This is a genomic window from Streptomyces sp. yr375, assembly GCF_900110755.1.
Taxonomy (GTDB): domain Bacteria; phylum Actinomycetota; class Actinomycetes; order Streptomycetales; family Streptomycetaceae; genus Streptomyces.
In genome coordinates, this window is sequence record NZ_FOFF01000005.1 from 114127 (window position 1) to 171103 (window position 56977).

Here is a 56977-nt window from a genome sequence, read left to right on the forward strand (position 1 = left end):
TCGTCCCCGAGCTCGGCCATCTTGCCGAGCACCGCCCAGGTCCGACCCCCCTTTGCCCGTGAGGCTTCGCCCATGGCTGCCAGCGCACGCAGAGCAGCTCTCATGGACTCAGGGTTCGCGTTGTAGGCGTCGTTGACGATCGTCACGCCGTCCGGGCGCTCGGTGACCTCCATCCGCCAGCGGGAGAGGGAGCCCGCCTCGGAGAGTGCGGTGGCGATCTCTTCCACGGACATGCCCAGCTCATGGGCGACGGCGGCCGCGGCGAGCGCGTTCGACACGTGGTGCTCACCGTACAGGCGCATGGTCACGTCGCTGCACCCGGAGGGTGTGCGAAGGCTGAAGGCGGGCTGTCCGCTGTCCGTGAGTCGTACGTTCTCGGCCCGTACGTCCGCTTCGCCGGACTCTCCGAAAAGGACCACCTTCGCGGTCGTACGGGAGGCCATGGCCCGTACCAATGGGTCGTCGGCGTTGAGGACCGCGACACCGCCCTCGCTCGCCGGCGGCAGCGACTCGACCAACTCGCCCTTTGCCTGTGCGATCTGTTCGCGGCCGCCGAACTCGCCGATGTGGGCGGTGCCGACGTTCAGGACGAGGCCCACCTTGGGGGGCGTCAGGTCGGTGAGGTAGCGGATGTGGCCGATGCCGCGGGCGCCCATCTCCAGTACCAGGAAGCGGGTTTCCTCGGTCGCGGAGAGCGCGGTCAGCGGCAGCCCGATCTCGTTGTTGAGCGAGCCGGGCGTGAAGACGGTCGGCGCCTTGCGGCGGAGCACCTGGGCGATGAGGTCCTTGGTGCTGGTCTTGCCGGCCGAGCCGGTGAGCGCGACGAGCGTCGTGCCCAGCCGCCGCACGACGTGCCGCGCGAGGGTGCCGAGCGCCGCCTGGACGTCGTCCACGACGATCGCGGGGACACCGACCGGGCGGGCGGCCAGGACGGCCACCGCACCCGCCTCGACGACCGCTGCCGCGTAGTCGTGGCCGTCCACGCGTTCGCCGGCGAAGGCGACGAAGAGGCTGCCGGGGGCCACCTCGCGGGAGTCCCGGACGACCGGTCCGGTGACCCGCACGGACGGATCCGGTATGTCGTACGTCTGCCCGCCGACGACTGCTGCGATCTCGGCGAGGGAGAGGGCGATCACAAGTTCATCCCTGGGTCTGCTGGATAGCTTCGCGTAGCACCTGGCGGTCGTCGAACGGACGGACGACGCCGGCGATGTCCTGGCCCTGCTCATGGCCCTTGCCCGCGACCAGCACGGTGTCCCCGGTGTGCGCGCGGGCCACCACCGCGGCGATCGCCGCGGCCCGGTCCTCGAACAGCAGCACCTCGCCGCGCTCGTGCGCGGGCACGGACGCCGCGCCCTCGAGCATGGTCGCGAGGATCGCGAGGGGGTCCTCGGAGCGGGGGTTGTCGGAGGTCAGTACGGCGGTGTCGGCGAGCCGCGCCATGGCGGCGCCCATCGGGGCGCGCTTGGTCCTGTCCCGGTCGCCGCCGCAGCCGAGGACGACGTGCAGCCGGCCCTTGGTGACCTTGCGCAGCGCCTTCAGGACCGACTCGACGGCGTCCGTCTTGTGGGCGTAGTCGACGACCGCGAGGTAGGACTGCCCGGCGTCCACCCGCTCCAGCCGGCCCGGCACGCCCGGCACGGCGGCGACGCCGTCGGCGGCGGTCTGCGGGTCGAGGCCGGCGGCGGCGAGGGAGACGATCGCGGCGAGGGTGTTCGCCACGTTGAAGGAGCCCGGCAGCGGCGACCTGGCGGCGAACCGGGCGCCGTCCGGGCCCACGACGGTGAACGCCGAGTCCATGGGGCCGATCTCGACGTCCACGGCGCGCCAGTCGGCGTCCGGGTGGCCCTCGGCGGAGAAGGTGACGACGGGGACCTCGGCCTCCGCCACCAGCCGACGGCCGTACGCGTCGTCGAAGTTGACCACGCCGAGTTTGCTGCGTTTCCGGGTGAACAGTTGTGCCTTGGCCCGGAAGTAGTCCTCCATGTCGGAGTGGAACTCCATGTGTTCCGGGCTGAGGTTGTTGAAGACCGCGACGTCGAAGACGCAGCCGTCGACCCGGCCGAGGACCAGCGCGTGGCTGGAGACCTCCATGGCGACCGCCTCGACGCCGCGCTCGCGCATGACGGCGAACAGGGCCTGGAGGTCGGTGGCTTCGGGGGTGGTGCGCTCGGACTTGATGCGCTCCTCGCCGATGCGCGTCTCCACCGTGCCGATGAGACCGGTGGACTTGACGGACTTCAGGCCGCCCTCGACGAGGTAGGCGGTGGTGGTCTTGCCGGAGGTGCCGGTGATGCCGATCTGGAGCAGACCACGGCCGGGGCGGCCGTAGATGGTGGCCGCGAGTTCGCCCATCCGCGCGCGCGGGTCGTCGACCACCAGGGCCGGCAGGCCGGTCGCGGCGGCGCGCTCGGCGCCGGCGGGGTCGGTCAGGACGGCGACCGCGCCGAGGCCGGCGGCCTGCGTGACGAAGTCGGCACCGTGCAGGCGGGCGCCCGGGAGGGCGGCGTACAGGTCGCCGGGGCGCACCGCGCGGGAGTCGTGGGTGATGCCCGTGACCTCGACGGCGGCGCTCCGCGGCGGTTCGGCACCCAGTTGGCCGGCGAGCTCCGCGAGGGGTGTGGCGGAGACCTGGACCGGCCTGGGCGGTCCGGGATATGTCACGGAAGCGCCCTTCTGAGCGGTTTGGTACTGATCAGCGTGTGGCACGGCGGTGAGCGTACCGGGCGCACCGGCCTGCGGGCCAAGCGAGGGCTCGACCGCCGCCGCGCGCGGTGCGGGGTTCCCGGGGTCGGGAGTGATCATGGTCACGGGCTGGTTCCTGGCTTGTTCGGCGCTGAACAGTGCGGTCGGGGTCGAAGGCGGGCGAGGCGGGCGAGGCGGGCAAGCGGGACGAGGTGGAGCGGTGCGGGGCGGTCAGGGGGTGAAGGAGACCGGGAGGTTCGCGGCCTTCGCGCCGGTCGGCGGGACCTGGAGGGTCTTCAGGGCGAACTCCATGACCTGTTTGAAGACGGGACCGCAGATCTGGCCGCCGAAGTAACTGCCCTTGGTGGCGTTCTGGATGGCGCAGTACACGGTGACCCGGGGGCTGTCGGCGGGCGCGAACCCGGCGAACGACGAGGTGTAGCCCTTGTAGGTGCCGGTGGCCGGATCCACTCGGTTGGCGGTACCGGTCTTACCCGCGACGCGGTATCCGGGGATGCGCGCCTTGGCGCCGGTGCCCTCCTCGTCGTCCACGACCGACTCCAGCATGTGGGCGAGGGTCTTCGCCGTCTTCTGGCTGACGACCCGGGACTGCGCGGGCGCCTGGGCGGGGGTGAAGCGTCCGTCCGGCCCCTTGGTGCCGCGCACCAGGGTGGGCGCGACGCGGACCCCGCCGTTGGCGATCGTCGAGTACACGGAGGCCGCCTGGAGCGCGCTCAGGGACATGCCCTGGCCGAAAGGAATCGTGTACTGCTGCGAGGTCGACCAGGCGGCGGGCCCGGCGAGGATGCCCTTGGTCTCGCCGGGGAAGCCGAGCCCGGTGGGGCCGCCGATGCCGAACTTGCGCAGGTAGGAGTAGAGGACCCGGTTGGCCTCGGGCTGGGTCTTGCCGAGCTGGCCGGTGGCCAGGATGGTGCCGATGTTGCTGGACTTGGCGAGCACGCCGTTGAGGGTGAGGTACCAGGTGGCGTGGTCGATGTCATCCTGGAAGAGCCGGTCGCCGCGGTGCAGCCGGTTGGGCACGGTGACGTGCGTCAGCGGCGTCGCGGCGTTCTCCTCCAGGACGGCGGCCATCGACATGACCTTGGCGGTGGAGCCGGGCTCGTAGGCGTCCTGGACGGCCGGGTTGCCCAGGTCGGCGGCTCGGGCCTTGGAGAGGTCGTTGGGGTCGAAGCCGGGCGAGTTGGCCATCGCGAGGATCTCGCCTGTGCGGGTGTCCTGGACGATGACGTAGCCCCGGTCCGCCGCGGACTCCTTCACCTGCTCGGTGATGGCGTTCTGCGCGGCCCACTGGATGTCGCGGTCGATCGTCAGCTCGACGTCGGATCCGGGCACCGCCGGGGTCTCGGTGGAGCCCGCGGTGGGCACCTGGCGGCCGCCGGACTGGGCGTAGCGGATCTTGCCGTCCTGGCCGGCCAGGGTGGTGTTCAACTGCTGCTCGACCCCGCCGCCGCCCTTGCCGTCGGCGTTGACCCAGCCCAGTATCCCGGCGGCCAGCTCGCCGTTGGGGTACACGCGCTTGGTGCTGGGCACGGCGAGGACGCCGGCGAGGACGTTGACCGTGGAGCGGTCCGACTCCGCCTTCGTGGCGAGCGCGGACTTCAGGTCCTTGATCTGCTTCCAGACCTGCGGGGTCTGGCGGCCGGCCAGCATCGTGTACCGCGCGGCCGGGTCCTTCGGCCGCAACTTCTTGACCAGCGCGGACTGCTCCTGGCCGAGGATCGGCGCGAGGAGCGCGGCGGCCTGCTCGGGGCCGTCGTCGACCTTGAGCTGCTTGCGGTTGAACATCGTGGGGTCGGCCGTGATGTCGTACGCGTCCTCGCTGGTCGCGAAGGCGATGCCGCCGCGGTCGGTGATCTCGCCGCGCTCGGCGGCCAGCACCCGGCCGATGTACCGGTTCTGCTCGGCCTTGGCGGTGTAGGTGCTCGCGTCGACGGCCTGCACCTGGAGGAGGCGGACCACGAAGGCGAGGAGCACCAGGGCGAGCGCGAGGCCGACCATGCGCAGCCGGGGGCGGGGGCTGCCCAGCCGGATCACGCGGGCGGGCGCGGGGCGGGGGGCGGGGGCGGTCGGACGGCGGGCCGGGCGGGCGCCGGGTCCCGGGCGCCGCTGGGCGGAGGCGGGGCGTACGGGCCGGGCGGGGCCGGGCACGCGCCGGCGCGGCGGTTCCCTGTCGGACACTTCCGTCACCTGCCGGGGGTCTCGGGGGTGGCTGCGGTCGGGTCGGGGCTCTGGACCGGGGGCTCGAGGGGCGCGGGCGCGGCGGGGGACGGCGAGGAGCCGGTCGCCGGGTCGAGCGAGAGGGCCTCCGGCGGTGGTACGAGGAGCGGGGCGTCCTGGACGGGCAGCCAGGCGGCGGGCGAGGGGACGCCCTTCACGGTGCCGTCGGGGTTCAGGAAGGCCGGGTCGCCGCCGGGGACCATGCCGAGTTCGCGGGCGCGGCGCTGGAGGGCGTCCGGGGCGGAGTAGGCGTCGATGTCGCGCTGGAGGGCCTGCTCCTCGTCGGTGAGGCTCTTGGTGTCCCGTTGGAGGTCGTCCATCTTGAACGAGCCCTCGCTGAGCGCGGAGTTCATGACGAGCAGTCCGATGAGACCGCCGCCGAGGAGGAGGACGACGAGGAGGACGAACGGCGTGCGGGCCGCCTGCCGCGGGCCGGCCGGGAAGAGCCGCGCGAACCGGGCGGCCCTCCCCTTCAGTTCGGGTTTCCTCTGCACGCGCCCACCCCCGGGTGGAGTTGCGGACCCTCGGCTCACGCCCGTCATTCGATGGACTCCCTGATTCGCTCGGCCCCGCGCAGTCGTGCCGGGGCGGCGCGCCGGTTCTCGGCGACCTCTTCCTCGCTGGGAAGTTCGGCACCACGGGTGAGCAGCTTGAGCCGTGGCTGGTAACGCTCGGGGACGACCGGCAGCCCGGGCGGCGCGGTGTTGGCGGCGCCGGCCGCGAACACCTGCTTGACCAGCCGGTCTTCGAGCGAGTGGTACGACAGGACGGCGATCCGCCCGCCGACGTCGATCGCCTGCACGGCGGCCGGGATCGCCCGCTCCAGGACGGACAGTTCGCCGTTGACCTCGATGCGCAGCGCCTGGAAGGTGCGCTTGGCGGGGTTGCCGCCGGTGCGCTTGGCGGCCTGCGGCAGCGCGTCGCGGATCAGCTCGACGAGGCGTGCGCTGTTGGTGAAAGGTTCCTGGACGCGCTCGCGCACGACCGCGGAGACGATCCGCTTGGCCTGCTTCTCCTCGCCGTACGCCCGCAGGATCCGCACGAGTTCGCCGGGCGGGTAGGTGTTGAGGACCTCGGCGGCGCTGACGCCGGTCGTCTGGTCCATTCGCATGTCGAGCGGCGCGTCCTGGGCGTAGGCGAAGCCCCGGTCGGCCTCGTCGAGTTGCATGGAGGAGACGCCGAGGTCGAACAGAACTCCCTGCACGCGCGCGAGGCCGAGCGTTTCCAGTACGTCCGGCAGCTCGTCGTAGACGGCGTGCACCAGGGTGGCGCGCTCGCCGAAGGGGGCGAGGCGCTCGCCGGACAGGCGCAGCGCCTCCTTGTCGCGGTCGAGGGCGACGAGCCGGACCTCGGGGAACTGCGTCAGCAGGGCCTCGCTGTGCCCGCCGAGACCGAGCGTGCAGTCGACGACGACCGCTCCGGGCCGCTCGATGGCGGGGGCCAACAGGTCCAGGCACCGCTGGAGCATCACCGGGACGTGTCGACTCTGTCCCACCCGTCGCCCGCCGCCACCCTTATTCGAATGCGCTTCGCGCCCTTCCACTTTGGGGCCCTCTCAGATTCCGGGATTCCGGCGGGTCGGTACGCGCCGCCGGGTCCACGCCCCCTCGTGAAGGGAAGGCCTGCCGGCGCCGCGGGGAGATCTCCGGCAACGGGGCCGGGGTCTCACGGGATTCAGTCCAGCAGGGAGATCGTCGCCTCCCGCTTCGCGTCACTTTAGTCCACGGTGTCTCGCGGTCAATCAACCGGCCTGTGCGGCGCGGCCCGTGCGGGGCGCCTCTCCCCCTACCCTTGTGGCTTACCTCACAAAGGGGACGTGATGACGCTCTTTTTCCCATCTCACAGGAGGACCGGAACGGGCGTGACCAGTACCGTCATGGTTATGACGACTTCTGCATCGGTTCCCGTAGGGCCCGAAGGCGCCATAACCGACGGCACCGTCACGGACCGCCTCGTCGAGGCGAACGAACGGTACGCCGCCGCGTTCTCCGACCCCGGGATGGACGCCCGTCCCGTCCTGCACGTCGCGATCGTGGCCTGCATGGACGCCCGGCTCGACCTGCACGCCGCGCTCGGGCTGGAACTGGGCGACTGCCACACCATCCGCAACGCGGGCGGGGTCGTCACCGACGACGTGATCCGCTCCCTCACCATCAGCCAGCGCGCGCTGGGCACCCGCAGCATCGTGCTCATCCACCACACCGGCTGCGGTCTGGAGACCCTCACCGAGGAGTTCCGGCACGAACTGGAGATGGAGGTCGGCCAGCGTCCGGCCTGGGCCGTGGAGGCGTTCCGGGACGTCGACCAGGACGTCAGGCAGTCGATGCAGCGGGTGCGCACCTCGCCGTTCCTGGTGCACACCGACGACGTACGCGGCTTCGTGTTCGACGTGAAGACCGGTCTGCTGCGCGAGATCGACCCCTCGTAATCCGCGACATCACTGTCGTTACGCTGTGGATATCCGCCCCTCGGACGCCCGAAAAGCCATAACACCGACATATCGCCAACAGTTGTCCACAGGCGAGTGACACGAATCGGTAACGGCAGCAAGAATGCGGGTGTGACGCCACGCTGAGCAGTTTGCGATCGGCGTCCGTGATTCGGGGTGGGCCGGTTTGCCGCACAGAGCGTCGGCCCGGAGAAAGTTTTGGGCCGAGGAGGGCCGGGTGACGACCTATGACGAGCGAGCGAGCCTCACAGATCTGACCGCCACTGTGGAGCGGGTCCGCAGTTCGGTGGAGGGAGTGATCGAGGGCAAGCCCGAGGTCGTACGGCTTTCGCTGACCGTGCTCCTCGCGGAGGGGCACCTGCTCATCGAGGACGTGCCGGGCGTCGGCAAGACGATGCTCGCCAAGGCGCTGGCGAAGTCCATCGACTGCTCGGTGCGCCGTATCCAGTTCACGCCCGACCTGCTGCCCTCGGACATCACCGGGGTGTCCATCTGGGACCAGCAGCGCCGGGAGTTCGAGTTCAAGCCGGGCGCGATCTTCTCGCAGATCGTGATCGGCGACGAGATCAACCGCGCCTCGCCCAAGACGCAGTCGGCGCTCCTGGAGTCGTTGGAGGAGCGCCAGGTCACCATCGACGGCACGACGTACGAGCTGCCCAGCCCTTTCATGGTGGTGGCCACCCAGAACCCGGTCGAGATGGAGGGCACCTACCCGCTGCCCGAGGCCCAGCGCGACCGCTTCATGGCCCGCGTCTCCATCGGCTACCCGAGCCCCGAGGCCGAGCTGCAGATGCTCGACGTGCACGGCGGGACCAGCCCGCTGGACGACCTCCAGCCGGTCGCGCACGCGCACGAGATCCTGAAGCTGATCGACGCCGTGCGCGGTGTGCACGTCGCCGAGTCGGTCCGCCGTTACGCGGTCGACCTGGTCTCCGCCACCCGCACCCACCCCGACCTCAGACTCGGCGCCTCCCCGCGCGCGACGCTGCATCTGGTGCGCGCGGCGAAGGCGACCGCCGCCCTCAGCGGCCGGGACTACGCGCTGCCGGACGACGTGCAGAACCTGGCCGTGGCCGTCCTCGCGCACCGTCTGCTGCCCACCGCGCAGGCCCAGCTCAACCGCCGCACGGCGGAGCAGGTCGTCGAGGAGATCATCCAGCGCACCCCGGTGCCCGCGGCCTCCCAGCAGCAGCACGGGTACGGGCTCGGCCACGGCACGCAGGCCTACGGCCAGCAGCAGCCGCGGAGGCTGTGATGACCGCCGGGGGGACCGGGCAGCCGTCCGCCGGCCGCGGCGGGGGCGAGAAGGGCGGCGTGCGGACGGCCCTGGCCGGGCTGACCACCCGGGGCCGCTCCTTCCTGGCCGCCGGCGTCGCGGCCGCCGTCTGCGCCTACGTGCTCGGCCAGCCCGACCTGCTGCGGGTCGGGCTGCTGCTGGCCGCCCTGCCGCTGATCTGCGCGGCCGTCGTCTACCGCACCCGCTACCGGGTGGCCGGCAGCCGCCGGCTGTCCCCCGCGCGCGTGCCCGCCGGCAGCGAGGCCCGCGTCCATCTGCGGATGGACAACGTCTCGCGGCTGCCCACCGGCCTGCTGATGCTCCAGGACCGGGTGCCGTACGTGCTCGGCCCGCGCCCCCGCTTCGTCCTGGACCGGATGGAGGCGGGCGGCCGCCGCGAGGTGTCCTACCGGGTCCGCTCCGACCTGCGCGGCCGCTACCCGCTGGGCCCGCTCCAACTCCGCCTGAACGACCCGTTCGGCATGTGCGAACTGACCCGCTCCTTCTCGACGTACGACACGCTGACGGTGATACCGCGCGTCGAGGCGCTGCCGCCGGTCCGGCTGACCGGCGAGGCCAAGGGGTACGGCGACGGACGGCAGCGCTCGCTGGCCCTGGCCGGCGAGGACGACGTGATCCCGCGCGGCTACCGCCACGGCGACGACCTGCGCCGCGTGCACTGGCGTCTGACCGCGCGCTACGGCGAGCTGATGGTGCGCCGCGAGGAACAGCCCCAGCGCTCCCGCTGCACGGTGCTGCTGGACACCCGGGGCCTGGCCTACGAGAACGCGGGCCCGGACTCGGCCTTCGAGTGGGCGGTCTCGGGCGCCGCGTCCGTGCTGGTCCACATGCTCGAACGGGGCTTCTCCGTACGGCTGCTGACGGACACCGGCACCTCGGTGCCCGGCGAGGGCGCCGACGGGTTCACCGGCGCGAACCAGGGGTCGGCGGACGCGGCCGGGCTGCTGATGGACACCCTCGCGGTGCTCGACCACTCCGACGGCACGGGCCTGTCCCGGGCCTACGACGTGCTGCGCGGCGGCAACGAAGGGCTGCTGGTGGCCTTCCTCGGCGATCTCGACGAGGAGCAGGCGGCGGTGGCGGCGAAGATGCGCCAGCGCAGCGGGGGCGCGGTCGCCTTCGTGCTGGACGGCGACGGCTGGATGCGTGAACCGAACGGCGGGCCCGATCCGATGAAGAGGCAGGAGGAGCGGCTGCGGTTGCTGCGCGAGGCGGGCTGGACGGCCGTGAGCGTGCCGCGGGGCGCTTCGGTGACCGAGCTGTGGCGGCAGGCGGACGGCGACCGGGCGGGCGTGCTGACGGCGGGCGGCGGGGAGGGAAGAGGATGAGCGGGCGGGCCCGACTGACACTGTGCTCGGCGGCGGCGACGCTGCTGGCCTCGTGCGCCCTGCTGCCCCTGGTGGAGCCGGCGACCTGGCTGCTCCAGGCGGTGTTCCTGCTGGCGATCCAGTCCGCGGTGGGCGCGGCGACCCGGCGGGTGCCGCTGGCCCGGCCGCTGACGGTGGCCGCCCAGAGCCTGGTCACACTGATGCTGCTGACCGTGGTCTTCGCCCGGCAGTACGCCGTCGCCGGCCTGGTCCCCGGCCCGGAGGCCTTCCGGCACTTCGGCGACCTGCTCCGGGCGGGCGCCGACGACGTGGGGCGGTACGCGATACCGGCCCCGCTGTCCGACGGCATCCAGTTGATGGTGCTCGGCGGGGTGCTGGTGATCGGCCTGGCGGTGGACACCCTCGCGGTGACGTTCCGCAACGCGGCCCCGGCCGGGCTGCCCCTGCTGGCGCTGTACTCGGTCGCCGCGGGCCTGTCCGACGGGGCGGCCGACTGGCTGTGGTTCCTGGCCGCCGCCGCCGGCTATCTGATGCTGCTGCTCGCCGAGGGCCGGGAGCGGCTGTCGCAGTGGGGCCGGGTCTTCGGCGGCACCCCGCGCGGCGCGGGCGGGCAGCCGGGCCCGGTGGCGCCGGTGCGCACCGGCCGCCGTATCGGCATGGCCGCGCTGGGCGTCGCCCTGGTGGTGCCGCTGCTGCCGCTGCCGGCGATACAGGGCGGCCTGCTGGGCGGCGCGGGCACCGGTGTGGGCGCGGGCAACGGCAGCGGGGGCACGATCTCCGCGGTCAACCCGCTGGTGTCGCTGCGCGACAGTCTGAACGTGAACGACGACCGCACGGTCCTGACCCTGCGCACCAACACCGCCAACACGTCCGACCTGTACCTGCGGATCGTGTCGCTGGACGACTTCGACGGCATCACGTGGAAGCCGGCGAAGCGCCACATCGTCACCGTGCCGGAGGAGTTCCCCACGCCCACCGGCCTGGGCCCCGCCGTCAAGCGCACGGAGATCACGACCCGGATCGCGGCCGCCGAGGACTACAGCCAGGACTGGCTGCCGATGCCGTACCCGCCCAGCGGCGTGCAGGTCAAGGGCAACTGGCGGTACGAGCCGGTCGGCATGACCCTCGTCGGCGACCACGGCCAGACCACCAGCGGCAAGACGTACCAGGTGACGAGCCTCGACGTGCAGCCGACGGCGGAGCAACTGGCCGCGGCCCCCAAGGCGCCCGGCTCGGTGCTCCGGGACTACACCAAGGTCCCCGACTCCCTGCCGACGGTGGTGGCGGAGCAGGCCCGTGGGATCACCAAGGGCGCCACGAGCGACTACGAGAAGGCGGTCGCGCTCCAGGACTACTTCGCGCTGACGGGCGGCTTCGAGTACGACACCCAGGTCGAGGTGGGCAGCGGGCCGGGCGCGATCGCCCGCTTCCTGCGGGACAAGCAGGGCTTCTGCGTGCACTTCTCGTTCGCGATGGCCGCGATGGCCCGCACGCTGGGCATACCGGCGCGGGTCGCGGTGGGCTTCGCGCCGGGTTCCCCGCAGGCGGACGGTTCGGTGGCGGTGACCCTGAAGGACGCGCACGCCTGGCCGGAGCTGTACTTCGAGGGCGTGGGCTGGACCCGTTTCGAGCCGACCCCGACCCGGGGCACGACGCCCACGTACACGCTGCCGGACACCTCGGGCGAAACGCTCCCCGAACTGCCGCAGGCCTCGCGTTCGGCGGACGCGGCGCCGTCGGCCCAGCCGTCGGCGAGCGCCAGTTGCTCGGCCCAGGACAAGAAGCTGGAGGGCTGCGCGGGCGCGCTGCCGGTGAACCAGGCGGGGCAGGGCGGCGGCGGTATCCCGTGGTATGAGATCGCCGGCTGGACCGTGCTGGGGGTCGCGGTGCTCGGCCTGCCGCTGCTGCCGATGCTGTGGCGGCTGCGGCGGCGGTCGGTGCGGCTGGCGGCCGCCCAGCACTCCGCGTCCGCGGCGGCCGGGTCGCCCCCGGGCCGGCGCAAGGGCGGCGGGGACGGCAGTGGCGGCGGGCAGCCGGACGACGCCGGTCCCGCGGTGCTGCTGGACGTGCCTGCGGGCGAGGCCGGTGAGGCGGCCGCCGGGCATGTCCTGGCGGTGTGGCGCGAGCTCACGGACACGGCGTGGGATTTCGGCATCGAGCCGGACGAGGCGCTGACCCCGCGCCGTGCGGCGGCGCGGATCGTCCGGATCGGCGAGCTGGACGACACGGTGGGCCGTGCGGTGCACCGGGTCGCGAGCGCCGTGGAGCAGGTGCTGTACGCCCCGGAGCCGAGGGCCGAGGCCGGGCTGGCCGACGAGGTCCGTACGGTCCGGGCGGCCCTGCGGGAGAAGGCCGGCTGGAGCACGCGCACGCGTGCCGTGGTCGCGCCGCGTTCGGCCGTCCGCGCGGTCTGGGCCCTCACCGACCGCTGGACGACCGCCAAGGCGTCCTGCGCGGCCCGTCTGACGGCACTGGTGCGGAGGCCGTCCGGCGAGCAGAGCGGCTGAGGCCTGAGAGCCGAGGACGGACAGCGTTGAGGGGGGCGACCACCCGGCCGGGTGGTCGCCCCCCTCAACGCTGTCCGTACGTGTACGTGTACGTATCCGTTGCGTATGCGTCTACGTGGGCGGTGTCAGTGGCCGCCCTGTTCGTCACGGCGGCGCTGCCAGCGCTGCTCGATCCGGTCCATCATGGAGCGCTTCTGCCGGCTCTGGCCTCGGGTGTGCGGGGCGCCCGGGGCGCCGGCCGCGGCTTGTTCGCCCGGCTTGGGTGCCTTGCGCCAGCCGGTCACGGCGAGCACGGCGCAGCCCAGCATGACGAGGAAGCCCACCACGCTCAGCCAGACCTGTTTGGCGACCATACCGGCCATGAGGAGCGCGATTCCCACGAGGAAGCCAGCGACCGCCTGGTAGACCCGCCGCCGGGTGTACGTACGCAGCCCGCTTCCCTCGAGCGCTGACGCGAACTTGGGATCTTCGGCGTACAGCGCTCGCTCCATCTGCTCGAGCATGCGCTGCTCGTGCTCCGAGAGCGGCACGGAGTCCTCCTCATCGTGCAGTCGCCGGGGCGACCCGGGGGGTCCCTTCAGGATAGGCAGGGAATCGCCCCCGTGAAACCCGCCCCTCTACGCCAATTGGCCAACCGGAGCCCGTCATGGACGTACCGGCTCGCTGAGGATTCCATTCCCCGGCGGCCGACCCGTCATGCCGGGCGGTCTCCTTAGATCATACGGCGCACCGCGCCCGAACGGGGGGCCTGTGGCGTACTCCATGCGCGGCCAAGGCCCTGATCAGGGGTACGCCCCGGGAGGCGCTCAGGTCGCTTCGGTCCCCCGCGTCTCGCCGAGCACGTGGAGCTGGGTGGCGACGGAGTGGAAGGCGGGGAGTTCGGCGGCGGCCTCCTCCAGCTTCAGGAGGGCCTCCAGGGCGCCGGGCTCGGTGTCCACGAGGACGCCGGGGACGAGGTCGGCGAAGACCCGCACGCCGTGTACGGAGCCGACCCTGAGGCCGGCGCCCTCGACGAGTTCGGTGAGCTGCTCGGCGGTGAAGCGGCGCGGCACGGGGTCGCCGGCGCCCCAGCGGCCGTCGGGGCCGGTGAGCGCCTGGCGGGCCTCCTTGAAGTGACCGGCGAGGGCCCGCGCGAGCACGGCTCCGCCGAGGCCGGCGGCGAGGAGGCTGAGGACGCCCTCGGGGCGCAGCGCGGCCACCACGTTGCGGACGCCGTCGGCCGGGTCGTCGACGTACTCCAGGACGCCGTGGCACAGGACGGCGTCGTAGCCGCCGCGGTCGACGACGTCGAAGAGGCCGTGGGCGTCGCCCTGGACGCCCGTCACGCGGTCGGCGACGCCGGCCTCGGCGGTGCGGCGCTCGAGGGCGAACAGCGCGTTGGGGCTGGGGTCGACGACGGTGACCCGGTGCCCGAGGAGAGCGACGGGCACCGCGAAGTTGCCGCTGCCGCCGCCGGTGTCGAGGACGTCGAGCGACGCACGACCGGTCGCCTTGACCCGGCGTTCGAGGGCGTCCTGGAGGACCTCCCAGACCACGGCGGTACGGAGTGAGGCGCGGGGCCGGGAGGGGGCGGAGCGCTGCGACGTCGATTGCGTGCTGGGGTGGGAGACGGGCGGGCGCATCGGGTCCGACACGGCAGTTGACTCCTCGGCGCGGCACCGCCTCTTGCGCGGCGGAGCGAACGGTCTGCCTCCCCGCTTCCGACCCGCCCCACGATGCGGGCGAACGGACGAGCCGGGGAAGACTTCAGGCATCCTCCACCCTATTGCCTCCACATCCTCCCCGACGCCCCACCGGATCACGGCAACGCGGCAACGCGCGGCGAGGCACGACACGGCGCGGCGCGGCGACAGGGCACGCTGGCCCGGGTCCGGCGGCGCGGCTCAGCCCGCGCCATCGTCTCCGGTGCCTCACCCGGTCACGGTGGCACGGCAGCGCACGGTACGGCGCGACACCGCACGGCGCGGCGGCAAGGCCCGCCGACCCGGGTCCGGCGGGCCGGCTCCAGCAGCCCAGGTCCGCTGGCGCGACTCAGCCCGCGCCGTCCTCTCCGGTGCCTCGCCCGGTCACGGTGACGCGGCATGCCGCAGCGCGGCGCGACACCGCGCGGCGAGGCGACAGAGCACGCCGACCCGGCTCCGGCAACCCGGGTCCGGTGGCGCGTCTCTGCCCGCGCCATCGCCTCCGGCTCCTCACCCGGTCACGGTGGCGCGGCAGCGCGCGGCGAGGTGGCAGGGCAGACCGGCCCAGCTCCGGCGGCCCGGTCCGACAGTCCCGGTCCGGCGGCCGGGGTCCGGCGGCGCGGAGCACCGCGCGGCGGCAGGGCACTCCGACCCGGGGCCGGCAGCCCGGCTCCGGCAACCCAGGTCCGGTAGTGGGCCTCAGCCCGCGTTCGGCAGGTCGCGCCCCGTCGCGGAGTCGCCTGGCTCACCCCCTTCTCGGCGGCCTTCTCGGTGCGCTTCTCGGCGGGTCTCCTGGGGTGGGTCCTGGCGTGGGTGCGGGAGGGTCGGGTGGAGGAGGAGCATGCGTTCCGCTAGGCGGAGGAACATTGCCACGTCGCGGATCAGGTCGTCGGCGTCGCGGCGGGTCGCCGCGCCCTCGATGCCGGCCTCGGCGCGGGCGCGGCGTGGGGCGCCGGAGGCGAACAGCGCGCTCCACTCGGTGAGTTCGGGCGCTGTCTCGGGGAGCACTTCCCAGGCGCTGCGGATGCGGGCCCGGCGCCGCGGGGAGGGGTCCGGGCGGCCCCGGGCGGCGAGGACGGCCGCAGCGGTGCGCAGGGCCGCGAGGTGGGCCGTGACGTAGCTCTCGTTGGGGGTTTCGAGGACTGCCGCCTCCTCCAGCCCGGCGCGGGCCTGGGCGAGCAGGTCGAGGGCGGCCGGCGGGGCCGTGGTGCGGCGCGGCACGGGGTGCACGTCGCTCGCCGGGCCGGTGAGTGAGGGGGCAGGGCCGGTGGCGCGGCGCCGGTGGGCGGCGGCTGCGGGGTGGTTGGCCATGACGAACCTCCGGTCGTCTGTGTGACGGCACGCCTTCATACGGGGGTGCCGTATGTGCCCATCGTGCGGTATGCCACTGACAATCCGTTCTGACCTGCGGTTTTGCTTCGATCGAGAGTTCGGGCTACTTTCCGCACTGACCAGTCAGTTCAATTCGGGATCCTTGGGGGACCTGTGGACGGAGTCGGTGTCACCGCCGACGGTTTCGGGCTCCGGGGCCCTCGCGGTTGGGCGTTCCGAGGCATCGGCGTCGACGCGGAGCCGGGCTCGCTGATCGCGATCGAGGGGCCCTCCGGCTCCGGCCGCACCAGCCTGCTGCTCGCCCTCACCGGGCGGATGAAGGCTACCGAGGGGACCGCGACGGTGGGCGGGGCGGGGCTGCCGAAGCGGCCTGCGGCCGTGCGGCGCGTCGCCGCGCTCGCGCACGTCACCGGCGTGACCGACCTCGACCCGGCCCTCACCGTCGGCGAGCACCTGCGCGAACGGGCGCTGCTGCAACGGCGGTTCGGCGGCTCCGTAAGGGAGTTGCTGCGCCCGCGCGCGGAGCGGGCGGCGGAGTCGGGGCTGCGGATCAGCGCCGCGCTCGACGCCGCCGGGCTCGACCGCGAGGCGCTGCCCAAGGGTTCGCGGACGGCCGTACGCGACCTGGAGCGGCTCGAAGCGCTGCGGCTGTCCGTGGCGCTGGCGCTCATCGGACGCCCCGGGCTGCTCGGCGTCGACGACGTCGACCTGAAGCTGTCGGGCGCCGAGCGGGAAGCGGCCTGGGCGCTGCTGCGGTCCCTCGCCGAGGCGGGGACGACCGTCCTCGCGGTGTGCGCCGAGGCCCCCGAGGACACCGTCGCGCTCTCCACGCGCGTGGACGCCGGCACGTCCGCCCAGGAGACCGGGAGCAAGACCGGCGATGCCGAGACCGAGCAGGAAACCGAGCGGGAAGAGGAGATGGCCGATGCGCTCGCCGCGACTGGCCGCGCTTGAGCTACGGCGGTTCGGGCGGGGCAAGCTCCCCCGGGCCGCGCTCGTCGCGCTCCTGCTGCTGCCCCTGCTGTACGGCGCGCTGTACCTGTGGTCCTTCTGGGACCCGTACGGCAGGCTCGACCGCATCCCCGTGGCGCTCGTGAACGACGACAAGGGCGCGACCGCCGACGGCACGAAGCTCAGCGCCGGCGACGAGATCACGAAGGGGCTGCGCGAGAGCCAGGTGTTCGACTGGCACGAGGTGAGTGCCGCCGAGGCACGCGCGGGCGTGGAGGACGGCAGGTACTACCTGTCGCTGACCATGCCGGCCGACTTCAGCCGGCGCATCGCCTCCAGCGCGGGGAACTCCCCCGAGACGAGCGCCCTTCAGGTCCGCACGAACGACGCGAACAACTACATCGTCGGGCAGATCTCGCGGACGGTCTTCGGCGAGGTGCGCACGGCCGCGTCCACGAAGGCCTCGCGGTCGTTCCTCGACAAGATCTTCGTGTCCTTCTCCGACATCCACGGCGCGACCGCGAAGGCCGCCGACGGGGCCGACGACCTCAAGGGCGGCATCGGGAAGGCCGAGGCGGGCTCCAAGGACCTCGCCGACGGGCTGAGCGACGCCAAGGACGGCAGCGGCAAGCTGGCGAAGGGCCTGACGAAGCTCGACAAGGGGGCCGACAACCTCCAGGACGGCTCCCAGAAGGTCGCGGACGGCACCCAGAAACTCGCCGACAAGGTCAACGGCGTCGCCGACGCGCTGGGGCCCTTCCTGAAGGACAACGAGAAGACCATCGGGGACACCGCCCGGCTGGTCGCCGACTCCGCCAAGGTGATCAGCGACAACCTGGAGACCCTGGTGAAGGCGGCCCCGACCGCCGCCGAGGGCGCCCACGCGGCCTCCGACACCCTGACCGCCGTCTACCAGGCGCGCTGTGAGACGCCGGTGCTGCCCGACCCCGCGTGCGCCGACCTGAAGAAGGCCAAGGACGCCGCCGCCGACGTGGCGAAGGTCGCCGACGACCTCAACACCCTGATCGCCGACCAGGACGGCGACCTGAAGACGCTCCGCACCAACCTCGCCGCCCTCCAGAAGCAGGCCACGTCGCTCGCCGACAGCGCCCCGCACCTCTCCGAAGACCTCGACGACGCCGTGTCCAAGGTCAACGCGCTCAACACCGGTGCCGCGAAGGTCGCCAAGGGCGCGAAGAAGCTCAACACCGGCCTGGGCACGGCCAAGACGGGCTCCGTCGACCTCGACGACGGCGTCGGCAAGCTGGAGACCGGCGCCGAGGACCTCAACGGCGGCATGTTCAAGCTCTCCGACGGCTCCGGGAAGCTCGCCGACGGTCTGCACGACGGCGTCGCGCAGATCCCCGACTACGACGCGCGGCAGCGCGACGCGCGCACCGCCGTCATGGCCGACCCGGTGCGGCTCGCCTCCCAGGATCTGCACAAGGCGCCCAACTACGGCACCGGTTTCGCCCCGTACTTCATCCCGCTGTCGCTGTGGGTGGGCGCGATGGTGGCGTACATGCTGATCGCGCCGATGAACCGGCGCGCGCTCGCCGCGGGGGCCTCGGCGTGGCGGATCGCGCTGGCGGGCTGGCTGCCGGTGGTCGCGATCGGGGTGCTCCAGACGACGGCCCTGATAGCCGTGCTGCACTGGGCGATCGGCCTGGAGATGGCGCGGGCGGGCGGCACGGTGGGCTTCCTGTTCCTGGTGACGGCGTGCTTCGCGGCCCTCATCCAGTGGCTCAACGCGCGCTTCGGAGCGGCCGGCCGGATTCTCGTACTCGCCCTGCTGATGCTGCAGTTGACGTCGGCGGGCGGCACGTACCCGGTGCAGACCAGCCCGGACTTCTTCAACGCGCTGCACCCCTTCCTGCCGATGAGCTACGTCGTCGAGGCCCTCAGGAGGCTCATCACGGGCGGCGAGCTCGGACCGGTGTGGCACGCGTGCGTGGTGCTCACCGCGTTCACCGCGGGCGCCCTCGCGCTGACCGCCCTGTCGGCGCACCGCCGTCAGGTGTGGACGCTGGACCGGCTGCACCCGGAGTTGAGTCTGTGAAGATCCGGCGTCCGGGAGGCGGGGTTCCTGTGACAATCGGCACCATGGAAAGCAGCAGCTCCCCGGGCGGCCGCACCCGCCGCGAGGCCACTCGGCAGAAGCTCTACGAGGCCGCCGTCACGCTCATCGCCGAACAGGGCTTCTCCGCGACCACGGTGGACGAGATCGCCGAACGGGCCGGCGTCGCGAAGGGCACGGTCTACTACAACTTCGCGAGCAAGTCGGTCCTGTTCGAGGAGTTGCTGAGGCACGGCGTGGGCCTCCTCACCGCCTCGCTGCGGGAGGCCGCCGAGCGCACCGCGCGGGAGGGCCGCGGCAAGGTCGACGCGCTGGACGCGATGGTCCTCGCGGGCCTCGTCTTCATCGAACGCTACCCGTCCTTCACGCAGCTCTACGTGGCCGAGCTGTGGCGCACCAACCGGGCCTGGCAGTCGACGCTCATGGTGGTCCGTCAGGAGGCGGTGGCCGTCGTGGAGGGCGTGCTGCGCGAGGGCATCGAGAACGGCGAGTTCAGCGACGAGATCGATGTGCCGCTGACGGCGTCCGCGCTGGTCGGCATGGTGCTGGTGGCCGCCCTGGACTGGCAGGCCTTCCAGTCGGAACGGTCCCTGGACGACGTCCACGCGGCGCTGTCGCGGCTGTTACAGGGGCGGGTGAGCGGCCGCCGCTGACCGAGCGGCACGCGCGCGTACGGCTACGACGGCCGCGTGCACACGAACACGAAAGCGCCGGTCCGTCGGTGGCCACGTCCCCCGTGAGCCGCCTCGAACCGGCGCTTCCGCATGCTCCCCCCGTTTTCCCCCGTTCCCCCGTTCCCGCCCCCGTTGTTCCCCCGTGCGGTCGTTCCCCCGGGGTACCCTCCGTGCCTCGCTCCCGCCGAACAGGCCGGCGGAAGGAGCGGATCGAGGGCGGCTCCGTTCCGGCGCCCCGTGTCGCCGGTGCCGGAGCCGTGCCCCTTCTCCGTGCCTCCACTCTCTCGTTCGCGCAGGTCGTCCCCCATCCGCGCGCGTACTCAACTCACGCCCTGAGTACGCGTACTCAGGGCTGCGCGCTCATCCCCAGGACGCGGCCCGGCCGACTGGTTACGATCGCGTCCGTGTCCGTACTCCCCTTGGTGTTCACGAGCGGCTGGGCCAGCGGCGTCAACGCGTACGCGGTGGTGCTGCTCCTCGGCGTCTTCGGCGCGACCGGTCTGAGCGACGACGTCCCGCAGACGCTGCAACGCCCCGAGGTGCTCGTCGCCGCGGGCGTGCTGTTCCTGTGCGAGGCCGTCGCCGACAAGATTCCCTACGTCGACTCGGCGTGGGACTCCGTGCACACGGTGATCCGGCCGCTGGCCGGGGCCTGGGTGGGCGCGCTGCTCGCCGGGCAGAGCGGTTCGCTCCCGGACCTGGCGGCGGGGCTGCTCGGCGGTTCCACGGCGCTGGCCAGCCACGCCGTCAAGGCGGGCACCCGGATGGCGGTCAACGCCTCGCCGGAGCCGTTCAGCAACGTGCTCGTGAGCCTGGCGGAGGATCTCGGGGTCGCCGGGGTCGTGACGTTCGCGGTGTTCCACCCGGGCGCGGCGGCGGTCATCGCGGGCGTCCTGCTGCTGGCCGGGGTGACGGCCTTGTTCTTCCTGGTCTCACGGATCCGCCGCTTCCTGCGGCGCAGGACGCAGCGGCGGGCGGACCGGCGTCTGACGGGGCGCACGGAATCGCCGCCCTGGTGACCCACTGCCGGTGACCCCCGCCGATGACCCACCGCCGGTGACGCCGCTGGTCACCGGCCCGCGGCGGCGTTGTCAGTGGTGGCCGATAAAGTCGCGGGCATGGGACGGATTGCGGTGATCGGCGCCGGGATGGGCGCGCTGGCGGCGGCCGCCCGGCTGGCCGTGGCGGGCCACCGGGTGACGGTGTACGAGCGGACACAGACGTACGGCGGAGCTGTGCGCCGCTTCGAGCGGGACGGCTTCGGCTTCGACACCGGCCCCGCTCTGCTGCCCCTGCCCGCCGTCTACCGCGACCTGTTCGTCAAGACCGGCAAGGAGCCGCTGGAGGCCTGCGTCGAGCTGGTCCAGGTCGACCCGTCGGCCCGGCACGTGTTCGCCGACGGCACCGAGGTGTCCCTGCCGAACGCCTCGCGCGCGGGGGTCGTCGCCGCGCTTGACGAGGCGCTCGGGGCGCGGGCCGGGCAGCGCTGGGGCGACTTCCTGGTCCGGGCCCGCGAGGCCTGGGACCGCACCCGCCGCCCGCTCCTGGAGGAGCCCCTGTGGCCGAACTGGTCGGTGCTGGCCGACCGCGAGCCCTACCCGGCGCTCCCGCACCGGCGGCTGCTGCGCACCCGGCGGGCCGGCACCCTCGCCGAGGTCGGAGCCTGGGAGCTGCGCGATCCCCGGCTCGCCGCGCTTCTCGAGGGCCACGCGCTCGCGTACGGCCTGGATCCACGGGCGGCCCCGGCGAGCGCGGCCGTCCTGCCGTACATGGAGCACGCCTTCGGCACCTGGTATGTGCGCGGGGGGATGCGGGAGCTGGCCCGCGCGGTGTACGAGCGGTGTGTCGCGCGCCGGGTCGAGTTCGTCTTCGACGCCGAGGTCACCCGGGTCCTGGAGAAGGACGGCCGCGCGGTGGGCGTGGAGTTGGCTGGGGGCACCTCCCAGGCTTTTGGCTCTGGGGAAGGCAGGGTGGTGGAGGCGGACTTCGTGGTCGCCCCGGGCAGCGCCGCGGGTCTGCCCGCCCGCGCCGACGGCGAAGTCGCCCCGCAGCAGGGCCTGCCCAGCCGCCTGACCGTGCTCCTCGCGCTGCGCGGCGCCCGCCCGGAGGGGAGCGCGCACCGCACGGTGGTGCACACGGTGGACCGCGAGGGCGAGTTGGAGAGCCTGTTCGGTGCGGCGCCGTCGGTGCCCGCGCGGCCGACGGTGACGGTCCTGCGGCCCGACGACCCCGGTCTGGTCCCGGACGGCGACCACGAGGCGCTCGTCCTCAGCGCGGTCGTCCCCGCCGGGGCGGAGATACGCGACGAGCAGGTGGACGCGCTGGTCGCCGTCGCCGAGCGGGCGGTGCCCGGCCTGCGGGACCGTGCGCTGTGGCGGGAGGTGCGCACCCCCGCCGACATCGCGCGGGAGACCGGCGCGGCGGGCGGGGCGGTCCCCGCGCCCGCGCTGGCCGCCGCCGGGGGCCGGCTGCTGCACCCCGGCAACTCCACGGGTCTGCAGGGCCTGTTCACCGTCGGCGGCTGGTCGCACCCGGGCGGCGGGCTCCCGCACGCGGGGATGTCGGGCGCGCTGGTGTCCGGCCTGATCGTGGAGGGACCGGAGTTCCGCGGCTCCCAGTGAGCCCCCGGCAGCGCGCCCGGCAGGCGGCGCTGCGGGGACGAACGCGGCCGTCAGACCGATACTGCGCTTCAGAACCGAAGAGCTTCAGAACCGATACTGCTCGTCGAAACCGTTGCCCTGCCCCTGCCCCTGCTGCTGTCCGTCGCCCTGGTACGGGTACGGGTGCTGCTCGGGCGGGAATTCGCCGCCGAGCGGGTCGTCGGTGTTGCGCTGCTGCGGGACCCAGACGCCGCCTGCCGGGGTCTCCCCGTAGCCGCCGGTGCCGTACTGCTCCTGGCCGTAGCCCTGTTGCCCGTGCTGCTGCTGGCCGTAACCGGCGTCGTAGGAGCCGCCGCCGTAGGTCTGGGTGCCGATGTACGGGTCGGAGTAGGCGGCGTACTGCTGCTCGCCGGTGGCGTCGTAGCCGTACTGCTGCTGGTGGTAGCCGGCGTACGTGTTGTCGTACCCGTAGTTCTGGTCCGCGCCCTGGGCGGTCGCCGCGTACTGGTCCTGGTCCTGCTGCGGGGCCTGGCCGTTGGCGGCGGCGTACGCGGCGTCGCTGTATATGCCGTAGGAGCCGGTGTCGTCGGGCAGTGGCTGCGGCTCGTAGACGGAGGTGTTGCCGGCGGCCATCGGGTCCGCGCCGCGGGCCGCGGGCGTGAAGACGTCGTCGCGGTCGTAGTCGTCGTCGCCGAAGGTGTTCCGGTCGCCGAAGGCGTTGCCGCCCTGGCCGAACGCCAGGTCGTCGGCGCCGTACGGCCCGTCGGGGTCGGAAGCGGCCTGGGCCGCCGCCAGTTCGGAGGCCTCGGCGTCCGCGTCCTGGTCCTCGCCCTTGCCGCGACGGCGCTTGCTCAGCTTGCCGCCGCCCAGGCCCAGACCGCCGGCGATACCGCCGCCGAGGCCGAAGCCGCCGCTCCTGCCGCCGTCCGCAGCCGCGTCGGCGCCGGTTTCCGCGTCGGTGTCGGCGTCGGTGCGTCGGAAGGCCCAGCCCTCCGCGAAGCCGCGCCGGAAGGAGAGCGTGACGTAGGTCTGGCCGACCGCGAAGGCGGCCGCGCCCAGCGCGATGACGACGACCGACGGGATCAGGACACCGAAGACGACGCCGAGGAAGCCCACGAAGGCCAGCAGTCGCCAGCGCAACCGCGCCTTGTACTGCAGCAGCACCTCACCGAGCAGCCACAGCGCGACTACTCCGAACGCGATGTAGAGGACCGTCCAGCCCATGTACGCCCCTCTCCCAGTGGCCGCTACGCAGTGTGTCTCAATCCGGTGCGACCGGTCTAGGCCTGCGGCGGGTGGTGCAGGCCCAGGTTCTCGTAGATTTCCAGCGTCGCCGTGGAGTTGTTGAGCGTGATGAAGTGCAGTCCGGGCACTCCCTCGGCCAGTAGCCGTGCGCAGAACTCCGTGGCGAAGTCGATGCCAATGGAGCGTACAGCGGCCGGATCCTCTTTGGCTGTGAGGATCCGCTCTTTGAGGGCGTCCGGGAAGTGGGCGTTACTGAGCGTGGGCAGGCGTTCCAGCATCCTCACACTCGTCACCGGAAGGACCTCGGGGATGACCGGAGTCACACAACCGGCCGCCGCGACCCGGTCGCGCAGCCGCAGATAGGACTCCGGATCGAAGAACATCTGTGTGATGGCGTAGTCGGCGCCGGCCCGGCACTTGTCGACGAAGTGCGTGACGTCCGTGTCCCAGTCGCCGGAGCGCGGGTGCATCTCGGGGAAGGCGGCGACGCCCACGCAGAAGTCGCCCGACTCCTTGATGAGCCGGACGAGTTCGGCGGCGTACGTCAGGCCGCGCGGGTGCGGCACCCAGGGGCCCATCGGGTCGCCGGGCGGGTCGCCGCGCACGGCGAGCATGTTGCGGATCCCGGCGTCGGCGTACTGGCCGATGATGTTGCGCAGTTCGGCGACGGAGTGGTCCACGGCGGTGAGGTGCGCGACCGGCGTGAGGGTGGTGTCCACGACGATCTGCTGGGTCTCTTTGACCGTGGTGGCCCGGGTGGAGCCGCCGGCCCCGTAGGTCACCGAGACGAAGTCGGGGGCGACCGCCTCGACCCTGCGCAGCGCGTCCCACAGACCGCGCTCGCCCTTGGGCGTCTTGGGCGCGTAGAACTCGAACGAGTACGTCGTCTTGCCGGTCGCCAGGATGTCGCGCACGGTGCGCGCGCGGTCCGTCCTGGTGGATGCGGTTCCTAGGGCCATACCCGCAGGTTAGTCAGGGGTGGGCGGTCCCCCAACCGGATGCGGCGAATCTGCCCGGATTGTCGACTTCTTGTCCACCCCTTGGACAATTGTTCCGAAGGACGGACAAAGCGGGGGCGACCGGACTACGCCTCGGCCAGCCGCTTCGCGAACTCCGCGGCCGCGGCCCCGGGGTCGTCCGCCTCCGTGATCGCGCGGACGACGACGACCCGGCGCGCGCCCGCGGCCAGTACCTCGTCCAGGTTGCCGAGGTCGATGCCGCCGATGGCGAACCAGGGGCGGTCGGTGCCGAGGGCGGCCGTGTGCCGGACCAGGTCGAGGCCGGGGGCGTGGCGGCCGGGCTTGGTGGGGGTGGGCCAGCACGGGCCGGTGCAGAAATAGTCCACGCCGTCCTGGACGGCGGCGGCCTCGGCCTCCGCCTCGGCGTGCGTGGAGCGGCCTATGAGGACGTCGTCGCCGAGGATCGCGCGGGCCGCGGGGACCGGCAGGTCGCCCTGTCCGAGGTGCAGGACGGCGGCCCCGGCGGCGTGCGCGACGTCCGCGCGGTCGTTGACCGCGAGCAGCCTGCCGTGCCGGGCGCAGGCGTCGGCGAACACCTGGAGGTGTGCGAGCTCCTCGGCCGCCTCCAGGCCCTTGTCGCGCAACTGGACGATGTCGACGCCGCCCGCGAGGGCCGCGTCGAGGAACTCCGGAAGGTCGCCCTGGCGGGTGCGGGCGTCCGTGCACAGGTACAGCCGGGCGTCGGCGAGGCGGGTGCGGGCGGTGTCGGGCATACGAAGGTCCCCCCAGGGTGGTGGCGTACGGGGGCGGGCGGGCCCCCGTACACCGGGTGATGGTGCGAATCCTCGGCTCAGACGGCGAGCGCCTGGGCGCGGCGCTTCACCTCCGTGCCGCGATTCTCACTCAGGGCCTGCGCCGGCGTACCGGGCAGGCTGGGGTCGGGAGTGAAGAGCCACTCCAGCATCTCTTCGTCCGAAAACCCGTCGTCCCGCAGCAGGGTCAGGGTCCCGGTCAGGCCCTTCACCACCTTGTCCCCGTCGATGAAGGCGGCGGGGACGTGCAGCGCGCGGTTCTCGCCTCGGCGTACGGCGATCACCTGCCCCTCCTTCAGCAACTGGCGGACCCGCGTCACCTCGACACCGAGCATTTCCGCGATGTCGGGCACGGTGAGCCAGGCGGGGACGAGAGCATCGATCTTTGCGTCAATCTCGGTCACGGGAACAAGCCTGCCATCTGCCACTGACAGTCGGAAGCGGAGGTGCTCCGCTGGGGGGCCCGCGGGGGCCTGACGGGTGGCCTTTTCGGGTGCGGCGCCGGGGTGGGCCGGGCGCGCGGTTGCCCGTGCCCCTAGGGGGTCGCGGTGGCGTCCTTCAAGGGGCGGGCCGGGTCCGCGAGTGCCTCCGCGTCCATGCGGCGGCCCGCCTCGATCAGCCGTCGGCCCTGGGCGAGGTCGCGGGGGCGGCCCACGGCCAGCAGGGCGATCAGGCGGCCCTCGCGCAGCCAGCACACCGTCCAGGCCGGTCCGGACGGGTCGCCGCGCCACAGGGTGCTGTCGGCGTCCGCGTGGTGGCCCACGTACTGGACGAAGCGGCCGAACTGTTCGGACCAGAAGTACGGGACGGGGTCGTAGACAGCCGGGAGTTCGCCGGTGGCGGCGGCGAGGATGTTCGCCGCGACCGTGCGCGGCCCCTGGAGGGCGTTGTCCCAGTGGTGGACGAGGAGCCGCTCGCCGTACCTTCCCGAAGGGAAGGAAGCGCAGTCGCCGACCGCGTACACGTCCGCCGCGGAGGTGCGCAGGCAGGCGTCGGCCACGATCTCGCGGTGCGCGCCGAGCGCGACGCCGGAGCCGGCCAGCCAGGCGGTGGCGGGGCGGGCGCCGATGCCGACCACGACGGCCTCGGCGGGCAGCCGCGAGCCGTCGTCGAGGACGACCGCGCCGGCCTCGACGCGCGCCACGCGCGCGTGGGTGCGCAGGTCGACGCCGTGGTCGGCGTACCAGGCGGTCATCGGGGCGGCCACCTCGGCGGGCAGCGCGCCCGCCAGCGGCCGGTCGGCGGCCTCGACGACGGTGACCGCGCAGCCGGCCTCGCGCGCGGCGGTGGCGAACTCCGCGCCGATCCAGCCCGCGCCGACGACCACGACGTCGTGCTGCCGGGCGAGCACGGGCCGCAGCCGTTCGGCGTCGTCCAGGGTGCGCAGCAGGTGGACGCCGGGCACGCCCTCGGTGCCGGGCAGCCGGATCGGTTCGGCTCCGGTGGCGAGGACGAGGACGTCGTACGGGACGGGTCCGGTCTCGGTGTCCAGCTCGTGGTCGGCGGGGCGCAGGCCGAGCACCTCGCGGCCGAGGACCAGCTCGATGCCGAGGCCCTCGAAGTCGACGTCGAAGGCGGAGTGCTCGGCCTTGCCGAGCAGGACGGCCTTGGACAGCGGGGGCCGGTCGTAGGGCTGGTGGAGTTCGGCGCCGATGAGCGTCACCGTGCCGTCGAAGCCCTGTTCGCGCAGGGCGACCGCGGTCTGCACCCCGGCCATGCCCGCGCCGACGACCACCACGCGCCGCCCGGCCGGGCCGCCTTCTTCGTGCCTCTCGTGCCTCTGCTCGCTCACCTGATCACCTTAGTCAACTGACTCTTCGTCAGTCAGCCGTCGTGCTCCGTGACCTGCTCCACAACGCTGGTGCCGCCGCCTTCCCGCGACTCCCACTCCCAGGTCTCCGTGAGCCGCACCCGCCCGTCCGGCAGTTCCTCGACCGTGGACACGCAGTGCCCCGAGGACGTCGTCCCGTCGTGCTTGAGCTGGACGTACCGGAAGTCGAGCCGGTCCCCCTGCCGGGTACCCACGAGGTGGCCGCGTACGACGTCGCCGCCCGCGTAGTCGGCCCAGATCACGCCGTCCTGTTCGCGGTAGGCGAAGCGGGTGCGGGTGCCGACCTGGCCGGGGGCCTGGTCGGCGACGGGGGCGAGGACGAGACCGTCGAGCGAACGGGACACGGGCGAGGGCTCCCTGACGAGTACGGAACACGACGAGTACGGGACACGCGGCCTTACTGAGACGCGAGGCGGCGGGCTAGGGTGGCCAACGTAGAGCACTCGCGGGAGCCCGGACGCACCGGGCTGAGAGGGAGGCTGGCGGCCTCCGACCGTACGAACCTGATCCGGGTCATGCCGGCGAAGGGAGGGGCTGGACGCCCATGTCGTCTCCACGTACGTCAGACGTCCTCGTCATCGGGGGCGGGATCATCGGGCTGGTCACGGCCTGGCGGGCCGCGCAGCGCGGCTTCGCCACGACGGTGGTCGACCCGGCGCCGGGCGGCGGGGCCGCCCAGGTGGCGGCCGGGATGCTGGCCGCCGTCACGGAACTGCATTTCGGCGAGCAGACCCTGCTCGGCCTCAATCTCGCGTCGGCGCGCCGCTATCCGGACTTCGTGGCGGAGCTGACCGAGCTGACCGGCCACGACCTCGGCTACCGGCGCTGCGGCACGCTCGCGGTCGCGCTGGACACCGACGACCGCGCCCATCTGCGCGAACTGCACGCCCTGCAGCGGCAGTCGGGGCTGGAGTCGGAGTGGCTTTCGGGGCGCGAGTGCCGGCGTCTGGAGCCGATGCTCGCGCCGGGGGTGCGCGGCGGGCTGCGGGTGGACGGCGACCACCAGGTCGATCCGCGGCGGCTGGCCGGGGCGCTGCTGGCCGCGTGCGAGCGGGCGGGCGTGGTCTTCCGGCGCGCGTGGGCCGAGCGGCTGTCGGTCGTGGGCGAGCGGGCCACGGGGGTCGTCACGCGGGACGGTACGGCGCTGGGGGCGGGGCAGGTGGTGCTCGCCGGCGGCAGCCTCAGCGGGCGGCTGGCCGGGGTCCCGCAGGACGTGCTGCCGCCCGTACGGCCGGTGAAGGGGCAGGTGCTGCGGCTGACCGTGCCGCAGCGGTACGCGCCGTTCCTGAGCCGGACGGTGCGGGCCGTGGTGCGCGGCAGCCAGGTCTATCTGGTGCCGCGCGAGAACGGCGAGCTGGTCGTCGGCGCGACCAGCGAGGAGCTGGGCTGGGACACGACGGTGACGGCGGGGGGCGTGTACGAGCTGCTGCGCGACGCCCATGAGCTGGTGCCGGGGATCACCGAGCTGCCGCTGACGGAGACCCGCGCGGGGCTGCGCCCCGGCTCCCCGGACAACGCGCCGCTGCTCGGCCCGACCGGTCTGGCGGGGCTGCTGCTGGCCACCGGGCACTACCGCAACGGCGTGCTGCTGACGCCGGTGACAGGTGACGCGCTGGCGCACGCCCTGGCCACCGGGGAGCTCCCGGACGAGGCCCGCCCCTTCGCCCCCCGGCGCTTCGCCGCCGCCGCACTCTCGGAGCTGCCCGCATGAACATCTCGGTGAACGGCGAGCGGCGCGAGTTCGCTCCCGGCACGGCCCTCGACAGCGTCGTACGGGCCCTGACGCCCGCGCCCGCCGGGGTGGCCGCCGCGCTCAACGAAACGGTCGTCCCGCGCGCGCAGTGGCCCGCGACGGCGCTGTGCGACGGCGACCGGGTGGAAGTCCTGACCGCCGTGCAGGGAGGCTGACCGCCATGGCAGACGATCCCTTCGTCCTCGCGGGTACGTCCTTCTCGTCCCGGCTGATCATGGGTACGGGCGGTGCGCCCAGCCTGGAGGTGCTGGAACGGGCGCTGGTGGCCTCCGGGACCGAGCTGACCACGGTCGCGATGCGCCGCGTGGACCCCTCGGTGCACGGTTCGGTGCTGTCGGTGCTGGAGCGGCTGGGCATCCGGGTGCTGCCGAACACGGCGGGGTGTTTCACGGCCGGGGAGGCGGTGCTGACGGCCCGGCTGGCCCGGGAGGCGCTGGGCACCAGCCTGGTGAAACTGGAGGTCATCGCCGACGAGCGGACGCTGCTGCCGGATCCGGTCGAACTGCTGGAGGCGGCGGAGACGCTGGTGGACGACGGGTTCACGGTGCTGCCGTACACGAACGACGATCCGGTGCTGGCCCGCAAGCTGGAGGACGTCGGCTGTGCGGCGGTGATGCCGCTGGGCTCGCCGATCGGCTCCGGCCTCGGCATCCGCAACCCGCACAACTTCCAACTGATCGTCGAGCACGCGCGCGTGCCGGTGATCCTGGACGCGGGGGCCGGTACGGCGTCGGACGTGGCGCTGGCGATGGAGCTGGGGTGCGCGGGGGTGATGCTGGCGTCGGCGGTGACGCGGGCGAAGGACCCCGAGCGGATGGCGTCGGCGATGCGGGCCGGTGTCGAGGCGGGCAGGCTGGCCCGGCTGGCGGGCCGGATCCCGCGCCGCTACTTCGCGGAGGCGTCGTCACCTGCGGCGGGCCTGGCCGCGCTGGACCCGGAGCGCCCGGCGTTCTGAAACCGGCCACCCCCTTCCCCCCCTCCCGGGGGAGGGAAACCGGCCACCCGGTCACCCCCTGGTTCGCGTCACAGGTCGGCTGCAGTCAGGGGTCGATCCCGGCGGAGGCCGCGGTGGTGTCAGTGGCGGCTCGTACACTCACCTGCGTGGACACGACCCTTCAGGACCCTCTGGTCGGGCAGGTGCTCGACGGCCGGTATCGCGTCGAGGCGCGGATCGCGGTCGGCGGGATGGCCACGGTCTACCGGGCCGTGGACACCCGCCTCGACCGCGTGCTCGCGCTGAAAGTGATGCATCCGGCGCTCGCCGCCGACGGCTCGTTCGTCGAGCGGTTCATCCGCGAGGCGAAGTCCGTCGCCCGCCTGGCCCACCCCAATGTCGTACAGGTGTTCGACCAGGGTGCGGACGGGTCGTACGTCTATCTGGCCATGGAGTACATCGCCGGCTGCACGCTGCGTGACGTGCTGCGCGAGCGCGGGGCGCTCCAGCCGCGGGCCGCGCTCGACATCCTGGAGCCGGTGCTCGCCGCGCTCGGCGCCGCGCACCGGGCCGGTTTCGTGCACCGGGACATGAAGCCCGAGAACGTGCTGATAGGGGACGACGGCCGGGTCAAGGTCGCCGACTTCGGGCTGGTGCGGTCGGTGGACACCGTCACCAGCACCACCGGGGCGGTGCTCGGGACCGTCGCCTATCTCGCCCCGGAGCAGATCGAGCAGCCCGGTACCGCCGATCCCCGCGTCGACGTGTACGCGTGCGGGGTCGTGCTCTACGAGATGCTCACCGGTGAGAAGCCGCACGACGGGGACTCCCCCGCGATCGTGCTCTACAAGCACCTGCACGACGACGTTCCGCCGCCGTCGGCCCTCGTCCCCGGGCTGCCGTTCGAGCTGGACGAGCTGGTCGCCGCCGCCACCGCCCGCACGCGTGACGTCCGGCCGTACGACGCGGTCGCGCTGCTCGGGCAGGTGCGGGAGGCGCGCGCGCCGCTCACCGAGGAGCAGTTGGACGCGCTGCCGCCGCAGGCCGTCGCCGCCGGGCACGACAACGCCGAGGACCGCACGAGCGTGATCCCGCGCTCGCTGACCGTGCCGCGCCCGCTGCCCGTCGACGAGGACGAGCCGGAGGACCGGTACGACGCGGCGGCCGGCCTCAACCGGACCTCCCGGTTCCAGAATCCGCCGCCGCTGCCTCCCCGGCGCCGTTCGCTGGGCCGTTCGCTGGGGCGGCCCCGGCGCGGGGTGGTCGCGATCGTCACCGTCGTGCTGCTGGTGCTGGGGGTCGGCGCGGGCGTCTGGTACATCAACTCCGGGCAGTTCACGAGGGTCCCGGCGGTGCTGACGCAGAAGGAGGCCGAGGCCAGGAAGCGGCTGGAGGCGGCCGGGATCGAGGTCGGCAAGGTCGACCGCGAGTACAGCGACACCGCGAAGCGCGGCACGGTCATCGACACCGACCCCGGGCCGGGCGCCCGGATCCGCAAGCACGACTCGGTGACGCTCACCGTCTCGCGCGGCCCGGAGATCGTGAAGGTGCCGGACGTGCGGGGCTCCCGGCTGGACAAGGCCGAGGCGCTGCTGAAGACGGACGGACTGGAACCGGGCCTGGTCACCGAGGCGTTCAGCGAGGACGTCATCAAGGGCTTCGTGATCAGCACCGACCCGGCGGCGGGCAGCCAGCGCCGCGCGGGCACGGCGGTCTCGATCGTCGTCAGCAAGGGCAGCCCGATCGAGGTCCCGGACGTCACGGGCCAGGACCTGGACGCCGCCAAGGCCGAGCTGGAGAAGGCCGGTCTGAAGGTGACGGTCTCCGCCGACGAGGTCACCTCCGAATTCGACAAGGGGCAGGTCGCGGCGCAGTCCCCGGCGAAGGGCGGCGAGGCCGCCGACGGCGACACGGTGACGCTGACGCTGTCCAAGGGGCCGGAGATGGTCGAGGTCCCGGACGTGGTGGGGGCGAGCGTCGACGACGCCAAGTCGCTCCTCGAACAGTCCGGGTTCGAGGTCAAGGAGGACCGCGGGCTGCTCGGGCTGTTCGGCGACACGGTGAAGAGCCAGTCCGTGAAGGCGGGCGGCACGGCCCCCAAGGGGTCGACGATCACCATCACCATCCGGTGACCGGCGGGGCGACCGGGCATGACACCCTGACGGGGTGAGTCCTGAAGCCCCCTTCCCCTCCCGCAACCCCGTCGGCGGCCATGTCCCCGTGGCCGGCGGCCTGCACGACGTGGGCATGTCGTACGCGGACGAACTCCGGGCCGAGACGGTCCAGGTGTTCGTCGCCAACCCGCGCGGCTGGGCCACACCGGTCGGCAACCCGCGGCAGGACGAGGCGTTCCGGGAGGCGTGCGCGGCGCGCTCGATGCCGGCGTACGTGCACGCGCCGTACCTGATCAACTTCGGCTCGCACACCGAGGCCACGGCCGAGAAGTCGGTGGAGTCGCTGCGGCACTCGCTGCGCCGGGGGCGGGAGATCGGCGCGCTGGGGGTGGTCGTGCACACGGGGAGCGCGACGGGCGGGCGGGAGCGGTCCGTGGCGCTGCAACAGGTGCGCGCGTATCTGCTGCCGCTGCTGGACGAGCTGACCCACGACGACGACCCGTTCCTGCTGCTGGAGTCCACGGCCGGCCAGGGTGCCTCGCTCTGCTCGCGGACCTGGGACTTCGGGCCGTACTTCGAGGCGCTGGACGCCCATCCCAAGCTGGGCGTCTGCCTCGACACCTGTCACATCTTCGCCGCCGGGCACGACCTGACCGGCCCGTCCGGCATGCACCAGACCCTGGACCTGCTGGTGGACACGGTCGGCGAGGGCCGCCTGAAGCTGATCCACGCCAACGACTCCAAGGACGTGGTCGGCGCCCACAAGGACCGCCACGAGAACATCGGCGCCGGCCACATCGGCGAGGACCCCTTCCGCGCCCTGATGACCCACCCGGCGACCGCGGGCGTCCCCCTGATCATCGAAACCCCCGGCGGCAAGGAGGGCCACACAGCAGACGTGGCCCGCCTGAAGAAACTACGGGACGACTGAGCCGCCGGTCAGTCCTCGTTCTCGAACAGCACCTGGGACGTGTCGACGATGTGCACCACGAGCACGATCAGCAGGCCGTCGCTGATGACGTACTCGATGGCCATGCTGTGGGTCAGCGCGAGGGAGCGGGTGTTCTCGTCACCGGAAATGGGCGACGAGATCTTGGTGCGGGGGTCCGTGGAGACTATGGCGAGGCCACGCTGGAGCAGCTCACGGCGGTCGTCCGGGAGGCTGTCACGCACGCGCGCCGCGGCCTCCGAGAAGATCACGTTGAAGACTGCCATCGGGGCTCCTTGCACGGTTGTCGCAGCATCCGGCACCGAGCCTACCGGCACCCGAGGTCGCGCAGGTCAGAGTTCCGGCCCGTCCCCCGGGGCCTCCTGGTAGGAGTAGCGCTGTTCCTTCCAGGGGTCGCCTACGTTGTGGTAGCCGCGTTCCTCCCAGAAGCCTCGGCGGTCGGCGGTCATGTACTCGATGCCGCGCACCCACTTGGGGCCCTTCCAGGCGTAGAGGTGGGGGACGACCAGGCGGAGCGGGAAGCCGTGTTCGGCGGTGAGGAGTTCGCCGTCCTTGTGGGTGGCGAAGATCGTGCGCTCGGCGGCGAAGTCGGACAGGCGCAGGTTGGAGCTGAACCCGTACTCGGCCCACACCATCACATGGGTGACGTTCGCGGCAGGTGGCGCGCACTCCAGAATGGTCCGGGCCTTGATCCCGCCCCACTCGGCGCCGAGCATGCTGAACTTCGTCACGCAGTGCAGATCGGCCATGACGGACGTGTACGGAAGGGCCGTGAACTCCTCGTGGTTCCAGCAGCGCTTCTCGCCGTCGGCGGTGGCGCCGAAGACCCTGAAATCCCAGCGCTCCGGCCGGAACCTGGGCACCGGACCGTAGTGCGTGACCGGCCAGCCCCGCTGCAGTCGCTGCCCCGGCGGAAGCTCGGACACCGCTTCCTCCCCAGACGCGCACTCCACCGGACGACCCATGGCTCCCATCCTGACAGACCCCGGACGGTGCACATGACCGGCCACGACCAGCCACGACCGGCCGAATATCGACCATGTGCCAACGATGTGCCGATCATGCGTCGAATCGGACAAGTGCTTCCAAGCATGCACTAACTTACTTAGTACGCACTTACTGGACGATCTTCGGCACCGGTGCAATCATGCGGCGGCAACCTCCCCCGACCCCCGACGTGGAAGGAGCCTCTGCGATGCAGGGCGACCCCGAGGTCATCGAGTTCCTCAACGAGCAGCTCACCGGCGAGCTCACCGCGATCAACCAGTACTTCCTCCACGCCAAGATGCAGGAGAACTTCGGCTGGACGAAGCTCGCGAAGTACACGCGGCACGAGTCGTTCGACGAGATGAAGCACGCGGAGGTGCTCACCGACCGGATCCTATTCCTGGACGGGCTGCCGAACTACCAGCGGCTCTTCCATGTGCGCGTGGGGCAGACCGTCAAGGAGATGTTCGAGGCCGACCGGCTGGTCGAGGTCGAGGCGATCGACCGCCTGAAGCGCGGCATCAAGGTGATGCGCGAAAAGGGTGACATCACGTCGGCGAACATCTTCGAGTCGATCCTCGAGGACGAGGAGCACCACATCGACTACCTCGACACCCAACTGGAACTGGTGGAGAAGCTCGGCGAGGCGCTCTACCTCGCGCAGCTCATCGAGCAGCCGGAGAGCTAGCAGCCGCAGAGCCGGCCGCCTTCGAAACGGCTACGCGGCTTCCCCGAGTTCCGTGCGCTCCGCGCGCTCGGCCAGCTCGGCGAGGACCGGTTCGCCGCGGTCGGCCAGGTCGCGGCGCGGGCAGGCGCCCCGGCCGAGGATCGCCTGGATCCGGCGGACGCACGAGCCGCAGTCGGTGCCGGCCTTGCAGGCGGAGGCGATCTGGCGGGGCGTGCAGGCTCCGTCCGCCGCGTGCCGCTGGACCTGCGCCTCGGTCACACCGAAGCAACTGCAGACGTACACGCGGATTCACCTCCCGCCGAGATCAATAAGGCTAACCTAACCTTACCCGGCGTCCGGAGGGCACAAAAGTGGAGTGGGGCGCGGATCGTATGTGATCCGCGCCCCACTCCATGTCCGGGCAAGCGCCGGGTGACTGCCGTGTGACTGCCGGTGGCTACTGGTCGCGGTACATCTCCGCGACGAGGAACGCCAGGTCGAGCGACTGGCTGCGGTTCAGGCGCGGGTCGCAGGCCGTCTCGTAGCGCTGGTGGAGGTCGTCGACGAAGATCTCGTCGCCGCCGCCCACGCACTCGGTGACGTCGTCGCCGGTCAGCTCGACGTGGATGCCGCCCGGGTGGGTGCCGAGGGCCTTGTGGACCTCGAAGAAGCCCTTGACCTCGTCGAGCACGTCGTCGAAACGGCGGGTCTTGTGACCGGAGGCCGCCTCGTAGGTGTTGCCGTGCATCGGGTCGGTGATCCAGGCGACGGTCGCGCCGGAGGCGGTGACCTTCTCGACCAGCTCGGGCAGCTTGTCGCGGACCTTGTCGGCGCCCATGCGGACGATGAAGGTCAGTCGGCCCGGCTCCCGGTCCGGGTCGAGGCGCTCGATGTACTGCAGCGCCTCCTCGGCCGTGGTCGTCGGGCCGAGCTTGATGCCGACCGGGTTGCGGATCTTCGAGGCGAACTCGATGTGCGCGTGGTCCAACTGCCGGGTGCGCTCACCGATCCACACCATGTGCGCCGAGACGTCGTACAGCTTCCCGGTGCGGGAGTCGACCCGGGTCAGGGCGGACTCGTAGTCGAGGAGCAGCGCCTCGTGCGAGGAGTAGAACTCGACGGTCTTGAACTCCTCCGGGTCGACCCCGCAGGCGTGCATGAAGTGCAGTGCCTGGTCGATCTCGCGGGCGAGCTGCTCGTAGCGCTGGCCGGAGGGGGACGACTTCACGAAGTCCTGGTTCCAGGCGTGCACCTGGCGCAGGTCGGCGTAACCGCCGGTGGCGAAGGCGCGGACCAGGTTGAGCGTGGAGGCGGACGCGTTGTACATCCGCTTCAGGCGCTCGGGGTCCGGGATGCGGGCCGCCTCGTTGAACTCGAAGCCGTTGACCGAGTCGCCCCGGTACGTCGGCAGCGTCACTCCGTCGCGGGTCTCGGTGCCCTTGGAGCGCGGCTTGGAGTACTGCCCGGCGATCCGACCGACCTTGACGACCGGCACGGACGCGGCGTACGTGAGCACGGCGCCCATCTGGAGCAGCGTCTTCAGCTTGTTGCGGATCTGGTCGGCGGACACCGCGTCGAAGGCCTCCGCGCAGTCGCCGCCCTGGAGGAGGAACGCCTCTCCCTTGGCGACGGCCGCCATCCGGGCGCGCAGCTGATCGCACTCGCCCGCGAAGACGAGCGGCGGATACGACTCGAGGTCCGCGATCACTGCGCGCAGAGCCTCGGTGTCGGGGTACTCGGGCTGCTGCGCCGCGGGCAGGTCTCGCCAGGTGTTGCCAGCGCTCGCGCTGGTCTTAGCGTTCACGGTCACGGAGTCAACATTACGGGGTCGTGTCGAGTCGTTTTGGCACGGCTCGACAGGTGAGACGCCCACCCGCTCAGATGCGTGTGGGATAGGGTGCGGCTCATGTTCGCGCTTTCGACCCAGAACCCGATCCAGAACTGGTGGTGGACCGCTCATCCGGCGGCCCACTGACTGCGCGTAGACACGACTTCGCGAAGGCCGCCCCGAGGGGCGGCCTTCGCTGTTCTCCAGCACCGGGCCGTTCCTCACACCGCTCACCACCGACGGAAGAGGAACCATGGACCTGGCACAGCTCTCGCACGACGACCGTCCCTTCGCCCTGTTGCGCCGTCGCGCCCCGGGCCGCGACCACGACCTGATCGAGGTCATGATCGGCCCGGTCGGCAGCCACGACCGGCTCGCCGACCTCCCCGGCGAGGGCCTGGCGCTCGTCCCGTTCCGGCAGCTCCGCGAGCGCGGCTTCGACGTCCGCGACGACGGCACACCGCTGGCCTTCCTCACCCCCGAGGAGCGCTACGAGATCCCGCTCGCCGACGCCCTCGCGCAGCTCCCCGTGCACGACGTCCAGGTCAGGGGCGGCGGCTTCGACGTGGGCGACGAGGAGTACGCGGAGATCGTCGGGCGGGTGCTGCGGGACGAGATCGGGCGGGGCGAGGGCGCGAACTTCGTGATCCGGCGGACCTACGAGGGGACGATCGACGGTTTCGGCCGGGCCGACGCCCTCGCGCTGTTCCGGCGGCTGCTGGTGGGCGAGCGGGGCGCGTACTGGACGTTCGTCGTGCACACCGGGGACCGGACGCTGGTCGGGGCCAGCCCCGAGGTCCATGTGCGGATGTCGGGCGGCACGGTCGTCATGAACCCGATCAGCGGGACGTACCGGTATCCGGCGCAGGGGCCGACGCCGGAGCATCTGCTCGGCTTCCTCGCCGACGGCAAGGAGATCGAGGAGCTGTCGATGGTCGTCGACGAGGAGCTCAAGATGATGTGCACCGTCGGCGACCGGGGCGGGGTGGTGGTCGGCCCCCGGCTGAAGGAGATGGCGCATCTCGCGCACACCGAGTACGAGCTGCGCGGGAAGTCCTCGCTGGACGTGCGGGAGGTCCTGAAGGAGACGATGTTCGCGGCGACCGTCACCGGCTCGCCGGTGCAGAACGCCTGCCGGGTCATCGAGCGGCACGAGGCCGGCGGGCGCGGCTACTACGCGGGGGCACTGGCGCTGCTCGGCCGGGACAGCGGCGGGGCGCAGACCCTCGACTCCCCCATCCTCATCCGCACCGCCGACATCGACGCGGCCGGGCGGCTGCGGGTGCCGGTCGGCGCCACGCTGGTGCGGGGCTCGGACCCGGCGGGCGAGGTCGCGGAGACCCACGCGAAGGCGGCGGGGGTGCTGGCGGCTCTGGGCGTACGGCCGCCTCGGCCCCGTGCGCAGGACACGCGCCCCAGGCTGGCCGACGACCCCCGGGTGCGGGCCGCGCTGGACGGGCGCCGGGCGTCGCTCGCGCCGTTCTGGCTGCGGATGCAGGAGCCGACGGCGGAACTGACCGGGCACGCGCTGGTCGTCGACGGCGAGGACACCTTCACGGCGATGCTCGCGCACGTGCTGCGGTCGAGCGGGCTGGAGGTGAGCGTGCGGCGCTTCGACGAACCCGGGCTGCGGGCGGCGGTGCTCGGGCACGCGGGGCCGGTCGTGCTGGGACCCGGGCCCGGTGACCCGGCCGATCCGGCCGACCCGAAGATGCGGTTCCTGCGGGAGCTGACCGCGCTGATCCTGCGGGAGCACCGGTACGGCGTCCTCGGGGTCTGCCTCGGGCACGAGCTGATCGCGGCGGAGCTGGGCCTGGACATCGTACGGAAGGAGGTGCCGTATCAAGGGGCGCAGACGGCCGTGGAGTTGTTCGGGCGGGCGGAGACCGTCGGGTTCTACAACAGCTTCGTGGCGCACTGCGACGACGAGGCGCTGCGGGAGCTGGCCGCGCACGGGGTGGAGGTGAGCCGTGCCGCGAACGGGGAGGTGCACGCGGTGCGGGGGCCCGGCTTCGCGGGCGTGCAGTTCCATCCGGAGTCGGTGCTGACGCTGAACGGGGCGGTGATCGTGCGGGAGTTGCTGGGGGCGCTGCGGCCGGGTGTTGCCGGTCGGTTGCCGGTTCTTGCCGGTCCTGATGCGTCGCCGGGCTCGATGAGCGGCGATTCCGCAGGTCAGGAGGGGTAGGCGGCGTGGGCGGCAGGTACAGGGAGACTCCAGCACCGGCAACAGGGCGCTTCCTAAAGTCCGGGGTGTCGAACAGCGCTGCGGGCCCGGGACCGCAGCGGACCGGCACAGGTACGAACGCCCCGCACCACACCACGGAGGTACACGGAATGCGATACGCCCTGACCGCTCTTCTCACCGCGGCCGGAACCGGACTGGCACTGCTCGGCGGCGCCGGCGCCGCCGATGCCGCGCCCGCGACCACGCCCGCGACCGCACGGCCCACGGTTCAGCAGCAGATCGACGGCATCCTGGCCAAGGACCCGGCCGCCGTCCAGACCGGCAAGTCCTCCGTCTCCTGGGACAAGGGCGCCGTCACGCTGCGGCTGGCCGGTACGGCGGGCGAGGACGCGTGCGGCAGCGACCGGTTCTGCCTGTGGCAGGACATCGACTTCGGCGGCCGCATGGTCAGTTGGAAGGGGACCTCGGCGCTGTGCGGCGCGGGCCGGGTCATCAACCTTCCGGAGTACGGGTTCAACGACACGGCCTCGTCCTGGGTGAACAACTCCGACTACATCGTCGACGTCTGGGACGACATCGACAAGGGCGGCAACCGGCTCTGGACGATGTACCCGGGGTCGTCGTCCTCGGTCGCTCCCGACGGCGACTCCTCGTCCAGTCTGAACTGCTACTCCTGACGTTGATCTCGGCTCTCGCAGGCCGTCCGGCCTGCTGAGATCTCCCGTCTGAGGGTGCGTCACCCCTGCCCGGCGATCCGGTGTCGTAGGGCCGTGGCCTCCGGAGCGCCGAGGGCGTCGAGGATCGCCAGGGCCTGCGACCAGTACGGCACCGGATCGGCGTCGGCGGTCGCGGCGGTGGCCCGGCCGAGGATGTCCAGGGCCTCGGCCTGCCCCTTGCGGTAGCCGGTCTCACGGTGGGCCGCGAGTGCCTGGCGGGCGTACTCGACGGCGCCGGCCGGCTTCCCGTGCTCCAGTTCGCAGCGGGCGAGCACCGTCAGCGCCTCGTTCTCCACCAGGCGGTATTCGGAAGACCTGGCCAGCTCCAGCGCGGCGGTGGCCAGCTTGCGGTCGGTGGGGAAGGTGACGGAGGCCAGCCCGAGCAGGGCGCGCGCCTCGATGTTGCGGGCGCCGCTCGTGCGGGCCGCTGCCAGCGCCTCTTCAAAAGCCGCGGCCGCCTCTTCCCGGCGGCCGACGGCCAGCAGGACCCCGCCGAGATCGAGTCGGGTGTGGGTGCGGCCGGTGCCGTCGCCGTCCTCCTCGCCGAGGACGGCGGCGGCCCGGACCGCTTCCAGGGCGCCCGCCAGATCCCCGGTGTCGCACCGGACGCGGGCGGCCAGCCGCAGGGTGAGCGACTCGAGGTCCTGATAGCCCACCTCGTGGGCCAGCGGCAGCAGGTTCTCCAGCCGTCGCCGCGTCTGCGCCGGCTCGCCGAGCAGGTGGTGCAGTTCCGCGAGATCGGCCGCGTTGAGCACCTGGACGACCTGTGAGCCCATCGTCGGAAGGAGTTTCTCCGCCCTGCGGTAGCAGTCCAGCGCTTCGCGCAGGCGGCCCAGGTCGCGCAGGGTGTGCCCGAGGTTGACGAGCACCGAGGGGTGCCCGTGCGGCAGGCCGTTGCGCTGGTCGAGTGTCATGGCGTGGTCGAGGTGCTCGGCGGCGAGCCGCAGCCGGCCGCTGTTCTGGGCGACGATGCTGATGTTGTTGTGGGCTGTTGCCGCGCCGTCCACCCAGTCGGCGGCCTCGGCCAGCCTCAGCAGTTGTTCGTAGTGGGCGATCGAGGAGTCCGGGCGCCCCTGCTGGTGGTGGGCGTCGCCCAGGAGGTTGTGCATGGCGGCCTCGGCGAGCGGCCGGCCGGCCTGCCGGGCGGCTGTCAGGGCGGCTTCGCCGACCGCGAGCCAGTCGACGGTGTACTTCTGGGTCCACAGACAGCCGCGCAGCCCGTCGGCGAGCTGCCAGGCGGCCGGATGGCCCTCGGCGGCGGCCCGGTGGACGACCGCGGCGAGGCCCGGCAGTTCGACGTCCAGCCAGCGCGCGGCGGCCGAGGCGTCGGCCAGGTCGGGCAGCGGGACGAGGGGCGCGGGGGCCTCGCCGGGTTCGTCGTCCGCGCCGGGCATGCGCTGGGCGCCGGGGTAGAGCAGTCGCGCGCAGCGGTTCACGGCGGCCAGCAGCCACGCGTACAGCCGGGCGGACGCGGCTTCGCGTGCCGTGTCGGGCTCCTCCAGCCGCAGTCGCTCGGCCGCGTACAGCATCAGCAGGTCGTGGCAGCGGTAGCGGCCGCGCCGGTGTTCGCGGATCAGGTGGGCGGCGCTGAGCTGTTCCAGCAGCCGGGCGGCCTCGCGCGAAGCGGTGCAGGTGAGGACGGCGGCGGCCGCGACCCCGATGTCGGGTCCGGGCACCAGGGCCAGCAGCCGGAACAGTCGGCGGACCGGCGCGGGCAGCGCGTGGTAGGAGAGGCTGAAGGCGGTCCGCACCGCGGACTCGTCGTCCCCGGCCACGGACAGCAGCCCCAGCCGGTCCCCTTCGCACAGTTCGTCGGCCTGGTCCCGCAGGGCGCGCCGGGGCGCGTGGTCCAGGTTGGCGGCGGAGATCCGCAGGGCCAGCGGGAGATGGCCGCAGGCGTCGGCGAGTTCGGCGGCGGCTTCCGGCTCCGCCTCGACGCGTGCCCTGCCGAGCGTGCGGACCAGCAGCAGCCGGGACTCCTCGGCCCCGAACACGTCCACCGGGAGGCGGTGCGCGCCGTCGCGGACGGCCAGTCCCGCCAGCCGGTCGCGGCTGGTGACCAGCACCAGGCAGCCGGGGCCCCCGGGCAGCAGCGGCCGGACCTGGTCCACATCGACCGCGTTGTCCAGGACGACCAGCATGCGCCGCCCGGCGGTCAGGGTCCGGTACAGGTCGGCGGCGGCCTCGGGCGTGCCGGGTATCCGCTCGCTCGCCACGCCCAGTGCCAGCAGGAACCGGACCAGTGCCTCGACGGGGCGCAGCGGTGCCGCCTCCGGCGAGTACCCGCGCAGGTCCACGAAGAGCTGGCCGTCCGGGAAGTGGTCGCGGGCCCGGTGTGCCCAGTGCACCGCCAGGGCGGTCTTGCCGACGCCCGCGGCGCCGGTGAGCGCGCAGATTCCGGTGCCGGGTCCGGGGCGCAGCGCGTCCAGGCGGGTCAGTTGCTCGTCGCGGCCGGTGAAGTAGGGCAGGTCGTACGGCAGCAGGGCGGGCGGTGTGAGCGAGGTCGCCGACGCGGTGACCGCCGGGCGTGGCAGGTCCATCCGTAAGACGCGTAAGTGGGCTTCCGTCACCTCCGGCCCGGGGGTGACTCCGAGTTGGTCGTCCAGGCGGGTCCGCAACCGCGCGAACAGGGCCAGGGCGGCGGCCTGTTGGCCCGAGGCCGCCAGCGCGAGCATCGTGCGGGCGTGGACGCCTTCGTGCAGCGGGTCCAGGTCCGCGGCCTTCTGGAGTTCGGGGAGGGCGTCCGCCGGCCGGCCCAGCGCCAGCGCCCCGTCCGCGTACGCCTGGACGAGGGACATCCGCAGCCGGGTCAGCGCCACCGCCGACGGGTGCTCGCGTACCTGGGGCGACGCGTCGCACAGGACGGCGCCCCGCCACAGCCGCAGCCCCGCGCCGGACTGCCGGAACGCCTCGTCCGGGGCGTCGGCGACGGCCCGCGCCGCCAGTTCGGTGAACTCGGCGGCGTCCGACTGGCCTTGCGCGAGGTGCAGCAGATAGCCGGTCCGGGTGCGGCGCAGCACCCCGTCCGACGCCTGCCCGGCCTGCGCGGGCTCGTGCGCCGGGGCGAGGATGCGGCGCAGGCGGGCGATGTACGTATGGACCAGGTTCAGGCAACTGGCGGGCGGGCGGCCCTCCCACAGGGCGTCGATGATCTCGTCCTGTCCGACGGACAGTCCCGGCTGAAGGGCCAGCAGGCCGAGCAGGTCTCGTGCTTTGGCCGCCCCGACCTCCGCGGTCTGTCCCGCCACCCGCAGCATCAGCGGACCGAGCACCCCGACCCGCAGCAGGTCCGCGTCGCCTGGCACCTCGTCGGTTTCCGTCGGGTCGGCTTCCAGCCCCAGGGCCGCGATCAGCCGCAGCAGCGAACGGCTGTGGGGGGACGGCGCGCGCCCGCGTTCGATCTCGCGGATGCTGCGCGTACTGATCCCGGCCCGTTCGGCGAGCTGGTGCTGGCTCAGCCCCAGTTGCGCGCGCCGGTCACGAAGCCTGACGCCCCATTGCTCGGACGTGAGTGCCAATGATTCCGCCCCCTCCGGTGCCGGGCGGGGGCGGACCGCTCCTGGTCGGGGACCGGCCGGGTCTCCCGTCCCTGTGGCAGCGATCCCTGGCGGTCAGCATAGAGGGCACGGGGCGGGGCGGCGGGGGTGCTGTCGCCCTCTGACCGGTCCGCCGCTAGCCGAAGAACACCCCTGCCTCCGCGTACAGTTGCGGGTTCACGGTCTTCAGACGGGCCGTCGCCTGTGCGATCGGTACGCGGACGATGTCCGTGCCGCGCAGGGCGACCATCGTGCCGAAGTCGCCCTCGTGGACGGCGTCGATGGCGTGCAGGCCGAACCGGGTGGCGAGCCAGCGGTCGAAGGCGCTCGGGGTGCCGCCGCGCTGGACGTGGCCGAGGACCGTCGTACGGGCCTCGTTCCCGGTCCGGCGTTCGATCTCCTTGGCGAGCCACTCGCCGACGCCGGACAGCCGGACGTGTCCGAAGGAGTCCAGCGAGCCGTCCTTCAGGACCGCCTCGCCGTCCTTCGGCATCGCGCCCTCGGCGACGACCACGATCGGCGCGTAGGAGGAGCGGAAGCGGGAGGTCACCCAGGCGCAGACCTGGTCGACGTCGAAGCGCTGCTCGGGGATGAGGATGACGTTGGCGCCGCCGGCCAGGCCCGAGTGCAGGGCGATCCAGCCGGCGTGCCGGCCCATCACCTCGACGACCAGGACCCGCATATGGGACTCGGCGGTGGTGTGCAGCCGGTCGATGGCCTCGGTGGCGATGCCGACGGCGGTGTCGAAGCCGAAGGTGTAGTCGGTGGCGGAGAGGTCGTTGTCGATGGTCTTCGGGACGCCGACGCAGGGGACGCCGTGGTCGTCGGAGAGGCGGGCGGCGACGCCGAGGGTGTCCTCGCCGCCGATCGTGATGAGCGCCTCGATCCGCTGCCCCGACAGGGTCCGCCTGATACGGGCGACGCCGTCCCGCTCCTTCAGCGGGTTGGTCCGCGAGGAGCCGATGATGGTGCCGCCCCGGGGCAGGATGCCGCGCACGGCCGGGATGCCGAGGGGGACCGACCGGCCGTCCAGGAGACCCCGCCAGCCGTCCCGGAACCCGGTGAACTCATGGCCGTACTCCTGCACGCCCTTGCGGACGACGGCCCGGATGACGGCGTTGAGGCCGGGGCAGTCCCCGCCACCGGTCAGTACTCCGACGCGCATGGACGTGTCCCCTCACCGCGGTTGACCGACGCAGTGTCAGTGTGACGCGCGTCTCACTCGTCGTCGAGGCCTCGTTCGATGGCGTACCGGACCAGTTCCACCCTGTTGTGCAGTTGCAGCTTGCCGAGGGTGTTCTGGACGTGGTTCTGGACCGTGCGGTGGGAGATGACGAGGCGTTCGGCGATCTGCTTGTAGCTGAGGCCCTTGGCGACCAGCCGCAGCACCTCGGTCTCGCGGTCGGTGAGCCGGGGCGCGTCGGACGCGTCGCCGCCGCCGGTGGCGGGGCCGGGGTCGGAGGCCAGCCGGCGGTACTCGCCGAGGACCAGTCCGGCCAGGCCCGGGGTGAACACCGGGTCGCCGACGGCCGTCCGGCGCACCGCGTCCAACAGCTCCTCCGTGGACGCCGACTTCAGCAGATAGCCGGTCGCGCCCGACTTCACCGCCTCCAGCACGTCGGCGTGCTCACCGCTCGCCGACAGCACCAGGACCCGCAGCGTGGGGTCGGCGGCGACGACCTCCTTGCACACCTGGACACCCGGCTTCGCGGGCAGGTTCAGGTCCAGTACGAGGACGTCGGGCATGGTGGCCTTGGCACGGCGTACGGCCTGCTCGCCGTCGCCCGCGGTGGCGACCACGTCCAACCCGGACTCGGCGAGGTCCCGGGCGACCGCGTCCCGCCACATGGGGTGGTCGTCGACCACCATGACCCTGATCGGGCACCGGTCGCCGGGTTCCGCGCGTTCCGTGCGCGTCTCTTCGTTCGTCTCGTTCATCGCCGTCCCGCCTTCTGCTCCTTCGGCACCGTCAGTTCGACCTCCGTGCCCTGGCCCGGGGTCGAGATCAGCTCGGCGCTGCCGCCGAGGTCGCGCAGCCGGCCCCGGATCGACTGGGCGACCCCGAGCCGCCCCTCGCCCTCGGCCTGCGCGAGCCGCCCCTCCGGGATGCCGGGCCCGTCGTCCCGGACGGTGACGATCACCTCGCCGGGCTCGTCCTCGACCAGGATCCAGGCCCGCGCGTCCGGCCCCGCGTGCCTGCGTACGTTGTCCAGGGCGGCCCCGACGGCGGCGGCCAGCTCCCGCGCGGCGGGCCCGGGCAGCAGCACCGGGGCGCCGGGCTCGGCGAGGTTGACACGGGCGGCGGCGAAGGGGGCGAGCAGCGCGCGCAGGTCGGCGGGGGCGTCCGCGTCGTCCCCGGTGTCCTCGTCGACGACGCGTACGACGGCCCCCTCGGCCTCGTCCTCCGACACCCGGGAGACCGGTACGAGCCCGCCGGAGACCAGGGTGCGCAGCGCGACCTCCTGTTCACCGGCGAGGCGGCCCAGCTCGGCCGCCTCGCCGCCCAGGACCGCGCCGCGCCGCTGCACCATGGCCAGCACCTGGAGCACGCCGTCGTGGATGTCCCGGGCGAGGCGCTCGCGTTCCCGGGTGGTGGCCTCGATCTCCAGGGCGCGGGCGAGGGTGCGCTCGGAGGCGCGGGCGACCTCGACGACGTAGCCGATGGCGATGGAGGCGACCCAGACGAGGACCACGTTGTGGACGGTGTCGCGGGCCGGGTGGCCGCGCTCGATCAGGTTGGCGACGGCGACCGGCGTGGAGGCGAACGCGGCCCACCGCCAGCCGCCCTTGATGGCGAACGCGAGGACCGGCCCGGCCGTCCATATCGACGGCAGGGTGGGCCCGCCGTGGTCGATGAAGCCGTCCTTGACGACCAGCGGGGTGAGGACGATGCCGGTGAGCGCGACGGTGAGGTCGACGGCGAGGAATCGTTTCGTGCAGGCTGCCGCGTTCTGCACCCGGGGCAGGGTGGCGAGCGTCCAGACGAAGAGGACGGCGAAGTAGGCGAGGGCGATGCCGGGCCGGTCGAAGTTCTCGTGGACGGCGGCGAACAGGCCGAGCGCGTACAGCATCGTCAGCAGCCGGTAGCCGGCGAGCGCGCGCCACAGCGGCAGCTCGACCGACATCCTCATGACTCTCTCGCGCCTGGCCATCCGCCCAGTCCCCCCGCCCGCCAGCCTGCCCGCCCCCGGAGCGCCGACTACTGGGCTTCTCTGCCTTCTGTCTCTGCTTCTTCTGCTTCTGCCTCTTCTTGTGCCGCTGCCTCGGCCGCCGCTTCGGCTTCTTCCATTTCCTTCTTGGCCTGGTCCTTCTCGGCCTGCGCGAGCGCCGCCTTCGCGGCCTTCTCCGCTTCCCGGTCGGCCTTCGCCGCGTCCGCGATCTGCCGCTTGGCGGCGGTCGCGTAGATGTCGACGTACTCCTGGCCGGAGAGCTTCATGATCTCGTACATGACCTCGTCGGTCACCGCGCGCAGGACGAAGCGGTCGTGGTCCATGCCCTGGTAGCGGCTGAAGTCCAGCGGCTTGCCGATGCGGATGCCGGGCCGCATGAGCTTCGGCATGACCTGCCCGGGGGGCTGGATCTTCTCCGTGTCGATCATGGCGACCGGGATCACGGGCGCGCCGGTGGCGAGCGCCACGCGCGCGAGGCCGCCCGGTTTGCCGCGGTAGAGGCGGCCGTCGGGCGAGCGGGTGCCCTCCGGGTAGATGCCGAACAGCTCGCCGCGCTCCAGCACGTCGATGCCGCTCTTGATGGCGGCCTCGCCGGCCCCGCGCGCGCCCGAGCGGTCCACCGGGAGCTGGCCGACGCCCTTGAAGAAGGCCGCCGTCAGCCGGCCTTTCACACCGGGCGTGGTGAAGTACTCGGCCTTCGCGATGAAGGTGACCTTGCGGTCGAGGATCGCGGGCAGGAAGAACGAGTCGGAGAACGACAGGTGGTTGCTCGCCAGGATCGCGGGGCCCTCGGCGGGGATGTGCTCGAGGCCTTCCACCCAGGGCCGGAAGGTGACCTTCAGCGGTCCCCCGATAGCGACCTTCATCGCGCCGTACAACAAGCGAGTGCCTCCTGTGTGTGTCATCAGACCATATCCCGGAGTGTCGGCAATGGCTCCGACGACCCTGGTCGGTGTCAGTGGGGTCGCGTACGGTGAAGCACACGTCCCTCCCACGAAGAACAGACGAAGAACAGGAGACCGAAGTTGCCGGTCCTTCCTGGAGCCGAGCCGTACCGCCATGAGGGCGGGGAGGTCGGGGTCCTCCTCTGCCACGGCTTCACCGCCTCCCCGCAGTCGCTGCGCCCCTGGGCGCGCCATCTGGCCGGGCGGGGGCTGACCGTCTCACTGCCCCTGCTGCCGGGGCACGGCACGCACTGGCAGGACATGGCGGTCACCGGCTGGCAGGACTGGTACGCGGAGGTGGACCGCGAGCTGCGCGCCCTGCGCGCCCGTTGCGCGCGCGTGTTCGTGGCCGGTCTGTCGATGGGCGGCACGCTGGCCCTGCGGCTGGCCGCGAAGCACGGCGAGGGCGGGGGCGCGGGCTTGGGCGGGGTCGAGGGCGTCATCGTCGTCAACCCGGCGAACAAGGTGCACGGGCTGTCGGCGTACGCCCTTCCGGTGGCCCGTCATGTCGTCCGGTCGACGAAGGGGATCGCGAGCGACATCGCGAAGGACGGCGTCTTCGAGATCGGGTACGACCGGGTGCCGCTGCACTCTGCCCACTCCCTGCGGACCTTCCTGCGGCTGGTCGACGCCGAGTTGCCACAGGTCACCCAGCCGCTGCTGGTGCTGCGCAGCGTGCGGGACCATGTCGTGCCGGCGGCCGACCCGGCCCGGGTCCTCAGCCGGGTGTCGTCGACGGACGTGACCGAGATCCTGCTGGAACAGAGCTACCACGTGGCAACGTTGGACCACGATGCGGACCGGATCTTCGAGGAGAGCTACGCGTTCATCGCCCGGATCGCGCCCAGTGTCGGCAAGGAAGGGACGGCCGTAGGTGGCTGAGCACGACTCCGACCGCGAGGACCGGGAGAACCGGGACGAGCGGGACGGCCGGGACGGCCTCGACGGCCGCGACGGTCTGGATGCCCGTACGGGCCGCGAGCCGGAGGAGCAGAGCGTGCCCTTCGACGAGGCCGCCGCGTGGGCGGCGATCGTCGCGGGGTACGGCGAGGAGCCGGTGGACCCGCCGGGCGCGAAGCCGTTCAAGTCGGTCGAGGACCTGGCGCTCCTCGAGGTCGGGACGAACGACGAGGGGTCGTCCGGGGCGGACCCGGGGCCGGAGGCCGGACCGGAAGCCGGGCCGGAATCCGGCAAAGAGCCCGAGCAGGACCCCGCCGAGGAGAAGAAACCGGCCAAGCCGCTGGGCAGCTCGATCTCCTTCGCACCGGGCGTCGGCCCGCGCGACTACACGGCTCCCGAGCAGGCGGAGGAGGACTTCGACGAGGACGACGAGGGGCACTTCGTCCCGCCGGAGCCGCCGCCGCTGCCCGCCGCCGACACCACGGCCAAGTTCGCCTGGCTCGGGGTGCTCGGCGGGCCGGTGCTGCTGCTGGCCGCGGTGCTGCTGGGCTGGGAGATGACGTGGTGGCTGTCGACCGTCTGCATCGGCGGCTTCCTCGGCGGGTTCGCCACCCTGGTGGCGCGGATGCGGCCGGACGACGAGGACGAAGAGGGGCCGGGGCGGGGAGCCGTCGTCTGACGCGGATTGTCAGCTTGCGGGGATTCTGAGGGCGGCGAGGACCGGGAGGTGGTCCGTGGCCGCCCTCAGGTCGTGTTCGGTGACTCCCGGGAGCTCGTTCGGCACGCCGCAGCCCAGTACCTCCACGCCCTTCGTCGCGAAGATTCCGTCGATACGGCGCTTCGGCCCGGTGGACGGGAACGTGTGCTCGGTGCCCCAGGGGGCGGCCGTGCGGCAGTCCTGGAGGTCGGCTGCCAGACGGGCGAAGGTGCGGCCCTGCGGTTTCTCGTTGATGTCGCCGCCCACCACCGCGTGCTCCACGCCCATCCCTGCGAGCCGGTCGAGGAGCATGCCGCCCTGGTCGTAGCGCTCCTCGCGGTCGAGGCTGAGGTGGCAGGCGACGACGCCCAGGCGGGTGCCCGCGAAGCGGACGACGGCGGTGGCCAGGCCGCGGCGGAACTCGCCGGGGGTGAGGGGCAGGAGGACGTCCTCGGTACGTTCGACGGTCGCCCTCAGCGAGCAGAGGATCGCGGGGCCGGCCGCTGTGCCGCCACCGGTGAGGATCACCTGGCCGGTGGCTGAGGCGAGGCGGGCCAGTTTCTTGCGCCAGCGGAAGAAGAGGGGGGATTCCTGGAGGAGGACCAGGTCGGGGGCGCAGGCGGTGATGACACGGGCGAGGGCGTCGGTGTCGTCCCGCATCGAGCGGATGTTGTAGGTGAGGACCCGGATGACGGCCGAACCGTCGGACTCGGTGCGGGAGTTGGGGAGCGGCGGCATGGTGGTCAATTTACGCCTGTTGGGGTGGGGCGCGGGGGTTTTGTGCGCGAGTGCCGGTTCGTCGTGGCTGGTCGCGCCCACGCGGCGGAGCCGCACATGGATAGAGCCCCGCGCCCCTGGGTAGACGCAGTGAACGTCACATGATGGGGTCGGGTTCCCTTGCCAGGTCCGCCGCGCCCACCAGGCCCGCCTCGTTGCCGAGTTGGGCGGCGATGACCTCGGCGACCGGGCGCCAGTTGCCGCCTACCAGCCAGCGTTTGTAGGACTTGCGGATCGGGTCCAGGACCAGTTCGCCCTCGTCGGAGAGACCGCCGCCGACGATGAAGGCGGACGGGTCGAAGAGGGAGGCCAGGTCGGCGAGGCCGGCGCCGGCCCAGCGGGCCAGCTCGCGGTAGGAGTCGACGGCGACCGGGTCGCCCTGGCGGGCGGCCATCGAGATGTGCTTGCCCTCGATGCCCTCGGGGCTGCCGTCGCCCAGGCCGAGGAGGAGTTCGGCGTTCTCCGGGGTGGCGTTGGCGCGCTGCTTGGCGTAGCGCACGAGGGCGCGGCCGGAGGCGTACTGCTCCCAGCAGCCCTGCGAGCCGCAGCCGCACAGCAGGCCGTCCGGCACCATGCGGATGTGGCCGAACTCGGCGGCGACGCCGAAGTGGCCGCGGCGCAGCTTGTTGCCGATGATGATGCCGCCGCCGAGGCCGGTGCCGAGGGTGATGCAGATGACGTTGCGGTGGCCCTTGCCCGCGCCGAACTTGTACTCGCCCCACGCGGCGGCGTTGGCGTCGTTCTCGACCACGACCGGGAGGCCGACGCGGGCCTGGACCTTCTCCTGGAGCGGCTCGTTGCGCCAGTCGATGTTGGGGGCGAAGTAGACCGTGGAGCGCTGGCGGTTGACGTAGCCGGCGGCGCCGATGCCGACGCCGACGATCTCGTGTCCGGCGCGGGCGCCCTCGACGGCGGAGGCGATGGCGTCCACGATGCTCTCGGGCGTGCCCGGGGTCGGCACCTTGTGGGTCGAGAGGATGTTGCCTTCCTCGTCGACCACACCGGCCGCGATCTTCGTACCGCCGATGTCGACGCCGATGGTGAGTCCCATGAATCCCTCAGTTTCGGTCGAGCCCCGCTACGGCCAACCGTACCCGAGGCCCTGCCGCTGGAGGGCCTCAATCCAGGTCGATGCGCTGGCCGGGACCGGTGTCGTCGCCGCCGTCGCGGCCCGGGCGGCGGGGGTCCTCGCGCGGGTCGTCGGCGCCGGTCGTCCAGCGTCGTTCCTGGGTCTGGACGGCGGAGCGGTAGGCGGCGAGGAGCTCGGTGCCGGCGGCCGCGAGATGGTCGAAGACGTCCGGGTTGCGCTCGATGACGGGGTCCACGGCGGCCTTCGCCTGCTGGACGACCTGCCGGACCACCTGCTGGGCGGCCGGCCCGGCGACCGCCCCGAGCAGCGGGGACTGGATCGACGACAGTTTCTCGCCGACCGCGTCGACGAGCCTGCGCAGTTCCTCGGCGGCCGAGCCCGGGGGCGGGCCGTGCCGCTCGCGGCGGCGGGCCTGCTCCGCCGCCAGGTCCTCGGCGGTGGCGGTGGCCCAGGCGTCGGCGTCGCTCGCGCGGGGCGCGTCGTCGACGGGCTCTGTCCCGGCGGGCTCCCCGGCGGCGTCGGGCGTGGGGCGCTCTTCGCTCATGACGGACTCCTGACGACTCCAGGCGGGTCCCGGTGGACGCCGCCTGCTCACGGCTCGTCTCTACGACGTTACCCGAACGGCGGTACGTCGTTCATCGTGCGCGCGTCAGCGCGGCTGCGGCCACAGCCCGGGGTCGGGTGCGAACCGTACGCACAGCTCGCCGTCGCGCAGGGCGGCGCCGTCGACGGTGCAGCGGCGCAGGGCGGAGGGCAGCGCGACGATGCGGCGGAACGGGCCGGCGGTGACGACGAGTTCGTCGCCGCGGCGGACGAGGTCGAGCTCGTCGCGGACGGCGCCGGGCAGCGGGAGGCGCCAGACGAGCACGCCGTCCTGCGCGAGCCGGTCGGCGACGGGCCACTCGACCGGGGAGGTGGCCGGGTTGACGGCGGGCACCGCGAGGCCGGTGAGGTCGTCGGCGCCGCGGGGGTCGTGGCCGAGGTGGGCGACGGGGCGCGCGCTCTCGCCCCACTCCCCCAGGGCCTTGTGCTGCTGGGTGACGAGCCGGCCGAGCGGGCCGTCGTCGCCGGCCGTCTCGGGCAGGACGCGGTTGGCGACGAGGGACTCGACGGGCAGGGCGCGCAGGGCGAGGCCGAGGCGGGCGTCGCGGACGGCGTCGGCGCCGGCCGGTCCGGGCTCGGCGACGAGGCGTACGGCGGTGTCGCGGTCGGCGAGGACGGCTTCGACGGCGGCCAGTTCCAGGTCCCAGCGGGCGGTCGTCTCGTAGAGCCACTCGGCGGGCATCGGGACGCCGGCGAGGCGGCCGAGCATGGGGCGCAGGGCGCGGGCGGCCTGCCGTTCGGGTGGGAGCAGGCGGCGCAGGTAGCGGCGCAGTTCCTCGGGGAGGGCCAGCAGGGCGAGGGCCTGGGCGACGGGCGGCAGGTCGACGACGAGGAGGTCGTGCGTCTCGGAGAGGGCCGCGTCGCGCAGGGCGCGCAGGAGGGTGAGTTCCTCGGCGCCGGGGAGGGGGGTGACCTCCTCGGGGTCGAGCCGGGAGGCGCCGAGCAGGTCGAGGACGGTGGTGGCGCGGTCCTGGAAGGCGGTCAGGTCGTCCCGGAAGCCGGCCGTGGCGTCGGGGCGCCAGGCGGTGAGGTACGGGGTGACCCTTACGGGGCGCGCCCCGGTGGGCGTCCCGAGTGCCGCGCCGAGGGTGTCGGCGCGGTCGGCGCTGAGCACGAGGGTGCGGGTGCCTCCGGCGGCCGCGTGGTGCGCGGTGGCGGCGGCGACTGTCGTACGGCCGCTGCCGCCGGGGCCGGTGATCAGGAGGGTGCGCATGAGGGGGAACCGTAACCGAGGAGGGGTGGGGCCTTGCCGTGCTTCTCCCCGCCTTACTTCTCCCCGGGATCCCCCGACTCCACGCGCTTCTTCAGGCCCGCGAGCGCCCGGTCGATGATGACCTTCTCCGCCTTGCGCTTGATCATGCCCAGCATGGGGATCTTGACGTCCACGGTGAGCTGGTAGGTGACGACGGTCGCGCCCGCGCCGGCCGACTTGAGGAGGTAGGAGCCGTCGAGCTGGCGCAGCATCTGGGACTTCACGAGCGTCCAGGACACCTCGTAATCGCCGGTCCAGGTGTAGCCGAGGACCTGGTCGTCCTTGATGGCGCCGGCGTCCATGACCAGGCGGACCTGTTCGGCGCGGCCCTGCCCGTCGGTCGCGAGGACCTCGGCCTGCTTCACCTCTCCGGTCCAGTCCGGGTAGCGGGCGAAGTCGGCGATCACCGCCATGACGTCGGCCGGTGCCGCCTCGATCGTGATGCTCGAGCTGGTGTGTTCCGCCATCGCGGTGGCTCCTCCAGATGCGGGCCGGTACGTGCGGGCCGGTGCGTGTGCAGCGTGTTCGTGGGTGCAGCGCGTACGTGTGCGGCGTGTACGTGGGTGCAGCGTGAAGGCTACCGCGCGCCCGGCCGGCCGCCGTCACCCGGAGTCCAGGTCGCCGCCGCCGTATGGCCCGTCACCACTCCAGCGCCCATGGCTTCCCGCTGCCCGCGAAGTGCCCGACGTTGACGCATTCGGTCGCCCCGATCCGCATCCGGGGGGCGAGCGGCTGGTGGACGTGGCCGAAGAGCGAGTACCGGGGGCGGGTGCGGCGGATGGCGTCCAGCAGGGCGCGGCTGCCGCGTTCGAAGCGGCGCGCCACGGTGTCGTAGACGAGTTCCGGGACCTCGGGCGGGATGTGGGTGCACAGTACGTCGACCTCGCCGACGGCCTCGATCTTCGCCGCGTACTCCTCGTCGCTGATCTCGTACGGGGTGCGCATGGGTGTGCGCAGGCCGCCGCCCACGAAGCCGAAGACCCGGCCGCCGATCTCCACCCGCTCGCCGTCCAGGACGGTGGTGCCCGGTCCGGCGAACTCCGGCCACAGTTGCGGCATGTCGACGTTGCCGTAGGTCGCGTACGTCGGGGTCGGGAACGCCGCGAACAGCTCGCCGTACTGTTTGCGGACCGCCTGCTCGATCAGTGCGGCCCGGTCGCCGCCGATGCCGCCCCACAGCCGGGCGCCGAGTTCGCGGGCCTCCTCGAAGCGGCGGGCGGTGCGCAGTTCGACGATGAGGTCGGCGTTCGCCTCGCCGAAGAGGTCGGGGAAGATGCCGCGGGAGTGGTCGGCGTAGTCCAGGAACAGCACCAGGTCGCCCAGACAGATCAGCGCGTCCGCGCCTTCTCCGGCGCGGGCCAGGTCGCGCACGTTGCCGTGCACGTCGCTGACCACGTGAATGCGTGTGCTGTGGTTGCCGGGCGGTGTGGGTGCCATGTCGATCAAGGGTAAAGGTGTGCGGCATACGTGAACAGTGGCCACCCGGATACCGGTTACTGGCCAGTCAGTAAAGCGGTGGACTACTGTCAGCCGGGAAACACCGAGTCTGTGTGACGCGGCGAACATCTCGCCGGACCCCCTGTCGAAGAAGCCATACCGACGGGTAACGTCCGGGCAGTCCAGTCGTGCTCAGGATTTCGAACATCGGGATCCACCGGGATCCACCAGGTCCCGTCGGGTCCCACCGAGACACCTGAGCACAGCCCGAGCCTTGGACCGCACCGTCGCATCACACAACGTCGTGGCGCCGGCGCCCTATGAGGAGCAGCAGTCTTGCGCGAGTTCAGCCTTCCGGCTTTGTACGAGGTCCCTGCGGACGGCAACCTGACCGACATCGTCCGCAGAAACGCCGCGCAGCATCCCGACGTCGCCGTCATCGCCCGCAAGGTGGGCGGCGCCTGGCAGGACGTGACGGCCACGGCCTTCCTGGCCGAGGTGCAGGCCGCCGCCAAGGGCCTCATCGCCTCCGGTGTCCAGCCCGGCGACCGGGTCGCCCTGATGTCGCGCACCCGCTACGAGTGGACGCTGCTCGACTTCGCGATCTGGTGCGCGGGCGCGGTCACCGTCCCGGTGTACGAGACCAGCTCGGCGGAGCAGGTGCAGTGGATCCTCTCCGACTCGGGCGCCACCGCCATGATCGTCGAGCTGGACGGCCACGCCGCCGCCGTCGAGTCGGTGCGTGACTCGCTGCCCACGCTGAAGCACGTCTGGCAGATCGAGGCCGGGGGCGTCGAGGAGCTCGGGCGGCTCGGCAGGGACGTCTCCGACGCGGCGGTCGAGGAGCGCGGCGCGCAGGCCAAGGCCGACGACCCGGCGACCATCGTCTACACGTCCGGTACGACGGGCCGGCCCAAGGGCTGTGTGCTCACGCACCGCAGTTTCTTCGCCGAGTGCGGGAACGTCGTGGAGCGGCTGCGGCCGCTGTTCCGCACGGGCGAGTGCAGTGTGCTGCTGTTCCTGCCGCTGGCGCACGTCTTCGGCCGGCTGGTGCAGATCGCGCCGATGATGGCGCCGATCAAGCTGGGCACCGTCCCGGACATCAAGAACCTCACCGACGAGCTGGCGTCCTTCCGGCCGACGCTGATCCTGGGCGTGCCGCGGGTCTTCGAGAAGGTCTACAACTCGGCGCGCGCGAAGGCGCAGGCGGACGGCAAGGGCGCGATCTTCGACAAGGCGGCGGACACCGCGATCGCGTACAGCAAGGCGCTGGAGCTGCCGGCGGGCCCGCCGCTCGGTCTGAAGATCAAGCACAAGGTGTTCGACAAGCTGGTCTACAGCAAGCTGCGCGCGGTCCTCGGCGGCCGGGGCGAGTACGCGATCTCCGGCGGCGCGCCGCTCGGCGAGCGCCTCGGTCACTTCTTCCGCGGCATCGGCTTCACCGTCCTGGAGGGCTACGGCCTGACGGAGTCCTGCGCGGCGACCGCCTTCAACCCGTGGGACCGGCAGAAGATCGGCACGGTCGGGCAGCCGCTGCCGGGCTCGGTGGTGCGGATCGCGGACGACGGCGAGGTGCTGCTGCACGGCGAGCACCTGTTCAAGGAGTACTGGAACAACCCGGCGGCGACCGCCGAGGCGCTGGCCGACGGCTGGTTCCACACCGGTGACATCGGCACCCTCGACGAGGACGGCTATCTGCGGATCACCGGCCGCAAGAAGGAGATCATCGTCACCGCGGGCGGCAAGAACGTCGCTCCGGCCGTGATCGAGGACCGGATCCGCGCGCACGCGCTGGTCGCGGAGTGCATGGTGGTGGGCGACGGGCGGCCGTTCGTGGGCGCGCTGGTCACCATCGACGAGGAGTTCCTGGGCCGTTGGGCCGCCGACCACGGCAAGCCGGCGGACTCGACCGCGGCGTCGCTGCAGGGCGACGCCGACCTGTTGGCCGCCGTCCAGTCGGCGGTCGACGACGGCAACGCCGCGGTCTCGAAGGCGGAGTCGGTGCGGAAGTTCCGCATTCTGTCCTCCCAGTTCACGGAGGATTCGGGCCATCTCACGCCGTCGCTGAAGCTCAAGCGCAACGTCGTGGCGAAGGACTACGCGGGCGAGATCGAGGCCATCTACGCCAAGTAGCCGCCCTTTCTTATCTCTTGACGGTGCGTCATGGCGCGGTGTCCTCCACGAGGACCCGCGCCATGGTGCGTTCGGCGAGCGCGGTGATGGTGACGAACGGGTTCACGCCGATGTTGCCGGGCACCAGTGCACCGTCGGTGACGTACAGCTTCGAATACCCCTTCACCCGGCCGTAGTCGTCGGTCGCCTTGCCCAACACGCAGCCGCCGAGCGGGTGGTAGGTGAAGTCGTCGGCGAAGATCTTGTTGCCGGTGCCGAAGAGGTCGTAGCGGTAGATGGTGGAGTTCGCCGCGTTGATCCGGTCGAACAGGTTCTTCGCCATGGCGACGGAGACGGCGCTCTGGGCCGCGCTCCAGCCCAGGTTGACGCCCCCGCTCGCCGAGTCGTAGGTGAACGCGGCCCGTTGCGGGTTCTTGGTGATCGCCAGATAGAGGCTGACCCAGTGTTCGAGTCCGGTGGGCAGCGGGGCGATCTCCGCGAAGACGGGGTTGGCGGTGTTGGCCCAGTCGTCGATGCCCATGACCGGCATGGTCGACTGGTTGGCGCCGACGGTGTCCCACAGGTGGTTGGCGCGCCCGAGCATCACGTTCCCGTTGGTGCCCCAGCCGGCCCCGACGGACGCGTCCAGCGCGGGCAGCGTGCCCGTGTCCCGTGCCCGGACGAGGAGTTCGCTGGTGCCGAGGCTGCCGCCGCCGAGGAAGAGGTAGGTGCAGCCGTACTGCTTGGTCTCGACGACCGTGCCGCTGTCGTCGATGCGGTCGGCGGTGAGGACGTAACTCCCGTCGCTCGCCCGGCTGATGGCGCGCACCTTCTCCATGGTGTGGATCGTGACGTTGCCGGTGCCGAGCGCCGCCGCCAGATACGTCTTGTCGAGGCTCTTCTTGCCGTAGTTGTTGCCGTAGATGACCTCCTGTCCGAGGGCGGACCGGGTGGCGGTGCCGGCGGCCTCGCGCTGCATGTAGCCGAAGTCGTAGACGCTGGGCACGAAGGTGGTCTTCAGGCCGGTGTTCGCCGCGTGCTTCCGGGAGACGCGGGTGAACCGGTACCACTCGGTCGACTCGAACCAGGCGGGGTCGACGGTGTTGACGCCGAGCATGGCGCGGGCGCGCGGGAAGTACGTCGCGTACATCTCGCTCGCGTCGACGGTGGGGAACTGCTCGGCGAAGTAGGACGGCAGCGGGGTGACCGCCATCGAGCCGTTGACCAGCGAGCCGCCGCCGACCCCGCGCCCCACGAAGACGGACATGTCGGCGAAGTGCACCCGGTCCAGGACGCCCGGGTAGCGGCTGATGTCCTTGTTGACGACGTCCAGCCACAGGAAGGTGGCCAGCGGCGCTTCGGTGCGGGTCTTGAACCACATGGAACGGGAGTCGGGGCTTGCGGTGTTGCAGAAGACCTTGCCGTCGGTACCGGCCGTGTTCCACAGCCGGCCCATCTCGATGACGAGGGTGCGGATGCCGGCCTGGCCCAGGCGCAGGGCGGCGACGGCGGCGCCGTAGCCGGAGCCGACGACTATGGCGGGGGCGGACTCGACCGCGGCGGGCTCGTCCGCGTGGGCGGACTGCAGGCCCACGCGGGTGAAACCGAGAGTGGCCGCCGTCTGGAGGGCGGCCATACCAAGGATTTGACGTCTCGTCA

At 72.5% G+C, this 56977-nt stretch carries 51 protein-coding genes and 1 riboswitch (1 of these 52 cut by a window edge); of the genes, 21 read left to right on the forward strand and 30 right to left on the reverse strand.

What is annotated here, in order from left to right:
• The 5 genes from murF to rsmH form a co-directional block, all read right to left on the reverse strand.
• Positions 1 to 1136, reverse strand: the 5' portion of a protein-coding gene (gene murF, locus BMZ82_RS07955; protein WP_093773181.1) for a UDP-N-acetylmuramoyl-tripeptide--D-alanyl-D-alanine ligase. Its footprint begins 295 nt before the window's first position; 1136 of the gene's 1431 nt are visible here — the first part of the coding sequence; the start codon lies at positions 1134 to 1136; its stop codon lies beyond the left edge, outside the window.
• 4 nt (positions 1137 to 1140) lie between these two features.
• Entirely contained in the window at positions 1141 to 2811 is a 1671-nt protein-coding gene (locus tag BMZ82_RS07960) for a UDP-N-acetylmuramoyl-L-alanyl-D-glutamate--2,6-diaminopimelate ligase (RefSeq protein ID WP_371271172.1), read from the reverse strand.
• Positions 2812 to 2916: 105 nt separating this feature from the next.
• Complete coding sequence (locus BMZ82_RS07965) at positions 2917 to 4884, reverse strand: peptidoglycan D,D-transpeptidase FtsI family protein (RefSeq protein ID WP_371271173.1); 1968 nt, start codon at positions 4882 to 4884, stop codon at positions 2917 to 2919.
• A gap of 5 nt (positions 4885 to 4889) precedes the next feature.
• Positions 4890 to 5417: a cell division protein FtsL gene (locus BMZ82_RS07970; RefSeq protein WP_093773185.1), complete on the reverse strand. Its 528-nt coding sequence runs from the start codon at positions 5415 to 5417 to the stop codon at positions 4890 to 4892.
• A gap of 44 nt (positions 5418 to 5461) precedes the next feature.
• Positions 5462 to 6418, reverse strand: a complete 957-nt coding sequence (gene rsmH / locus BMZ82_RS07975) for a 16S rRNA (cytosine(1402)-N(4))-methyltransferase RsmH (RefSeq protein ID WP_093773187.1) — start codon at positions 6416 to 6418, stop codon at positions 5462 to 5464.
• Positions 6419 to 6805: 387 nt separating this feature from the next.
• Here rsmH and BMZ82_RS07980 point away from each other — a divergent pair, with 387 nt between their 5' ends.
• The 4 genes from BMZ82_RS07980 to BMZ82_RS07995 all read left to right on the forward strand — a co-directional run bounded on the left by BMZ82_RS07980 (position 6806) and on the right by BMZ82_RS07995 (position 12504).
• Positions 6806 to 7351, forward strand: a complete 546-nt coding sequence (locus BMZ82_RS07980) for a beta-class carbonic anhydrase (RefSeq protein WP_093773189.1) — start codon at positions 6806 to 6808, stop codon at positions 7349 to 7351.
• A 238-nt stretch (positions 7352 to 7589) separates the two neighbouring features.
• Positions 7590 to 8627: an AAA family ATPase gene (locus BMZ82_RS07985; RefSeq protein WP_093773191.1), complete on the forward strand. Its 1038-nt coding sequence runs from the start codon at positions 7590 to 7592 to the stop codon at positions 8625 to 8627.
• On the forward strand, positions 8627 to 9997 hold the full coding sequence (locus BMZ82_RS07990; protein WP_093773192.1) for a DUF58 domain-containing protein: 1371 nt from the start codon (positions 8627 to 8629) through the stop codon (positions 9995 to 9997). Before BMZ82_RS07985 ends, BMZ82_RS07990 begins: the two co-directional genes overlap by 1 nt.
• Positions 9994 to 12504 carry a transglutaminase TgpA family protein gene (locus BMZ82_RS07995; protein WP_093773194.1) on the forward strand — a complete coding sequence of 837 codons (2511 nt, stop codon included), beginning with the start codon at positions 9994 to 9996 and terminating at the stop codon, positions 12502 to 12504. The genes BMZ82_RS07990 and BMZ82_RS07995 overlap by 4 nt, the downstream gene beginning before the upstream one ends.
• 125 nt (positions 12505 to 12629) lie before the next feature.
• Here BMZ82_RS07995 and BMZ82_RS08000 read toward each other — a convergent pair whose 3' ends face one another.
• From BMZ82_RS08000 to BMZ82_RS08010, 3 genes are all read right to left on the reverse strand, one after another.
• Positions 12630 to 13034, reverse strand: coding sequence for a DUF3040 domain-containing protein (locus BMZ82_RS08000; RefSeq protein ID WP_093773196.1), 405 nt, complete (start codon positions 13032 to 13034; stop codon positions 12630 to 12632).
• Between the two features lie 276 nt (positions 13035 to 13310).
• Positions 13311 to 14138, reverse strand: coding sequence for a methyltransferase (locus tag BMZ82_RS08005; protein WP_177244426.1), 828 nt, complete (start codon positions 14136 to 14138; stop codon positions 13311 to 13313).
• Positions 14139 to 14885: 747 nt separating this feature from the next.
• The gene (locus tag BMZ82_RS08010; RefSeq protein WP_093773198.1) at positions 14886 to 15497 is read right to left on the reverse strand and encodes an SAV_6107 family HEPN domain-containing protein; all 612 of its coding nucleotides are present in this window, start codon (positions 15495 to 15497) and stop codon (positions 14886 to 14888) included.
• A gap of 174 nt (positions 15498 to 15671) precedes the next feature.
• Here BMZ82_RS08010 and BMZ82_RS08015 point away from each other — a divergent pair, with 174 nt between their 5' ends.
• The 5 genes from BMZ82_RS08015 to BMZ82_RS08035 all read left to right on the forward strand — a co-directional run bounded on the left by BMZ82_RS08015 (position 15672) and on the right by BMZ82_RS08035 (position 21841).
• Positions 15672 to 16472: an ATP-binding cassette domain-containing protein gene (locus BMZ82_RS08015; RefSeq protein WP_093773200.1), complete on the forward strand. Its 801-nt coding sequence runs from the start codon at positions 15672 to 15674 to the stop codon at positions 16470 to 16472.
• The gene (locus tag BMZ82_RS08020) at positions 16444 to 18528 is read left to right on the forward strand and encodes a YhgE/Pip family protein (RefSeq protein WP_093773202.1); all 2085 of its coding nucleotides are present in this window, start codon (positions 16444 to 16446) and stop codon (positions 18526 to 18528) included. The genes BMZ82_RS08015 and BMZ82_RS08020 overlap by 29 nt, the downstream gene beginning before the upstream one ends.
• Positions 18529 to 18572: 44 nt before the next feature.
• Positions 18573 to 19199 (forward strand): TetR/AcrR family transcriptional regulator, encoded by a 627-nt coding sequence (locus BMZ82_RS08025; protein ID WP_093773436.1) that lies wholly within the window; start codon positions 18573 to 18575, stop codon positions 19197 to 19199.
• A 425-nt stretch (positions 19200 to 19624) separates the two neighbouring features.
• A complete protein-coding gene (locus BMZ82_RS08030) occupies positions 19625 to 20239 on the forward strand; it encodes a DUF4126 domain-containing protein (RefSeq protein ID WP_093773204.1) in 615 nt (204 codons plus the stop codon).
• 99 nt (positions 20240 to 20338) lie between these two features.
• Complete coding sequence (locus BMZ82_RS08035) at positions 20339 to 21841, forward strand: phytoene desaturase family protein (protein ID WP_093773206.1); 1503 nt, start codon at positions 20339 to 20341, stop codon at positions 21839 to 21841.
• Positions 21842 to 21925: 84 nt separating this feature from the next.
• Here the strand turns inward: BMZ82_RS08035 and BMZ82_RS08040 are convergent, their stop codons facing one another.
• From BMZ82_RS08040 to BMZ82_RS08065, 6 genes are all read right to left on the reverse strand, one after another.
• Positions 21926 to 23044, reverse strand: coding sequence for a hypothetical protein (locus tag BMZ82_RS08040; protein WP_093773208.1), 1119 nt, complete (start codon positions 23042 to 23044; stop codon positions 21926 to 21928).
• 56 nt (positions 23045 to 23100) lie between these two features.
• Positions 23101 to 24024 carry a methylenetetrahydrofolate reductase [NAD(P)H] gene (metF, locus tag BMZ82_RS08045; protein ID WP_093773210.1) on the reverse strand — a complete coding sequence of 308 codons (924 nt, stop codon included), beginning with the start codon at positions 24022 to 24024 and terminating at the stop codon, positions 23101 to 23103.
• 125 nt (positions 24025 to 24149) lie between these two features.
• Positions 24150 to 24797 (reverse strand): thiamine phosphate synthase, encoded by a 648-nt coding sequence (thiE, locus tag BMZ82_RS08050; protein WP_093773212.1) that lies wholly within the window; start codon positions 24795 to 24797, stop codon positions 24150 to 24152.
• Between the two features lie 77 nt (positions 24798 to 24874).
• Positions 24875 to 25240, reverse strand: coding sequence for an Rv2175c family DNA-binding protein (locus BMZ82_RS08055; protein ID WP_093773214.1), 366 nt, complete (start codon positions 25238 to 25240; stop codon positions 24875 to 24877).
• Between the two features lie 131 nt (positions 25241 to 25371).
• A complete protein-coding gene (locus BMZ82_RS08060) occupies positions 25372 to 26574 on the reverse strand; it encodes an NAD(P)/FAD-dependent oxidoreductase (RefSeq protein ID WP_093773216.1) in 1203 nt (400 codons plus the stop codon).
• 86 nt (positions 26575 to 26660) lie between these two features.
• Positions 26661 to 27011 carry an avidin-fold protein gene (locus BMZ82_RS08065; RefSeq protein ID WP_093773218.1) on the reverse strand — a complete coding sequence of 117 codons (351 nt, stop codon included), beginning with the start codon at positions 27009 to 27011 and terminating at the stop codon, positions 26661 to 26663.
• Between the two features lie 91 nt (positions 27012 to 27102).
• A riboswitch (TPP riboswitch) is annotated at positions 27103 to 27214 on the forward strand.
• Here BMZ82_RS08065 and thiO point away from each other — a divergent pair.
• The 5 genes from thiO (at position 27212) to BMZ82_RS08090 (ending at position 32399) form a co-directional block, all read left to right on the forward strand.
• The gene (gene thiO / locus BMZ82_RS08070; RefSeq protein WP_093773220.1) at positions 27212 to 28378 is read left to right on the forward strand and encodes a glycine oxidase ThiO; all 1167 of its coding nucleotides are present in this window, start codon (positions 27212 to 27214) and stop codon (positions 28376 to 28378) included. (Overlaps the previous riboswitch by 3 nt.)
• Positions 28375 to 28575: a sulfur carrier protein ThiS gene (gene thiS, locus BMZ82_RS08075; protein ID WP_093773222.1), complete on the forward strand. Its 201-nt coding sequence runs from the start codon at positions 28375 to 28377 to the stop codon at positions 28573 to 28575. The genes thiO and thiS overlap by 4 nt, the downstream gene beginning before the upstream one ends.
• 5 nt (positions 28576 to 28580) lie before the next feature.
• The gene (locus tag BMZ82_RS08080; RefSeq protein WP_093773224.1) at positions 28581 to 29375 is read left to right on the forward strand and encodes a thiazole synthase; all 795 of its coding nucleotides are present in this window, start codon (positions 28581 to 28583) and stop codon (positions 29373 to 29375) included.
• 146 nt (positions 29376 to 29521) lie between these two features.
• Positions 29522 to 31486: a Stk1 family PASTA domain-containing Ser/Thr kinase gene (gene pknB / locus BMZ82_RS08085; RefSeq protein ID WP_177244427.1), complete on the forward strand. Its 1965-nt coding sequence runs from the start codon at positions 29522 to 29524 to the stop codon at positions 31484 to 31486.
• Between the two features lie 34 nt (positions 31487 to 31520).
• On the forward strand, positions 31521 to 32399 hold the full coding sequence (locus BMZ82_RS08090) for a deoxyribonuclease IV (RefSeq protein ID WP_093773226.1): 879 nt from the start codon (positions 31521 to 31523) through the stop codon (positions 32397 to 32399).
• An 8-nt stretch (positions 32400 to 32407) separates the two neighbouring features.
• On the opposite strand, the gene BMZ82_RS08095 is transcribed toward BMZ82_RS08090, so the two are convergent.
• Positions 32408 to 32683, reverse strand: a complete 276-nt coding sequence (locus tag BMZ82_RS08095) for a hypothetical protein (protein ID WP_093773228.1) — start codon at positions 32681 to 32683, stop codon at positions 32408 to 32410.
• Positions 32684 to 32749: 66 nt separating this feature from the next.
• On the reverse strand, positions 32750 to 33382 hold the full coding sequence (locus tag BMZ82_RS08100) for a sulfite oxidase-like oxidoreductase (protein ID WP_093773230.1): 633 nt from the start codon (positions 33380 to 33382) through the stop codon (positions 32750 to 32752).
• 230 nt (positions 33383 to 33612) lie between these two features.
• Between BMZ82_RS08100 and bfr the strand changes: the two genes are divergently transcribed.
• Complete coding sequence (bfr, locus tag BMZ82_RS08105) at positions 33613 to 34092, forward strand: bacterioferritin (RefSeq protein WP_093773232.1); 480 nt, start codon at positions 33613 to 33615, stop codon at positions 34090 to 34092.
• A gap of 30 nt (positions 34093 to 34122) precedes the next feature.
• On the opposite strand, the gene BMZ82_RS08110 is transcribed toward bfr, so the two are convergent.
• Positions 34123 to 34374 (reverse strand): (2Fe-2S)-binding protein, encoded by a 252-nt coding sequence (locus BMZ82_RS08110; RefSeq protein ID WP_093773234.1) that lies wholly within the window; start codon positions 34372 to 34374, stop codon positions 34123 to 34125.
• Positions 34375 to 34528: 154 nt separating this feature from the next.
• A complete protein-coding gene (locus BMZ82_RS08115) occupies positions 34529 to 35881 on the reverse strand; it encodes a class II 3-deoxy-7-phosphoheptulonate synthase (protein WP_093773236.1) in 1353 nt (450 codons plus the stop codon).
• 96 nt (positions 35882 to 35977) lie between these two features.
• Here BMZ82_RS08115 and BMZ82_RS42650 point away from each other — a divergent pair, with 96 nt between their 5' ends.
• From BMZ82_RS42650 to BMZ82_RS08125, 3 genes are all read left to right on the forward strand, one after another.
• Positions 35978 to 36046: a trp operon leader peptide gene (locus BMZ82_RS42650; RefSeq protein ID WP_371271174.1), complete on the forward strand. Its 69-nt coding sequence runs from the start codon at positions 35978 to 35980 to the stop codon at positions 36044 to 36046.
• Between the two features lie 106 nt (positions 36047 to 36152).
• Complete coding sequence (locus BMZ82_RS08120; RefSeq protein WP_093773238.1) at positions 36153 to 38084, forward strand: anthranilate synthase family protein; 1932 nt, start codon at positions 36153 to 36155, stop codon at positions 38082 to 38084.
• A 149-nt stretch (positions 38085 to 38233) separates the two neighbouring features.
• Positions 38234 to 38761, forward strand: coding sequence for a peptidase inhibitor family I36 protein (locus BMZ82_RS08125; RefSeq protein WP_093773240.1), 528 nt, complete (start codon positions 38234 to 38236; stop codon positions 38759 to 38761).
• Positions 38762 to 38820: 59 nt separating this feature from the next.
• Here the strand turns inward: BMZ82_RS08125 and BMZ82_RS08130 are convergent, their stop codons facing one another.
• From BMZ82_RS08130 to BMZ82_RS08150, 5 genes are all read right to left on the reverse strand, one after another.
• Positions 38821 to 42318 carry a BTAD domain-containing putative transcriptional regulator gene (locus BMZ82_RS08130; protein WP_093773242.1) on the reverse strand — a complete coding sequence of 1166 codons (3498 nt, stop codon included), beginning with the start codon at positions 42316 to 42318 and terminating at the stop codon, positions 38821 to 38823.
• A 154-nt stretch (positions 42319 to 42472) separates the two neighbouring features.
• Positions 42473 to 43501: a 6-phosphofructokinase gene (locus BMZ82_RS08135; protein WP_093773244.1), complete on the reverse strand. Its 1029-nt coding sequence runs from the start codon at positions 43499 to 43501 to the stop codon at positions 42473 to 42475.
• A 53-nt stretch (positions 43502 to 43554) separates the two neighbouring features.
• On the reverse strand, positions 43555 to 44274 hold the full coding sequence (locus BMZ82_RS08140) for a response regulator (protein WP_093773246.1): 720 nt from the start codon (positions 44272 to 44274) through the stop codon (positions 43555 to 43557).
• A complete protein-coding gene (macS, locus tag BMZ82_RS08145) occupies positions 44271 to 45488 on the reverse strand; it encodes a MacS family sensor histidine kinase (protein WP_093773248.1) in 1218 nt (405 codons plus the stop codon). Before macS ends, BMZ82_RS08140 begins: the two co-directional genes overlap by 4 nt.
• A 47-nt stretch (positions 45489 to 45535) precedes the next feature.
• Entirely contained in the window at positions 45536 to 46372 is an 837-nt protein-coding gene (locus BMZ82_RS08150; protein ID WP_093773440.1) for a lysophospholipid acyltransferase family protein, read from the reverse strand.
• Between the two features lie 159 nt (positions 46373 to 46531).
• Between BMZ82_RS08150 and BMZ82_RS08155 the strand changes: the two genes are divergently transcribed.
• Both BMZ82_RS08155 and BMZ82_RS08160 read left to right on the forward strand, forming a co-directional pair.
• A complete protein-coding gene (locus BMZ82_RS08155) occupies positions 46532 to 47332 on the forward strand; it encodes an alpha/beta hydrolase (protein ID WP_093773250.1) in 801 nt (266 codons plus the stop codon).
• Positions 47325 to 48029 (forward strand): hypothetical protein, encoded by a 705-nt coding sequence (locus tag BMZ82_RS08160; RefSeq protein ID WP_093773252.1) that lies wholly within the window; start codon positions 47325 to 47327, stop codon positions 48027 to 48029. Before BMZ82_RS08155 ends, BMZ82_RS08160 begins: the two co-directional genes overlap by 8 nt.
• Positions 48030 to 48038: 9 nt before the next feature.
• On the opposite strand, the gene BMZ82_RS08165 is transcribed toward BMZ82_RS08160, so the two are convergent.
• The 6 genes from BMZ82_RS08165 to BMZ82_RS08190 all read right to left on the reverse strand — a co-directional run bounded on the left by BMZ82_RS08165 (position 48039) and on the right by BMZ82_RS08190 (position 53164).
• Positions 48039 to 48785: an endonuclease/exonuclease/phosphatase family protein gene (locus BMZ82_RS08165; protein ID WP_093773254.1), complete on the reverse strand. Its 747-nt coding sequence runs from the start codon at positions 48783 to 48785 to the stop codon at positions 48039 to 48041.
• 136 nt (positions 48786 to 48921) lie between these two features.
• Positions 48922 to 49875, reverse strand: coding sequence for an ROK family glucokinase (locus BMZ82_RS08170; protein WP_093773256.1), 954 nt, complete (start codon positions 49873 to 49875; stop codon positions 48922 to 48924).
• Positions 49876 to 49942: 67 nt separating this feature from the next.
• Entirely contained in the window at positions 49943 to 50458 is a 516-nt protein-coding gene (locus BMZ82_RS08175) for a DUF5304 domain-containing protein (RefSeq protein ID WP_093773258.1), read from the reverse strand.
• A gap of 105 nt (positions 50459 to 50563) precedes the next feature.
• Positions 50564 to 51730, reverse strand: coding sequence for an ArsA family ATPase (locus BMZ82_RS08180; protein ID WP_093773260.1), 1167 nt, complete (start codon positions 51728 to 51730; stop codon positions 50564 to 50566).
• A 53-nt stretch (positions 51731 to 51783) separates the two neighbouring features.
• Entirely contained in the window at positions 51784 to 52236 is a 453-nt protein-coding gene (locus tag BMZ82_RS08185) for an SRPBCC family protein (protein ID WP_093773261.1), read from the reverse strand.
• A gap of 172 nt (positions 52237 to 52408) precedes the next feature.
• The gene (locus BMZ82_RS08190; protein WP_177244431.1) at positions 52409 to 53164 is read right to left on the reverse strand and encodes a metallophosphoesterase family protein; all 756 of its coding nucleotides are present in this window, start codon (positions 53162 to 53164) and stop codon (positions 52409 to 52411) included.
• Positions 53165 to 53542: 378 nt separating this feature from the next.
• Here BMZ82_RS08190 and BMZ82_RS08195 point away from each other — a divergent pair, with 378 nt between their 5' ends.
• Positions 53543 to 55339 carry an AMP-dependent synthetase/ligase gene (locus tag BMZ82_RS08195; protein ID WP_093773263.1) on the forward strand — a complete coding sequence of 599 codons (1797 nt, stop codon included), beginning with the start codon at positions 53543 to 53545 and terminating at the stop codon, positions 55337 to 55339.
• A 28-nt stretch (positions 55340 to 55367) separates the two neighbouring features.
• On the opposite strand, the gene BMZ82_RS08200 is transcribed toward BMZ82_RS08195, so the two are convergent.
• Positions 55368 to 56954, reverse strand: coding sequence for a GMC oxidoreductase (locus BMZ82_RS08200; protein WP_093773265.1), 1587 nt, complete (start codon positions 56952 to 56954; stop codon positions 55368 to 55370).
• Positions 56955 to 56977: the final 23 nt, after the last annotated feature.

Excerpts from the sequence above, each read along its gene's own strand:
- BMZ82_RS07980 (WP_093773189.1), top strand. The coding sequence starts at position 6,806 with ATGACGACTTCTGCATCGGTTCCCGTAGGGCCCGAAGGCGCCATAACC.
- BMZ82_RS07990 (WP_093773192.1), top strand. The coding sequence starts at position 8,627 with ATGACCGCCGGGGGGACCGGGCAGCCGTCCGCCGGCCGCGGCGGGGGC.
- BMZ82_RS07995 (WP_093773194.1), top strand. The coding sequence starts at position 9,994 with ATGAGCGGGCGGGCCCGACTGACACTGTGCTCGGCGGCGGCGACGCTG.
- BMZ82_RS08010 (WP_093773198.1), bottom strand. The coding sequence starts at position 15,497 with ATGGCCAACCACCCCGCAGCCGCCGCCCACCGGCGCCGCGCCACCGGC.
- BMZ82_RS08020 (WP_093773202.1), top strand. The coding sequence starts at position 16,444 with ATGCGCTCGCCGCGACTGGCCGCGCTTGAGCTACGGCGGTTCGGGCGG.
- BMZ82_RS08025 (WP_093773436.1), top strand. The coding sequence starts at position 18,573 with ATGGAAAGCAGCAGCTCCCCGGGCGGCCGCACCCGCCGCGAGGCCACT.
- BMZ82_RS08035 (WP_093773206.1), top strand. The coding sequence starts at position 20,339 with ATGGGACGGATTGCGGTGATCGGCGCCGGGATGGGCGCGCTGGCGGCG.
- BMZ82_RS08040 (WP_093773208.1), bottom strand. The coding sequence starts at position 23,044 with ATGGGCTGGACGGTCCTCTACATCGCGTTCGGAGTAGTCGCGCTGTGG.
- metF (WP_093773210.1), bottom strand. The coding sequence starts at position 24,024 with ATGGCCCTAGGAACCGCATCCACCAGGACGGACCGCGCGCGCACCGTG.
- thiE (WP_093773212.1), bottom strand. The coding sequence starts at position 24,797 with ATGCCCGACACCGCCCGCACCCGCCTCGCCGACGCCCGGCTGTACCTG.
- thiO (WP_093773220.1), top strand. The coding sequence starts at position 27,212 with ATGTCGTCTCCACGTACGTCAGACGTCCTCGTCATCGGGGGCGGGATC.
- thiS (WP_093773222.1), top strand. The coding sequence starts at position 28,375 with ATGAACATCTCGGTGAACGGCGAGCGGCGCGAGTTCGCTCCCGGCACG.
- BMZ82_RS08080 (WP_093773224.1), top strand. The coding sequence starts at position 28,581 with ATGGCAGACGATCCCTTCGTCCTCGCGGGTACGTCCTTCTCGTCCCGG.
- BMZ82_RS08095 (WP_093773228.1), bottom strand. The coding sequence starts at position 32,683 with ATGGCAGTCTTCAACGTGATCTTCTCGGAGGCCGCGGCGCGCGTGCGT.
- BMZ82_RS08100 (WP_093773230.1), bottom strand. The coding sequence starts at position 33,382 with ATGGGTCGTCCGGTGGAGTGCGCGTCTGGGGAGGAAGCGGTGTCCGAG.
- bfr (WP_093773232.1), top strand. The coding sequence starts at position 33,613 with ATGCAGGGCGACCCCGAGGTCATCGAGTTCCTCAACGAGCAGCTCACC.
- BMZ82_RS08120 (WP_093773238.1), top strand. The coding sequence starts at position 36,153 with ATGGACCTGGCACAGCTCTCGCACGACGACCGTCCCTTCGCCCTGTTG.
- BMZ82_RS08125 (WP_093773240.1), top strand. The coding sequence starts at position 38,234 with ATGCGATACGCCCTGACCGCTCTTCTCACCGCGGCCGGAACCGGACTG.
- BMZ82_RS08135 (WP_093773244.1), bottom strand. The coding sequence starts at position 43,501 with ATGCGCGTCGGAGTACTGACCGGTGGCGGGGACTGCCCCGGCCTCAAC.
- BMZ82_RS08140 (WP_093773246.1), bottom strand. The coding sequence starts at position 44,274 with ATGAACGAGACGAACGAAGAGACGCGCACGGAACGCGCGGAACCCGGC.
- macS (WP_093773248.1), bottom strand. The coding sequence starts at position 45,488 with ATGGCCAGGCGCGAGAGAGTCATGAGGATGTCGGTCGAGCTGCCGCTG.
- BMZ82_RS08150 (WP_093773440.1), bottom strand. The coding sequence starts at position 46,372 with ATGAAGGTCGCTATCGGGGGACCGCTGAAGGTCACCTTCCGGCCCTGG.
- BMZ82_RS08165 (WP_093773254.1), bottom strand. The coding sequence starts at position 48,785 with ATGCCGCCGCTCCCCAACTCCCGCACCGAGTCCGACGGTTCGGCCGTC.
- BMZ82_RS08170 (WP_093773256.1), bottom strand. The coding sequence starts at position 49,875 with ATGGGACTCACCATCGGCGTCGACATCGGCGGTACGAAGATCGCGGCC.
- BMZ82_RS08175 (WP_093773258.1), bottom strand. The coding sequence starts at position 50,458 with ATGAGCGAAGAGCGCCCCACGCCCGACGCCGCCGGGGAGCCCGCCGGG.
- BMZ82_RS08180 (WP_093773260.1), bottom strand. The coding sequence starts at position 51,730 with ATGCGCACCCTCCTGATCACCGGCCCCGGCGGCAGCGGCCGTACGACA.
- BMZ82_RS08185 (WP_093773261.1), bottom strand. The coding sequence starts at position 52,236 with ATGGCGGAACACACCAGCTCGAGCATCACGATCGAGGCGGCACCGGCC.
- BMZ82_RS08200 (WP_093773265.1), bottom strand. The coding sequence starts at position 56,954 with ATGGCCGCCCTCCAGACGGCGGCCACTCTCGGTTTCACCCGCGTGGGC.